The sequence below is a fragment of the Nocardioides cynanchi genome (genome assembly GCF_008761635.1).
Lineage (GTDB): Bacteria > Actinomycetota > Actinomycetes > Propionibacteriales > Nocardioidaceae > Nocardioides > Nocardioides cynanchi.
Window position 1 is genome coordinate 1,800,414 of record NZ_CP044344.1, and the last position, 56,893, is coordinate 1,857,306.

Sequence of the window (56,893 nt, forward strand, 5' to 3'; positions counted from 1 at the left end):
CGATGCCGGCCCGGCGGCGGGCGAGACTGCGAGCCGAGTGGTTGGGCACCCAGCCGAGCCGGGCAGCGACCTCGAGGACCGAGTCACGTGTGGTGGCGCTGAACCCGGTCCCGTCGTGCATCACCCGCGAGACGGTGGCCGTCGAGAAGCCGCTCATCCGAGCGACTTCGTAGATCGTGGCCTTGTCGTTCACGTTGCGCTTCGACTCCCGAGATTGAGTAACCGCTTACGTTCCGCAACCGGTTACGTTGCCAGCAAGTTGCGGACCTGTCAACGGTTCCGCTCGAGGTGGGTGGGTAGCCTGACCGAAAAGGGGGCCACCGATGGCAGTCCGACCGACCCGCGCAGTCGAGATCTCGCGCGCCCAGCCGAACTCGTTCGCCCAGCAGCTGTTCACCGGTCTGCCCCGGCGCTACGACCTGCTCGAGGCGGTGCTGTCCTTCGGTCAGAACCACCGGTGGCGCACCGCGATGGTCGACGCCGTCGTCCACTCCTCCCCCGCCCCGCAGCGGGTGCTCGACGTGGCCACCGGCACGGCGGGGGTCGCGCTGATGCTCACCGAGCGCAGCGGCGCCGACGTCACCGGCGTGGACCTGACCGAGCAGATGCTGCGCGGCGGCCTCGAGCGCGTGCGCGAGGCCGGGCGTGCGGACCGGATCCGGCTGGTCAACGGCCGGGCGGAGCAGCTGCCGTTCGCCGACTCGACGTTCGACGCGATGACGTTCACCTACCTCCTGCGCTACGTCGCCGACCCGGCGGCCACGGTGCGCGAGCTGGCCCGCGTGGTGCGGCCGGGCGGCACCGTCTCGTCGCTGGAGTTCTTCGTCCCCTCGCCCCCGGTGTGGCTGCCGCTGTGGCGCCTCTACACCCGCATCGTGCTGCCGCTCGGCGGCTTCGTCGGCGGCGGCTGGGCCTGGGCGAAGGTGGGGCGCTTCCTCGGGCCCTCCATCGAGGAGCACTACAAGAGCTACTCCGTGGCCGCGCACGTGGCCATGTGGGAGGCCGCGGGACTGGTCGACGTCCACGCCCGGCCGATGAGCCTGGGCGGTGGCCTGGTGATGTGGGGACGCAAGGCCGATGCCTGAGCCGGGGAACCTCAGCCCGGCTTTCTACGCACGGCGCGGCGGCGCCGTCTCGGACTGGTGGACACTGCTGCACCCGCCGTACACCCTGTGGCACCTCAGCTACGTCGTCCTTGGCGCCGCGATGGCACCGCACCTCGACCGCACCGCGCTGGTGTGGAGCGTGGTCGCGTTCTTCCTCGCGGTCGGCGTGGCCGCACACGCCTTCGACGAGCTCCAGGGGCGTCCGCTGGGCACCCGGATCCCGGACCTGACCCTGCGGGTGGTCGGAACCGTCGCGCTGGTCGCCGCGTGCGGTCTCGGCATCGCGGGAGTCTTCCGCCACGGCTCGGTCGACTGGCTGCTGCTCGCATCGGTGCCGATCGGCGTGGTGCTGCTCGTGGGTTACAACCTCGAGCTGTTCGACGGCCGGCTGCACAGCGATGCGGTCTTCGCCTGGGGGTGGGGCGGCTTCCCGGTCGTGGTCGGGTTCCTCGCGCAGCGACCCGACCCCGCGTGGTCCTCGGTCACCGCGGCCGGGCTGGCCACGCTCGCCGGCGTCGGTACGTCGTACGTCCAGCGCAGCCTGAGCACGCCGGCGCGGGCGCTGCGTCGACGCACCTCCCAGGTCACCGGTGCGATCCGCCGGCACGACGGCAGCGTCCTCGACCTCGACCTCGCCACTCTGCTCCGTCCACTGGAGAACGCCCTCCGGGCGTTGTCGTGGGTGGTGCCCGCTGTCGCTGCCGCCGCACTCGTCGCCCGACTGTGAGACCGGTGCCGCTGGCGCCGTGGCGGCGCAGCGGCCCACGGTCAGGTTCCCGGCAGGTTGCCGACCCCATCGTTGAAGACGACGGGGACCGAGACGCCTCGCGTCGCGCCCACCCAGAGGACGGCACACCATGAGCTCGCCAGAGGTCCGACCCGACCACGAGGCCGGGCATTCGGCCACTCCAGGTGCCCGCGTCGCCCTGGTCTCCGGCAGCTTCGGCGCCGGCCACGACATGGCGGCGGCGGCGATCACCCAGCAGCTCGACGGCTACGGCATCTCCAGCCGCACCTGGGACATCGTCGACCTGCTGCCGGGGCGGCTCGGCCGCGTGCTCCGCACCGGCTACCTGCGGCAGGTCAACGCGATGCCCGCGACCTGGCGCTGGACGCTCGACGCCGTGAGCCGGTCAGAGCGGATCGCCGAGCTGGTGAACCGGGCCCTGGCCACCAGCGAGGGCGCCTTCGAGGAGATCGCGGCCACCTCACCCGACATGTTCGTGTGCACCCACCCGTTCGCGGCCCAGGTGCTGGGCCGGATGCGCAGCCGCGGCGTGCTCGACATCCCGGTCACCACCTATCTCACCGACATGTCGGTGCACCGGCTCTGGGTCAGCCGCGGCATCGACCTGCACCTGGCGATCAACGACCTGCCCGCCGCCCAGGCGCGCGCCCTCGGCGCCGGCCGGACCCGCGTGGTGGAGCCGGCCGTGTGCAGCTCCTTCCACTCCGTGCAGCGGGACCCCCGCACCCGGCTCCGCTCGCGCCGTACCCTCGGCCTGCCCGAGTCCGGCAACCAGCGGCTCGCGCTGGTGACCGGCGGCTCGTGCGGCATCGGTGACCTGCTCCGCTCGGCCGTCGAGATCGCGGCCACGGGCGTCGCCACACCGGTCGTGCTCTGTGGCACCAACCGCCGGCTGCTCGAGCAGGTCCGCCGCAACCCGGACCTGATCGGTCTCGGCTGGGTCGCCGACATGCCGCACCTGCTCGCCGCCGTCGACGTCGTCGTCCAGAACGCTGGTGGCATGACGTCGCTGGAGGCCCGGGCGGCCGGCGTGCCGATGATCACCTACCGCTGCATCGCCGGGCACGGCGAGACCAACGCGGCGGCCCTCGACGCCACGGGCGTGGCCCCCTGGGTCCGCGAGCCCGCCCTCCTCGGCGAAGGCCTGGTCCAGGCCCTCGGCCGGGCCTCGCTCTCCGGCGACGCCCGGATCGGCCCGCGGGCGGCGAACGTCGTCGACCTGCTGTTCCCGGCACCCGCCCTGATCGCATGAGCCCCGGCGCCGGTGTGCGCACCGCGGCCCGGTCGGTGGCCGGCGCCGCCGGAGCGACGGCCGTCGCCCAGTCGCTCCCCGCCCTCACCTCGATCGCACCCCTGCGCCGCGCACTCCTGCCCCGCCTGTCGGGACGCAGCAGCCGCCACCACATCGCGCTCAGCTTCGACGACGGCCCGGACCGGCTCTCGACACCCCACTTCCTGGACCTGCTCGCCGACCGCGGAGTCCAGGCGACGTTCTTCCTGCTCGGCTCGTACGCCGTCCACGAGCGGGCCCTGGTCCGCGACCTGGTCGACGCGGGCCACGAGGTCGCCGTCCACGGGTGGACCCACACCTGCCTGGCGGTGGTCCCGCCCCGCCGGCTCGCCGACGAGCTGACCCGCACGCGGGCGTTGCTCGAGGAGCTCTCCGGAGCCCCGGTGCAGTGGTACCGCCCGCCGTACGGCGTGCAGACCGCCGCCGGCGTCTGGGGCGCCCGACGTGCCGGGCTCCGGACGGTGCTGTGGTCCGCCTGGGGCGTCGACTGGGCAGCCGGCGCGACTCCTAGCACCATCGTCGACCGGGTCACCCGCGCCGTACGCCCCGGCGGCACCGTGCTGCTGCACGACACCGACCGCACGTCCGCACCCGACTCGTGGCGCCGCACCCTGCTCGCCACGGCCACCCTCCTCGACCGCTGGCGCGAGGACGGCATCCCGGTCGGCACCCTGCGCGAGCACTGGTGAGCCCCGCACCTTCACACGCCGGTCGAGATGCCGGTCGACCGGAGGTCAGGCCGACAGCGCCTCGGTGAGGAGCGCGACCAGCGCCTCGAGCTGGAGGTCCGCCGACGACGAGACGTCCTCGTCCGAGCCGTCCAGCGCCCGGGCCGCGAGCCCGGCCTTCAGGTCGATCAGCTCGGCGATCTTGGTGTCCAGGGTCTGGGTGGCGATGATCCGCCACGCGGTCACCGGCTCGGCCTGGCCGATCCGGTGCACCCGGTCGATCGCCTGCGTCTGCTCGGCATCGGTCCACGACAGCTCGGCGAGCACCAGGTTGGAGGCGACCTGGAGGTTGATCCCGACGCCGGCCGCGGTCAGCGAGCAGACCACGACCGAGACCTCGGGGTCGTTGACGAACGAGTCGATCTGCTTGGTCCGCTGCGGCGTCGTCTGGTCACCGCGGATCGAGGCGTACCGGATCCCGCGCTTGGCGAAGGTCTCCTCGGCGATGTCCATGACGTCGACGTGCTTGGCGAAGAAGACCACCTTGCCCACGTTGCGGGCCAGCTGGGCGGCGTAGTCGGCGGCCATCGCGGCCTTGGCCTGGCCGATCCTGCGCATCATCCCGAACACGTTCTCGCCGGTCGCGGTGGTCGTGTCCTCGCGCTCCCAGGTAGCCACGCGCCGGACCAGCTCGTGGTCGATGCCGTCGACGACGGCCCCGGACCTGCGGGTCGCCAGGGCGCTCTCGTAGCGCGCCACGAGGCGAGCCGCCAGGTCGGCCTCGGCCTTGCGGATCGAGCGACCCTCCTCGTCGTCGAGCTCGACGGGGAGGTCGGCGATCCGACGTGCCGGGATGTCGGCGGCGACGTCGGCCTTGCGGCGGCGCACGATGCCGGCGTCGATCACGCACTGACGGGCGGCCGCGTAGAAGCCGAAGTCCGCCGGGGTCAGCCCGGTCTCCTCCAGCGACTCCATGAGCCTGCCCAGCGGCTTGGTGTCGTCGATCCAGCCCAGGAACTGCCAGATCGCCCGGAAGTCCTCGATGTCGTTGATCAGCGGGGTGCCGGTCAGGGCCATCAGCAGCGGCCGCCCGGCCCGGGCCCGGATGCGCTGGGAGAGCTCCAGCACGTGCTGCGAGCGCTGGGAGGACTTGTTCTTGATGAAGTGTGCCTCGTCGACCACCATCCCGCGGAAGCCGAAGTCGGCCAGCCAGCCCACGTGCCGGTCGAGGATCTCGTAGTTGACGACCACGATCTCGGCGAAGCCGTCCACCGAGTGGCCGTTGCCGTGGATCACGGTGACCGGCCGCTGCGGCGTCCACAACCCGGCCTCGCGGGCCCAGTTGGTCTTGACCACGTTGGGCACCACGACCAGCAACGGGTAGGACTTGGTGGCCTCGGCCGCGAGCAGCGCCTGAGCGGTCTTGCCCAGCCCGGGCTCGTCGGCGAGCAGGAAGCTGCGGTGGCCGGCCGCGGCGGCCGCGACCATCTCGGCCTGGTGGGGCATCAGCGTCATCCCGCCGGGCGCGTCCAGCGAGGCCGGCTCGGGCAGGGCCATGCACGACGGCGCACCACTCCCGGCGTACTCGAACGACCGGAAGAGAGGGCCGAGCAGCTCCCAGCCGGCGAGCCGGCGCGGTCGGGCGGTGCGCTCGCGCGCGGCCTCGTAGTCCGGCGGCAGGAACGGGTTGGCCAGCTGCCGCGAGATCACCGACTGGGGTACGACGCGACGCTCGGTGCCGGGCACCTCGAGCGGAGCCTCGGGCAGCTCGAGCTCCTCGGGCGGCGCCGCCATCCCGGCCTGCGCCAGCATCTCGCGGCGCAGGGACTGGGCGGAGTCCGAGACGTTGGCGTCCTCGGCCAGGAGGGCCAGCAGCGAGGTGTCCCGGGCCGCGGTCTGCGCGAGGATCGTGGCGACCCCGTCCAGGCGCTTGAGCTCACCGGCGCGCACCGACTCCGAGGTGCTCGTGTCGGCGTTCACCCGGGCCCGCTCCTCGCGGACCAGCAGCGCCACCACCTGGAACTTGGTCCGGACCGACACCGCCGCCCCCCGCTGGACCGCCGTCTCGACCTCGCGCACCGCGCGGGCGAGCACGGGCAGCAGGCCCTCGTTGTCGCGACGACGCGCGGCGGGGCGCTGGTTGCGCGAGTTCGGCCGACGCGTCCCGGACCGACGCGGAGCTTGACGAGCCAAGAACTACTCCTGTGCGCTTGATCGGGCCGGCGCCGGTGCCGGAGGGGATCTCCGGTGCGGAGCCACGTGGCCCGAGCGACCCCCGACCGATCTGGGCGTCGCACGTGTGGCCGAACGCCTGGGCGGCGTCACGGCGAGCCCGGGACCTGCGAGAGATCCGTCCGCCGCGACGCCCAGCGGATCGAGCGTGACGCGGCGGGAGACGTCAAGAGAAGACGACGTCCTCGGGCACACCCATGATACGCGACGTGCCTCCCGGATGTGGGATCCGCCCCCGATCCGGACGAGTCGACGCCTGCGGGCCGTGCCCATGGTCAGACCATTGCGGGATGCCCTCCGTCAGGCCAGACTGCGGGAGCGGCGTGGGGCCGCCCGAGTGAGGTGGCGAGTGGCGAAGACCCAGAGTGCGCGCGTGCCGGCTTCCCGGGTTCTTCTGGTTTCTGCCTTCGGCGCCTTCCTGGCGTTCCTCGACGCCACCATCGTCAACGTCGCGTTCCCGTCGATCCGCGACTCGTTCCAGGGGACCTCGATCGGCTCCCTGTCCTGGGTCCTGAACGCCTACAACATCGTCTTCGCGGCGTTCCTGATCGTCTGCGGCCGGCTCACCGACCTGCTCGGACGGCGCCGGGCCTTCATCGCGGGCGTCGTGGTCTTCACCGTGGCCTCGGCCCTGTGCGGCGCGGCGCCCACGGTGTCGCTGCTCGTGGCGGCGCGGGTGCTGCAGGCACTGGGTGCCGCCCTCCTGGTCCCGGCCTCGCTGGCCCTGGTCGTCGAGGCCTTCCCGGAGGAGCGCCGGGCGCACGCCATCGGGCTGTGGGGTGCCACGGCGGCCGTGGCCGCCGGCCTCGGCCCGCCGCTCGGCGGCGCCCTGGTGCAGCTCGGCGGCTGGCGCTGGGCCTTCCTGGTCAACCTCCCGTTCGGGGTGGCCGCCATCTGGGCCGCCCGCAGCAGCCTCGTGGAGAGCCGCGCACCGGGACGACGTCGGCTGCCCGACCTGCGGGGGGCGGCCCTGCTCGCGCTCTGCCTGGGGGTGCTCAACCTCGGCATCGTCAAGGGCGGCGACTGGGGCTGGGCCAGTCCCACCGTGGTCGGCTCGTTCGCCGCCACCGCGGTGCTGCTCGGCCTGTTCGTGCTGAGCTCGCGCGCCCACCGCTCCCCGCTCCTCGACCCCGCCCTGCTCCGGATCCCGTCGTTCAGCATCGCTTCCCTCGCCACCGTGCTGGCCGGTCTCGGCTTCTACGCCTACCTGCTGACCAACATCCTGTGGCTGCAGTACGTCTGGCACTACGGCGTGCTCCGAGCGGGCCTCGCCCTGGTGCCCGGCGCGCTGATGGCGGCCGTGGTCGCGGCCAGGCTCGGGCCCTTGGCCGACAAGCACGGCTACCGTGTCTTCGTCGTACCCGGCGCCGTGGTCTGGGCCGGTGCCTACGTCTGGTACCACCAGCAGGTCGGGCTGGTGCCTGCCTTCTGGACCGAGTGGTTCCCCGGCCAGATCATCAGCGGCATCGGCGTCGGCGCGACCCTGCCGCTGCTGGGCAGCGCCGCCCTGGCGGCGGTCCCCGGCGGGCGCTATGCCACGGCCTCGGCCGTGGTCTCCAGTGCCCGCCAGCTCGGTGGCGTGCTCGGCATCGCGATCCTGGTGGTGATCCTCGGCAACCCGACGCCGGCCACCGCCGTGACCGCCTTCCACCACGGCTGGGTGCTGTCGATCTGCGCGTTCCTCGCGGTCGCCGTGGTCTCGCTCCCCCTCGGGAAGCTCGGTCGCGTCGACGAGCCCGCCTCCAGCGACGACGAACGACCGGCCAGCGTGCACGCCCCGCTGCCCGTCGCCGGAGGACCCGTGCGGGCGCTCGCGTCCGCGTCGGACTCCACCGACCTGTCCGACGTACCTCTGCTGGCTGCACTCCCGCCGGACGCCCGTGGCCGCCTCGAGGAGGCGGCCCGGCTGGTGCCCGTCCCGGCCGGGACCTGGCTCATGGAGACCGGCGACCCGGCCGGCTCCGCCTATGTCGTACGACGTGGGCGGCTGGAGGTGGCGGTCGACGGCCGGCTGGTCCGGGAGCTGGGCCCGGGCGAGGTGCTCGGCGAGCTGGCCCTGCTGACCGGCGAGCCCCGGTCGGCGAGCGTGCGGGCGCGTCGGGACTCGACGGTGCTGGAGGTGCCGCGCGCGGCGTTCGACGACCTGCTGGCCACCGACCCCACCGCGTCGCGCACGGTGCTGACCCAGGTCGCCCAGCGGCTCCGGACCGCCGGCGGCCCCAAGCAGCGGGTGCGGCCGGCCCAACCCGTCGTGATCGCGGTCGTCGGGCTCCACGCCGGAGCCGGGGCGGCCGAGGTGGCCGAGGCAGTCCGGCAGCGGCTGGCGGTCCACCACCGCGTCAGCGCGCCGGGGGTCGTCGGTGCCGAGGGACTCGACCGGGCCGAACGTGACCACGACCGGGTCCTGCTGGTCGCCGCGTACGACCGGGACGACGACGCCACGGACGGTCCCGGCTGGCGCGACTTCTGCCTGCGCCAGGCCGACGCCGTCGTCCTCGTGGCACGCAGCAACGAGCCACCGCCCACCGCACCCCTGACGCCCGCGCCGCTGCGGCAGCCCGACGTCGTGCTCCACGGCCCCGCGCCGTCCCCCACCGACCTGGCGGCCTGGGCCGCGGCCACCGACGCCTGGCAGCTCACCGTCGCGGACGAGCACGACCTGGCCGCCGGCCTCCGGCCGCTGGCCGACCGGCTGGCGGGCCGCTCGCTCGGACTGGTGCTGGCCGGCGGTGGCGCCCGGGCCTTCGCCCACGTCGGCGTGCTCCGCGAGCTCGAGGACAGTGGCCTTCATATCGACCGGGTCGCCGGCAGCAGTGTCGGCGCGATCATCGCCGCCCTGCACGCCGGGGGTCGCGACGGTGATGCGCTGGAGGAGACCTGCTACGCGGAGTTCGTCAGGCGCAAGCCCTTCTCCGACTGGGGCCTCCCCACCGCGTCGCTGGCCCGGGGCAGGCGCATGCACGACGCGGTGGTCCGCAACTTCGGTGAGTCGGTGATCGAGGGACTGCCCCGCCAGCTGCACATCGCCAGCACCGACCTCGTGACCCGGACCCGCCAGGTGCACCGGCGGGGCGCGGTGGGTCGCGCGATGACGGCCTCGGCGCGGCTGCCGGTGCTGTTCGCCCCGATCCCCGACGACAGCGGCCGCCTCCTCATCGACGGCGGGGTCCTCGACAACCTGCCGGTCGACCTGCTGACCGAGCGGGACGAGGGCCCGGTCGTGGCGGTCAACATCGCGATGGGCGGTGGGGGTGGCGGCGGCCCCAGGTCCGGGCGCCCGCGGGTCCCGGCGCTGGGCGAGACGTTGCTGCGCACGATGATGATCGGCAGCGGCGGTGCGGTCGCCGCTGCCCGCGCCGAGGGCGCCTGGGTGCTCACGCCGCCGACGCTCGGTGTGGGGCTGCTCGAGTTCCACCAGCTCGACCGCATGGTGTCGGCCGGTCGGACCGCGGCCCGGCTGCTCCTCGAGCAGGCCGGTGCCGACCTGGGGTCACCGGACGTCGTCCCCCTCGAGCAGGCGACCGAGCCGGAGCCACCGCACCAGGCGAGCGAGCTGGCGCCGGCCTAGCGCTCCCGGCGTACGACGTCGATGGTCATGCCCTCCTGGGCGACGACGATGTCCACCGAGGGGTCGAGGGTCGGTGCCCAGGCCGCGATCTTGTCCAGCTCGACGTCGGTGCGTGCCGGTGAGTGGTGGAAGAGCACCACCGTGCCCGCGTCGCAGTCGCGCCCGAGCTTCACGGAGTCCTCCACCGTGGCGTGTCCGTAGTCGACGGCCACCGGGCGCTCGCCCTCGAGGAACTGCGCGTCGTGGACGAGCACGTCGACGCCGGACAGCATCGCGGCCAGCTCGTCCGACATCCCGGCCTCGGGCGCGTGGTCGGGCAGGTACGCCAGCGAGCCGCGCTCGTCCTCGACGCGCAGGCCGAAGGTGCGGCCGCCCTTGTGCTCGATGTCGACGGCGGTGACCGAGAAGCCCTGCACCTGGTGGCTGCCACCCGCCAGGGCGTGGAAGGCCCAGGTGCCGTGCAGGCCCTCCGGCGGGATCGGGAACGACGGCGGGGCGAAGGCCAGGGCGAGCAGGTCGCGGCCGGAGCGGCCGTCCTGCTCCGGGACGTAGAGGTCGACGCGGGACGCCTCACGGTCACCGGCGCCGAAGAAGGGCAGCCCCATCATGTGGTCCCAGTGCAGGTGGCTGAGCACGATCGAGCCCTCGAAGGCCTGCCCGCCGAGCAGGCCGGTCAGCGACCGGAGCCCGGTGCCGGCGTCCAGCACGAGCGTGGGGCGGTCTCCGCCCTCGGGCGTGATCGCCACGCACGACGTGTGCCCGCCGTACCTCACGAAGTCCGGCCCGGGGGCAGGCGTGGAACCGCGGACACCGAGCAGCTGGATCCTCACCGGGCGTTCACGCGGCGCAGCGTAGCAGCGGGGAACGCGCCCGTTGTGTCATCGACCCGTCACATCCACGCAGTCCGAAAATCCGGTGCGCGACCCGCTCGCCACCGTCACGATGCGGTGGTGACGATCGAGCTGTACGCCGGACCCCGCACGGACCTCGTGTGGTCCTTCCGCGAGGCGGAGGACTCCGAGAGCCTGCTCGCCAGCTACCTCGACGAGGGCCTGGTCTGGGTCGCCCGCAACCGCGCCGGCGAGGTGATCGGTCACCTCCAGGCGGTCCCGCGCGACGACGGGACGGCCTGGGAGGTCACCAACACCGCGGTCGTCGAGAGTGCGCGCGGTGAGGGCGTCGGGCGCCGCCTGCTCGACCGGGCTGTGGCGGCCGCGAAGGAGGCCGGGGCTGCACGGGTGGTGCTGGCGACCGGCGCACAGGACACCGGCAACGTGCGCTTCTACCGGCGCTGCGGTTTCCGGATCACCCACACCGTGCGCGACTACTTCGTCCCGGCCAACGGCTACCCCGACGAGATCGTGGTCGACGGCATCCCGCTGCGCGACCAGGTGTGGTTCGAGCGCGTGCTCTGAGCACCGAGCTCGCGAAGCGCGCGCGCGAGCGAGCCGCTCAGCGGGCGCCGGTTCCCCAGCCGCCGGTCCGGGCGGCGGCCGCCACCTCGTCGGCCACCTCGTCCAGACCGTGGTCGACGAGCCCGACCGTCACCCGGATGTGCCCCGGACCGCCGGGCAGCACGGTGAACGGCGAGCCCGGCGCGACGCCGATGCCGCGCGAGGCGAGGCGCACGAGGGCGGCGGACTCGTCGTACACCGGCACCCAGAGGTTCAGGCCGTCGTCGCCGCCGACCTCGACCCCGCGAGCCGACAGCGCGGCGACGAAGGCCCCGCGGCGGCGGGCGTACTCGTCACGGGCGTGCGCCACCTCTGCCACGCTCCGCTCGTCGGTGAGCAGGTCGAGCAGGACCCGTTGGAGCAGGCGGCTGCTCCAGCCCTGGCCGAGCTGGCGCAGGTGGCGGACGTCGCCCATCAGCGCCTCCGGGCCGCTCATCGCGGCCAGGCGGAGGTCCGGGCCGTGCGACTTGGAGAAGCTGCGCACGTGCACGGTCTGCTCGGGCAGCCAGGTGCCCAGACTGACCTCGGGGCTGGTCGAGATGGCGCTGGCGGAGTCGTCCTCGACCACCACCGTCTCCGAGCCTTCGAGCAGGCCGGCCAGCAGGCCGGCCCGGGCCGCGGACAGCGAGATGCCGGTGGGGTTCTGGCCACGCGGCTGCAGGAACACCGCCCGGACCGGACCGACCAGGGCCTCGGTGAACGCGGCGGGGGCCGGGCCCTCGGCATCCAGGGGTACGCCGACCACGTCCACGCCGGCCGCCTCGAGCAGGTCGAGCACCGGCGGGAACGACGGGTGCTCGACCACGACCCGGTCGCCGTACCGGAGCAGGGTGCGGATGACGAGCTCCATGGCGTCCAGCGCGCCGTCCACGACGGTGAGGGCCGGCGGTCGGTAGGGCCAGCTCGCGAGCAGCACCGCGGCCAGCTCCGGCAGCACCGGGTCGTCGAGGTAGCTGTGCGGGGTGCCGGCGGTGGTCACCGCGCCCAGCGCCCGGGTCAGCCCGGGCAGCAGCCGCTCGTCCGGGATCCCGGTGGACAGGTCGAGCCGGAAGCCGGCCTGCGGCTCCACCGCCTGCCGGTAGCGCCCCTCGCGCGGAGCCGAGACGTCGGCGACCACCGTGCCCCGCCGACCCTCGGTGCGCAGCGTCCCGGCCCGGGTGAGCAGACCCCAGGCGGCGCTGACCGTCGTCGGCGAGAGGGTCAGCTCGTGGGCGAGCGCCCGGATCGGCGGCAGCCGGTCGTCGGGGGCCAGCACGCCGTCCCGGATCGCCCGGCTGACCGCGCCGGCCAGGCCCTTGGCGGTGGGCTCGTCGAGCCGACGCTCGATCTCGGAGATCACGGCGCGAGATGTGGTCGGCACCTTTGTAACATAGCAAACAGCGCGTTGTCAGCACTGGAACTGGTACTACCGTGGTGCCATGACCACACGCATCCCCCACTGGATCGACGGCCGCGAGACCGAGGGCACCTCCGGGCGCACCTCGCCGGTGTTCAACCCGGCCACCGGCGTCGAGACCGCCCGCGTCGACCTGGCCTCGGCCGACGAGGTGGGCGACGCCGTCGCCAGCGCCAAGGCCGCGGCCGCCGAGTGGCGCCATGCGTCGCTGTCGAAGCGCTCGGGCGTGCTCTTCGCCTTCCGTCACCTGCTCCACGAGCACGCGGACGAGCTCGCCGCCATCATCACCGCCGAGCACGGCAAGGTGCACGGTGACGCGCTCGGCGAGATCGCGCGCGGGCTGGAGAACGTCGAGTTCGCGGCGGGCGTGCCCCAGCTGATGAAGGGCGGCTTCTCCGAGCAGGCCGGCACCGACGTCGACGTCTACAGCATCCGGCAGCCGCTCGGTGTGGTCGCCGGCATCACGCCGTTCAACTTCCCGGCCATGGTGCCGCTGTGGATGTGCGCCAACGCGATCGCCTGCGGCAACGCGTTCATCCTCAAGCCCAGCGAGAAGGACCCCTCCGCCGGTCTGTTCCTGGCCCGGCTCTGGCAGCAGGCCGGTCTGCCCGACGGGGTCTTCACCGTGCTCCAGGGCGACAAGGAGGCCGTCGAGGGGCTGCTGACCCACCCCGACGTCGCCGCGATCAGCTTCGTCGGCTCCACGCCCATCGCCCAGTCGATCTACGAGACCGGCACCGCCCACGGCAAGCGGGTGCAGGCTCTCGGTGGCGCCAAGAACCACGCGCTGGTCCTGCCCGACGCCGACCTCGACGTGGCCGCCGACGCCCTGGTCTCCGCGGCGTACGGCGCGGCCGGTGAGCGCTGCATGGCACTGTCGGTCGCAGTGGCGGTCGGCGACGTGGCCGAGCCCCTCGTCGACGCCCTCGCGGTCCGCCTGCCCAAGCTGGTGATCGGCGACGGCGCCCAGGCCGGCACCGACATGGGGCCGCTGATCACCCGCGAGCACCGCGACCGGGTCGCCTCCTACGTCGACGCCGGCGAGGCCGCCGGCGCCACCGTGGTCGTCGACGGCCGGGCCTCCGAGGTGCCCGACGAGGGCTTCTTCCTCGGCGCGACCCTGCTCGACCACGTCACCTCGGAGATGACCGTCTACCGCGACGAGATCTTCGGCCCGGTCCTCGGGGTGGTGCGGGTCGAGACCTACGACGAGGGGCTGGCACTGATCAACAGCAACCAGTTCGCCAACGGCACCGCCATCTTCACCCGCGACGGGGGCGCCGCACGCCGGTTCCAGTACGACGTGGAGGTCGGCATGGTCGGCATCAACGTGCCGATCCCGGTGCCGGTCGCCTACTACTCCTTCGGCGGCTGGAAGGACTCCCTCTTCGGCGACACCCACATGTACGGCCCCGAGGGCATCAACTTCTACACCCGCGGCAAGGTGGTCACGTCGCGGTGGCCCGACCCGGCCTCGTCCAGCGTCGACCTCGGCTTCCCGCGGACCCGCTGATGAGCGCGCCGACGATCGACCCGACCACCTCCAGCCTGCTCCCGTCGTACGACGACGAGACCACCCGCCGCCTCGACCGGGCCCACGTGTTCCACTCGTGGTCGGCCCAGGCGCTGATCGACCCGATGCCGATCGCCCGCGCCGAGGGCAGCTGCTTCTGGGACGCCGAGGGCAAGCGATACCTCGACTTCTCCTCCCAGCTGGTCAACGTCAACCTCGGCTACCAGCACCCGGCCGTGATCGAGGCGATCCGCGAGCAGGCCGGGCGCTTGGTCACGGTGGCTCCCAGCTTCGCCAACGACACCCGTTCGGAGGCCGCCCGGCTGATCGCCGAGGTGGCGCCCGCCGGCCTGGACCGGGTGTTCTTCACCAACGGCGGCGCCGACGCGAACGAGAACGCCGTCCGGATGGCCCGCCTGCACACCGGCCGCGGCAAGGTGCTGGCGACCTACCGCAGCTACCACGGCGCGACCACCGGAGCGATCGCGCTGACCGGCGACCCCCGGCGCTGGGCCTCGGAGCCGGCGATGCCGGGCGTCGTGCACTTCTGGGGCCCCTACCCCTACCGCTCCGCCTTCCACGCCGCCGACGAGGCCGAGGAGTGTGCCCGCGCGCTGGAGCACCTGCGCGACACGATCATGGTCGAGGGACCAGCCACGATCGCCGCGATCCTGCTGGAGACCGTGGTCGGCACCAACGGGATCCTGGTCCCGCCCGACGGCTACCTGGCCGGCGTCCGCGAGCTGTGCGACGAGCACGGCATCCTGCTGATCGCCGACGAGGTGATGGCCGGCTTCGCCCGCTGCGGCGAGTGGTTCGCCGTCGACCGCTGGGACGTCGTCCCCGACCTGATCACCTTCGCCAAGGGCGTGAACTCCGGCTACGTCCCGCTCGGCGGGGTGCTGATCTCCGACCCCGTCGCCGAGACCTTCGACGAGCGGCCCTACCCCGGCGGGCTGACCTACTCCGGCCACCCGCTGGCCTGCGCGTCCGCGGTCGCGTCGATCACCATGATGCGCGAGGAGAAGGTGATCGACTATGCCCGCAGCCTCGGGACCGACGTCATCGGCCCGCAGCTGCGGGCCCTGGCCGAGCGCCACCCGTCGGTCGGTGAGGTCCGCGGCCTCGGTGTCTTCTGGGCACTGGAGTTGGTACGCGACCGCGACACCCGCGAGCCCCTGGTGCCCTACAACGCGTCGGGCCCCGCGGCCGCACCGATGAACGAGCTGGCTGCCGCCTGCAAGCAGCGCGGGCTGTGGCCGTTCGTACACTTCAACCGGCTGCACGTCGTACCCCCGTGTACGACGTCCGCCGACGAGATCCGCGAGGGCATCGCGATCCTCGACGAGGCACTCGAGGTGGCCGACCGGCACTGCGGCTGAGCAGGGGCGGGACATGAGACCTGGGGACGACGACTGGCTCGCGGCCGAGCTCGACCGGCTCCTGTCGTTCGGGACGTCGGCGCGGCCGGGCGAGTGGCTGGACGACGACGGCCGCGGAGAGCCCGCTCGACCCCGTGAGACATGGCTGGCCGCCCGTTCCCTGCACGTGCGCAGCCTCGGCGTGCTCGCCGGCGTCCCGGGCTCCCGTCCCCTGGCGGAGGCGGCTCTGGCCGCACTGGCCGGGCCGTTCCACGACGCGGAGCACGACGGCTGGCATGCGCGCCTGGCTCCGGACGGGACCCCCGAGGTCATCGACAAGGGCTGCTACGAACACGCCTTCGTCCTGCTCGCGGCCGGAACGGCGGTCCGCGCCGGGCTGCCGGACGCGGCCGCCCTGCGCTCGGCCGCCGAAGCCGTGCTCGAGGAGCGGTTCTGGGACGACGCCGCCGGCATGTGCCTCGACTCCTGGAGCCCCGACTGGTCGACCCCGTCGTCCTACCGCGGGCTGAACGGCAACATGCACGCGGTCGAGGCGATGCTGGCCACCGGCGAGCGGTGGACCACGCGCGCCCACCGCGTGTGCGCCCGGGTGATCGAGACCGCCGGCGCCTTCGAGTGGCGGCTTCCCGAGCACTACGACGAGGACTGGCAGCCCCTGCCCGAGTCGGGTCGCGAACGCCCCGACGACCCCTTCAAGCCCTACGGCGCGACCGTGGGCCACGGCCTGGAGTGGTCACGCCTGCTGCTCGACCTGGAGGCCGCGGAGGGTGAGGCCCGGCTGCCGGCGGAGCTGCTGGCGACCTCCCGAGGGCTCTATGCGACGGCCGTCCGCGACGGCTGGGAGGCCGACGGGCAGCCGGGGTTCGTCTACACCACCGACTGGTCGGGCCGGCCGATCGTGCGGCAGCGGATGCACTGGGTGGTGGCCGAGGCCATCGCCGCCGCCGCCACCCTGCACCGGCGTACCAACGAGAGCTCGTACGACGCGGACTACCACCGCTGGTGGGACTACGCCGACCGCTACGTGCTCGACCACGCGCGCGGCTCCTGGCACCACGAGCTCGACACCACCAACCGGCCGTCGGGGTCGGTCTGGAGCGGGAAGCCCGACCTCTACCACGCGGTCCAGGCCACGCTGATCCCGCGCTTCCCGGTCAACGCCTCCGTCGCCGACGCGGTCCTGGCCGGCCGGAGCGGGGAGCCCGGCTAGGCCAGCCGGTTCTCCGTGCCCGGCCAGTCCGAGTCGGTGCCGGGGAGCCGCATCGCTTCCTCCTCGCTGCGGAAGAGCCCGGTGCCCACCTTGACCCGGCTCAGCACCGCGTCGACCACCCGGGCCGAGCTGCCCGTGCCGTAGAGGAGCTCGCCCTTGAGGTCGTCGCGGTGGGTGACCGCACTGTCGACCACCGCGGCGACGAAGTCGGCGGAGAGCGGCGGCGCGAGCACGTTCCCCCCGGCGAGCAACGACTCGCCGCGGTCGGTGCCGAAGCGCAGGGTGACGCAGGGGATCTGGAGGATGTTGGCCTCCTCCTGGATGCTGCCCGAGTCGGTGACCAGCACCGAGCAGCTGAGGAAGGCCGCGATCACGTCGGCGTACTCGGGCCAGACCTGGGTCACGATCAGCGACTCGGGGTACTCCCGCTCGAGGTCGGCCAGGCGGCCGGTCAGCTCGTAGTGCTCCAGGGCCCATTCGGTGCCGACCAGCGAGACCCACAGGACGTTGTGTCCCAGGGCGAGCAGCTTCTCCATCGCCTCGAAGTAGCACAGGAACCGCTGGCGGTCGTTGGTGTTCTCGCGCCGGTGGATGCAGACCCGGATGAACTGCTTCTGCGCCAGCAGCGGGAAGCGCTCGAAGATCGGGGAGTCCGCCGCCTTGCGCCGGGCCTCCTCCGTGGCGTCCACGACGGTGTTGCCGGTGACCACGATCGAGTCCGCCGGAAAGCCCTCGCCGAGCAGGAAGCGCCGGTCGAGCTCGACCGGTGCGGCGTGGAGGCCGGTGGCTGCGTCGGAGACGCGGGTGTTGAACTGCTCGGGGAACGGCTCCATGCTGCCGAGGGTGTAGTTCTTCTCCTCGCGGTGCCCGGCCAGGTAGGCCGACCAGTCGAAGGCGCCCCGGTTGAAGTCGTCGTAGTGGCCCATGAGGTACTCGCGGCTCAGGGTCATCGTGCGGATGCCGGCCTCGACGTGGACACAGGCGACGCGGTTCATGTACGCCGCCACCCCGACGCCCATGGACGTCGCGGTGTCGCCGTGGATGTAGGGGATCAGCGTGTGGCCGGTCTCCGCGGCGACGGTGAAGACGGCGTTCGCGGCGGTGATCAGGGCCGCGACCCGGGCTCCCAGGGTCAGCCCGTGCTCCATGACCAGGCGGACGTCGACCTGGATGCCGAACTCCTCGAGCATCCCGCCGGAGTACTCGTGCGCCGTGTGCTGACCGCTGTGGAACACCGCGGTCTGGAGGCCGCGGGCGACCAGCTCCTTGTAGAGCGGGTACTGCTTGATGATGTCGGGCTTGGTGCCCATGAAGACCAGGTGCACCGGCTCGTCGACGCTGAACCTGGCGAGGAGCTCGCGCACCTCGCGCTGGTCGACGTCGAACGACTCGGTGTCGCCCTCGGCTGGCCTGACATGCGATTTCACGGATGCTCACGATCCTGTTCGTCGGGGTGGTGGTCGACCCGGTGCTGGAGCTCGGCGACCAGGCCGGGCTGCTGGTCGAAGGTGTCGATCGGGGCGATCAGCACGGTGGAGCCGGAGACAACGACCATCACGCCGTCGAGACCCGCGGTGACCACGGTCATCGTCGTGTCGTTGACCGCCATCATGGAGGTGCTGCCGTGGTCGAGGACCCGCCCGGCGGTCACGACGTCGCTGTCCTGGGCCTCGACCAGCGCACGGTACAGCGACGGCCAGGTGCCCACGTCGTACCACGAGAAGTCGGACTCGACGACGCCGATCGGACAGCCGCCCTCGACCAGCGGGTACAGCTCGTGGCCGGGGCCGCCGGCCCCGGAGTAGTCCGCTGCCGCGCCGGAGACGAGGTAGGCGTCCAACCGGTCGGAGAGCACCGGAGCCGAGGCACGGTAGGCCTCGACGAGGGTCGCGGCGGAGAAGCAGTAGTGGGAGGAGTTCCAGAAGTAGCGGCCGCTGGCGACGAACTCGGCGGCCAGCTCCACCGACGGCTTCTCGTGGAACTCCCGAGCGACTCGGACCCCGGGAACGTCGAGCGCGGGCTCGTCGGCGAGCACGTAGCCGAGCGAGGTGTCCGCGCTGCTGGGCCGGCAGCCGAGGAAGGCAGTCCACGACGGATGCGCCTCGACGAACTCGAAGGCCCGCGTGCTCGCCTCCCGGAACGACGACAGCGGGGAGACCCAGCTGTCGGAGGCCGCGCTGAGCACGACCGCCAGCGGGTCGAGGGCGCGCAGACGCAGGGCGATCAGCAGGAAGGCGGCCGGCTTCCCCTCGGCCTGGGGCTCCACGATCAGCCGGTCCTCGGCCAGGTCGGGCAGGCTGCTGCGCACCTCGTCGGCGTACTGCGCGGTGGTCGAGACGTAGATGTGGTCGCGCGGCACGCAGGCGGCGAGCCGGTCGAACGTCTCGGCGATGATCCGCTGGGCGCCGCCCAGGTCCTGGAACTGCTTGGGGGACCGCTCGGTGCTCAGCGGCCACAGGCGGGTCCCCCGCCCGCCCGCGAGGATCACCGCGTAGCGGTGGCTGCACTCGTCGTTCATCCGGCGGCGCTCCTCGCGAGGACCTTGTCCAGCGAGTCCAGCACGAGCTCGACGGTGAGGTGGGGCGAGACCTCGACCAGGCTGTCGGCGAGGTCGACGACGACGCCGGCCTCCAGCAGCTGGTCCTGCCAGTCCTGGGGGGGTACGTCGTGCCCGGCCTCGGGCGGGCGCCGGAACCACAGGCATCCGAGGTGGGCGTTCACCGCGGAGGCGACGCCGACCGGCGAGTCCTCCACGGCCAGCGCCCGCGCGGCGGGCAGCCCCATCTCGCCAAGAGTGGTCAGGTAGACCGTGGGGTCGGGCTTGCCCACGGGCAGGTCGAAGGCGGAGACCCGCACCGGGAACGCGTCGGCCAGGCCGAGCGCCTCGATCGCGGCGTCGATGAAGGTGAGCGCGGACGAGCTGGCGACGCCCATCGGTACGCCGCGCTCGTGCAGCCCGCGGGCGGTGTCGACGGCCTCCTGGATCACGATCGGGCCGGCCACGAACTCCCTGGTCACGAAGTCGACGGTCTCCTGGACCATGGCCGCGAGATGGTCGTCCCCGACCGGCTCCGGCAGGTCCAGCGACTCGACGATCACCCGCACGGTGTCGGGGACGCGGCCGCCGAGGAAGCGCGACATCTGCGACGGCTGCAGGTCGTGGTCGCCGTAACCGTGCCGGAGCAGGCTCTGCGACAGCCCGATCGAGAAGCCACGCATCCAGAAGGGCTCGGAGTCGACCAGCGTGCCGTCGAGGTCGAAGACCACCCCTCCGGCCGCTACCTCAGCGCTGCCCATCACGGCCGACCGGTGCGGGGTCGACCAGGTGACGTCCGAGCAGGTCTGCCAGGGGCAGCTCCACCGCCTGGCTCCTCATCTGTTCCGGGCGTACAACGACCCGCCCAGGGTACACGTGGGCACCCGGCGGGAACGGGCTGTTCCCCGGGTGGCGTGGGCCGTCTCACGGCCCGCCGTCGGCGTCGAGCGGCACCTGGTGGAGACGCAGCGGCGCATCCCGCCGCGGACCGGTGTGCGTGACTCCGGTCCGACGGCGGATGCGCCGGCCGGCGTTCAGGCCTCGATCGCGGTGCGCTCCTGGGGAGCGGACCCCACCTCGATCTTGCGGGGCTTGGCCCGCTCGGCGACCGGGATGCTCAGGCGCAGCACGCCGTCGCCGTAGTGGGCCTCGATCCGGTCGAGGTCGAGGTTGTCGCCGAGCACCAGCTGGCGACTGAACACGCCGCGGGGGCGCTCGGAGGCGAGCATCTCCCAGTCACCGTTGCGGCCGACCCGCTCGGCTCGCACGGTGAGGACGTTGCGCTCGACGTCGAGGTCGATCGTCTCCCGGGACACCCCCGGCAGGTCGAACTCGATCTGGAAGACGTCACCCTGCCGCCAGGCGTCCATCGGCATCACGGCCGGGCGGTTGGTGGTGCCGAGCACCTGACTGGCGAGACGGTCGAACTCGCGGAACGGGTCGGTGGTGCGCAGCAGCATGGTTCTGCTCCTTTCGACGAGACTCCGAGGTGTAACTGTCGTTACAGGTTTTATATAGCCCGTGATTGAGGTACTGTCAAGCAGCTCCGCAAGCCCTCTGTCTGCGCCGCACCACCGGGAGGTCGAGATGCCGTCATCCGACGAGGGCGTGTTCGCGATCTCGGTCGCTGCCGACCGGGCCGACCTCCCGATCCAGAACCTCCGCGTCTACGAACGCCGCGGGCTGATCGAGCCGGCCCGGACGGCCGGCGGCACGCGGCTGTACAGCGAGGACGACATCGTCGTGCTGCGCCGGATCGGCCAGCTCCTCACCGAGGGCCTCAACCTGGCCGGCATCGGGCGGGTGCTCGCCCTGGAGACCGAGGTCTCCGACCTCAGGCGGCGACTCGCCCGCCGCACGAACGATGAAGGGGACCGCGGCTGAGCCGACCCGGGCGATCCGCTCGGTCGCTGGACCCGCGGTTATGACGTGCGTCACGTCGGCGACACTACGATGGGAACGACCACCACCCCGGAGCTGCCTGATGACGTCCGCGCCCACGACCGACAGGGCCACGCTGGTCCGCGCCATCGCCACCGCGCACCTCGCCGAGCGCGGCGCGCTGCTGCCGGTGCTGCACGAGGTGATGGAGGAGCTGGGCCACATCGAGTCCGACGACGTCGCCACGGTCGCGGACGTGCTCAACCTCTCGGTCGCCGAGGTGCACGGCGTGGTCAGCTTCTATCCCGACTTCCGCACCGACCCGCCGTCGGCCCATCGGGTGGTGCTCTGCCGCGGCGAGGCCTGCCAGTCGGTCGGTGCCGAGGAGCTGTACGCCGAGACGACCGCCCGGGCGGCCGACCTCGGCCCCGGGGTCGAGGTCGGTGAGGTCTTCTGCCTGGGCAACTGCGTGCTCGGGCCCTCCGGCACGCTCGACGGCCGCCTGCACGGCCGCCTGTCGGCCGGCCGGCTCGACGCCCTCACCGAAGGATGGCGCGCATGACCGCGACGACCCGGGTGTTCGTCCCCGGCGACGCGGCGGCGGTCTCGGTCGGGGCCGACGAGGTGGCCGCAGCCTTCGAGGCCGCCGGTGCGCACGTCGTCCGCAACGGGTCGCGGGGGATGCTGTGGCTCGAGCCCCTGGTCGAGGTCGAGACCGACGCCGGGCGCGTGGGGTTCGGCAACGTGACCCCCGACGACGTGGCAGGAGTTCTCGCCGGCGGGGCAGCCGACATCGGCGTCGTCGACGAGCACCCCTGGCTGACCTCGCAGCGCCGGGTGAGCTTCGCCCGCGTCGGCGTGATCGACCCGGCCTCGATCGCCGACTACGAGGCGCACGGCGGCTGGGCCGGGCTGCGCCGGGCCCTGTCCCTGTCCCCGGCCGAGGTCGTCCAGGAGGTCACCGACTCGGGCCTCCGCGGCCGCGGAGGGGCGGGCTTCCCGGCCGGGATCAAGTGGAAGACGGTGCTCGAGACGGCGGCCGACCAGAAGTACGTCGCCTGCAACGTCGACGAGGGTGACTCCGGGACCTTCGCGGACCGGATGCTGCTCGAGGGCGACCCGTTCACCCTGATCGAGGGGCTGGTGATCGCGGCCCACGCCACCGGGGCGGGCGACGGCTACGTCTACGTGCGCTCGGAGTACCCCCACGCCATCGCCGCCCTACGGCGGGCCGTCGACACGGCGTACACCCACGGCTACCTCGGCCGCGACATCCTGGGCTCCGGGCTCGACTTCGACCTTCACGTCCGGGTCGGAGCCGGTGCCTACATCTGTGGCGAGGAGTCCTCGATGCTCGAGAGCATCGAGGGGCGCCGTGGTGAGGTGCGGGCGAAGCCACCGATCCCCGCGATCCGCGGCCTGTGGGGCTCGCCGACCCTGATCCACAACGTGCTGACCATCTGTGCGGTGCCGATGATCCTGACCAACGGTGGCGCGGCGTACGCCGAGCTCGGCACCGGCCGCTCCCGCGGCACCCAGATCTTCCAGCTCGCCGGCAACGTCAGGCAGGGCGGCATCGTCGAGCTGCCGTTCGGCGTGAGCCTGCGCGAGCTCGTCGAGGGATACGCCGGAGGCACGCGGTCCGGTCGCCCGGCGCGCACCGCCCAGCTCGGCGGGCCGCTCGGCGCCTACGTGCCCGCCTCCGGCTTCGACGTACCCATGGCCTACGAGGCGCTGGCCGAGTCCGGGGCCATGCTCGGGCACGGCGGCGTGGTGGTCTTCGACGACACCGTCGACATGGCCCGGATGGCGCGCTTCGCCATGGAGTTCTGCTCGATCGAGTCGTGCGGCAAGTGCACCCCGTGCCGGATCGGCTCCACCCGCGGTGTGGAGACCATCGACCGGATCATCGCCGCAAGGGAGGCGCAGAGTGACGTCACGGCCGACCTGGTGCTGCTCGACGACCTGTGCGACACCATGACCAAGGGCTCGCTGTGCGCGATGGGCGGGCTGACCCCGATGCCCGTGCAGAGCGCGGTCAGGCACTTCCCCGAGGACTTCGAACGACAGGACGTATCCGTATGAGCTTGCTGGAGCAGCCGAGCATCTGGGACCCCGAGGTCGACTTCGGCACCCCGGCCGTCGTCGCCGACACCTCCGTCACGCTCACCATCGACGGCCGAGAGGTCGCCGTCCCCGCCGGCACGTCGGTGCTGCGCGCGGCGACCGAGGCCGGGGTGGCCATCCCGAAGCTGTGCGCGACCGACTCGCTCAAGGCCTTCGGCTCGTGCCGGATGTGTGTGGTCGAGGTCGACGGGGCCAAGGGCGTACCCGCCTCCTGCACCACCCCGTGCGCCGACGGCATGGTCGTCAGCACCCAGACCGACACCGTCCGCGAGCTCCGTCGCAACGTCATGGAGCTCTACCTCTCCGACCACCCGGAGGACTGCGACGGCTGTGCCCGCGGCAACTGCGAGATCCAGTCGCTGGCCGCCACGGTCGGCTCCGCCGAGGTGCGCTACGGCCGGCCGGAGACCCGCGACCAGGTCGCCCACCCCCAGCCGGTCGACCTCTCCAACCCCTACTTCGCCTTCGACGACTCCTCGTGCATCGTCTGCTCCCGCTGCGTGCGCGCCTGCGCCGACATCCAGGGCACCTTCGCACTCACCGTCGAGGGCCGCGGCTTCGACTCGAAGATCAGCGCGGGGGGCACGGACTTCCTCTCCTCGGAGTGCGTCTCCTGCGGCGCCTGCGTGCAGGCCTGCCCGACGTCGGCGCTGCAGGAGCACTCGATCGTCCAGCTCGGCATGCCGACCCGCTCGGTCGAGACGACCTGCGCCTACTGCGGCGTCGGCTGCTCGTTCCGGGCCGAGGTCCAGGGTGAGGGCGACGACGCGCAGGTCGTGCGGATGGTCCCGTCCAAGGCCGGACGCGCCAACGAGGGACACAGCTGCGTCAAGGGCAGGTTCGCCTACGGCTACGCCTCGCACCGCGACCGCCAGCTCTCGCCGATGGTGCGCGACACGATCGACGACGAGTGGCGCACCGTCTCGTGGGACGAGGCGATCGCCCGGGTGGCCACCGGCTTCCAGGCGCTCCAGGCCGAGCACGGCGTCGGCGCGATCGGCGGCATCTCGTCCAGCCGCTGCACCAACGAGGAGGTGTACGTCGTCCAGAAGATGGTGCGCGCGGCCTTCGGCAACAACAACATCGACACCTGCGCCCGGGTCTGCCACTCCCCTACCGGCTACGGGCTCAAGCAGACCTTCGGCACCTCCGCCGGCACCCAGGACTTCCGCTCGGTGGAGAAGGCCGACGTGATCCTGCTGATCGGCGCCAACCCCACCGACGCCCACCCGGTCTTCGCCTCCCGGATGAAGCGACGGCTGCGCGAGGGCGCCCGGCTGATCGTGGCCGACCCACGGCGGATCGCCCTGGTCCGCAGCCCGCACGTCGAGGCGTCGTACCACCTGCCGGTGCTGCCGGGCTCCAACGTGGCCTTCGTCAACGCGATGGCCCACGTGATCGTCTCCGAGGGTCTCCACGACGAGGAGTTCGTGCGCGAGCGCTGCGAGGACGCCGACGACTACCTCGCCTTCATCGCCGACCCGGCCAACTCCCCCGAGGCGATGGCCGGCGCCACCGGTGTCGACCCCGACCAGCTTCGGGCGGCCGCCCGGGTCTTCGCCACCGCCGGCAACGCCGCGATCTACTACGGGCTCGGCGTCACCGAGCACTCGCAGGGCTCGACGATGGTGATGGGGATGGCCAACCTGGCCATGGTCACCGGCAACATCGGTCGCGAGGGCGTCGGCGTGAACCCGCTGCGCGGCCAGAACAACGTCCAGGGCTCCTGCGACATGGGCTCCTTCCCGCACGAGTTCCCCGGCTACCGCCACGTCTCCGAGGACGCCGTCCGCGGCATCTACGAGGAGCTGTGGGGCCGCACGCTCGACCCCGAGCCGGGCCTGCGGATCCCGAACATGTTCGACTCCGCCCTCGCCGGCACGTTCCGCGGGCTCTACGTCCAGGGTGAGGACATCGCCCAGTCCGACCCCAACACCCAGCACGTCGAGGCGGCGCTGCGGGCGATGGACCTCGTCGTCGTGCAGGACCTCTTCCTCAACGAGACCGCCCGGTTCGCCCACGTCTTCCTGCCCGGTACGTCGTTCCTCGAGAAGGACGGCACCTTCACCAACGCCGAGCGGCGGATCAACCGGGTCCGGCCGGTCTTCGCCTCCAAGGTCGGCATGGACGAGTGGGAGATCACCTGCGCGATCGGCCGGGCGATGGGCTTCGACATGTCGTACGCCGCGGCGTCGGAGATCATGGACGAGATCGCCGCCACCACCCCGACCTTCGCCGGCGTCTCGTTCGCACGCCTCGACGAGGTCGGCTCGATGCAGTGGCCGGTCTTCGACTCCTCCTCCACCGGTACGCCGACGATGCACGTCGGCGAGTTCGTGCGCGGCAAGGGCCGGCTGATCGAGACCGTCTTCGTGCCGACGACCGAGCGGTCCACGCGGAAGTTCCCGCTGATCCTGACCACCGGCCGGATCCTCAGCCAGTACAACGTGGGCGCCCAGACTCGTCGTACGGCCAACAACACCTGGCACCCCGAGGACATCCTCGAGATCCACCCGGCCGACGCCGAGGTGCGCGGGATCTCCACCGGCGACCTGGTCGACCTGTCGAGCCGGGTCGGCTCGACGACGCTGCGCGCCCAGGTCTCGGAGCGGATGCCGGCCGGCGTGGTCTACACCACCTTCCACCACCCGGTGACCGGCGCCAACGTGGTGACGACCGAGAACTCCGACTGGGCCACCAACTGCCCGGAGTACAAGGTCACCGCGGTCCAGGTGGGGGTCGCCAACGCCCGGGGTGACGCGGCGGTGGCGGAGGCCCGCGAGCCCGCCGAGACCCACGCATGAGCTCGTTGGTCACGCCCGAGGCGCGGATGGGCAACGACATCGCGCGCCAGTTCGGCCACCTGCCTGCCGACGAGGCGGCCGACACGATCGCCCGGCACATCGAGACGTTCTGGGACCCCGCCATGCGGCGTACCCTCGAAGGCCTGGCCGCGGCCCACGACGACACCCTCGACCCGCTCGTCGCCGACGCCGCCGGCCGGCTGGCGGCCCACGCCACCCGGTCCGAGCCGGACGCCCAGCCGTAGCTGCCCCGGCTCCAGGTGCGACCGTGGAGCCGGGTCAGCCGCCGTCGCGGAGGGTCGCCGCCAGCACCTCGACCAGCAGGTCGACGTGCTCGTCGCCGATCACCAGCGGTGGCCGGATCTTGAGCGACGCCCTCGACCGGGCGGTGCGACCGATCAGCACTCCCCGCTCCCGCATCCCCTCCACCACCCGTGCGGCGCGAGGCGCGTCCGGCCGTCCGGTCGCCGGGTCGACGAGGTCGAGGGCGATCGCGAGCCCCCAGCCGCTCACCTCGCCGACCTGGGGGTCGCCGGCAGCGACCTCGCGCAACCGGGTGAGCAGCCGCGCGCCGGTTCGCGCGACGTGGCTCACCACCTGCTCGTCGGCCAGGGTCCGGAGCACCGCGATCGCGGCCGCGCAGGCAGCGGTGCCGCCGCCGAAGGTGCTGAAGTAGTCGGTGCTCGCCACGAACGGGTCGATCAGCTCCGCGGGGCCACAGACGGCGGCCACGGGATAGCCGTTGCCCATCGGCTTGCCCAGGGTGACCAGGTCCGCGGGCACGTCGCCGGCCACGAAGCTCCACAGGTGGTCGCCGGTCCGGCCGTGCCCGGCCTGCACCTCGTCCGCGACGTACAGCCCGCCGGCCGCGTGCACGAGGGCGGCGGCCTGGGCCGTCCAGGCGTGCGCGGGCCCGCGCACCCCGTCGCTGGTGAACACCCCGTCGACCAGCATCGCGGCCACGCCGTGGCCTCCGGCCTCGAGGCTCCCGAGCGCTGCGGCCACCTCGGACGATGGCGCCGGCGGCGGTTCCACCAGGCGGATGTGGGGTGGCGGCGGGGCCGCACCCCAGCTCTCGGGCGAGAACGCGAACGTCGCCTCCGTGACCCCGTGGTAGGCCCAGGACGTGACGATCCCGCCGGAAGCACCGGTGGCGTGGCGCGCGATCCGCCAGGCCAGGTCGTTGGCCTCGCTGCCGGAGTTCACCAGCAGGACGCGGTCGAAGCGGTCGGGCAGGGTCTCCAGCAGGCGTTCGGCGAGCTCGATGGGCGCCTCCTGGAGATAGCGGCTGTTGGTGTTGAGCGTGGCGAGCTGGGTGCTGACCGCCTCGACGACCGCCGGGTGGGAGTGTCCGAGCACCGGCACGTTGTTGTAGGCGTCCAGGTAGCGCCGTCCGTCCGCACCCTCCAGGAAGAGCCCGTGCCCGCTCACGAGGTGGACCGGATCGGTGTAGCTGAGCTCGAGGCCGCCCAACAGGTGGGAGCGGGCTCGGAGCAGGTCCGCGGTGGAACGGCGCGGCGCCAGCGAGCCGCCCTCGGCCCGGCCCGCCGGCACGGACGCCGCGGCCGTGAGCCGACGGGTCAGGGTGTCCAGGCCGACATCGAGCATGCCCTCCAGCTGGCGGTGGGCCTCCTCGTCGATCTCCGGAGCGGAGCCCTGCTGCTGGGTCCGCCAGGCGGTGATCAGGATCGCGGCCGCGTAGCGACCCGCGATCAGGTCGGCGAGCAGCGCGACCTCCTCCGGCTCGAGCGGCGTGGTGGCGGCGTACCCGGCGACGACCTCGTGCGCGAGGTCCAGGCCGTCGGTGCGTCCGCTGAGCACGTCGGCGGTCGCCACGGCCAGGTCGCAGACGAGTGCGGTGGTGGTCAGGTCCCCGAAGTCTGTGATGCCGGTGACCACCAGGTCGTCGTCGACCAGCACGTTGGTGGGGGCGAGGTCGTTGTGCACCACCTGGGCGCGCATCATGCGCAGCTTCGGGGCGACCCGTGCGTCGAAGCGGTCCAGCACCGTCCGCACCGCTGCACGCCGGCTTTCCTCGACCGCCGAGAGCCACGGTCGCAGCTGCGGGAGCCGGCGGAGGTCCCAGGCGATCGGGTACGACGCGGCTTCGTGCACGAAGCCGCGCAGGGCCAGTCCGAGGCGGGCCGACGTCCGGCCCCAGGCGCGCAGGTGCTCCGGGCCCAGCTCCCCGGGCTCCGGATGCCGGCCCTCCAGCCAGGTCGTCACCCAGGCCAGGGAACGACGCCCGTCGACGCCGGTCAGCGTCACCCACGGGTCGCCCTGCCGGGTGGGCAGGACCCGCGAGACCGGCAGGTCCGGCGCCACGGCGCGAATGTGCTCCATCGCCGACTGCTGCAGGTCCACCACCCCGGCGCCGTCCGCGGAGTTGTGCACCTTCAGCAGGTAGCGACCCTCGGCGGTGTCGACGCGGAAGTTCCGGTCCCGCTCGCCGTGGAGAGGGGTGAGGCTCCCCTCGATGCCCCACCGGGCGGCCAGCCCCTCGTGCAGCTGCACGGGGTCGAGCTCCGGAGCGGGCACGGTCAGGGGATCGTTCGTCGACGCTGTCACGACAGCAGTCTGCCGGGCCGCGGCACCCGAGCGGCTGCGGCCCGCCGCGGCCGCGCGGGCCCCCTGACCGCGGCAGCAACGCTCAGAGCGAGATCGTGCCGCGGCAGACGTCGCCGGTGGCCCGTCGTACGGCGCGGAAGGTGAGGTGGTCGGCCCCGGCCCGGTTGGCCAGCCGACGCTGCACCGTGAACGAGCCGCTGGCGCCGGCCGTGGTGCCCGCGCCCTTCGCGGCGGTGCGGCCGTCGTGCCGGATCGTCCAGTCCCACACCTGACCCACGTGGTTGCTGTCGACCTCGGCCTCGACCTCGATCCGGGCGTTGGAGTGCTTCGCCTTCAGGTGCCAGACCGCGGCGCCGCCACACCCGCCGTGGGCGCTGACTCCGCCACCTCCCGAGTGGCTGGCCAGGGCGGGGGCCGTGGCCGCGAGCGGCAGGGCCAGGCCCGTGAGGGCGACGGCGGCGAGTGCTGTGCGAGTCTTCATGACGGTCTCCTCGAGATGGTGGTCGATGTGTCCCACCACCATCTCGACGCCGAGGTCGGAGTCGCCATTGGTCGTCGGTGCTACGACGTCTGGTCCGGTCGGACTCCGACCGTCTCGATCCGCGGCTCGACCGGGGTCACGAGGTGGGCAGCAGTGCCAGCCGCTCGTGGGTCTCGCCGCCGATGGTCGTCGTGTCCGAGGCCACCCACAGTCCCGCGGAGGTGAGCAGGAGATCCTTGCCGCCCACGCCCAGTGCCTTGACCGGGTCCCACGGGAGCGCCAGGCCGGTGACCGGGTCGATCGCCCCGATTCCGCGTCGGGACGCGCAGCCGGGGCCGCAGGTGTCCTTGCCGAGCGGGTTGTCGAGCCAGCGGTTGTGACCCTGCACGTAGACCGCGGCATCGGTGACCACCACGGACTGGAGCGTGTCTCCCCCGGTGTAGTTGATCCAGGTCGGACTTGCTGGGTGGGCGGTGCCGGTCTCGAACCGGGCCACCGCGTCGCAGACCGTGCTTCCCAGGTCGGCCGGGCGCGACACGAACCCGCTGCCGTCCACAGCGAACCATCTGCCGTTGGGCGAGAAGTCCACGTCCCGCAGGTTGTCGATCCAGCGACGGCTCGAGCATCGACGTGCCAGCGGGTGGTAGTACCACGGGTCCAGGGTGCCCCGGTGAGGGCGCAGGTCGACCATGAAGGCCCGGGCCCGAGCGCGACCGTTGACGGTGAGGAAGTTGCCCACGGCGACGAGGCGGTTGCGGCGAGGGCTGATCGCGAACCGGTACACCCGGGGCGCGGCCCCGCCACGCCCGTCCAGGTCGCCCGCGACGTGCAACCGCAGGTAGCGGGTCGTCCTGCCGGTGTGGAAGTCCAGCGCCTTCAGCCGCCCGGAGAACTCCCCGCCGACGATCAGCCGGTGGTGGGCGAACTGCGCTTCGCGGACCGCGCCGGTCAGATGTGCGTCGAAGCGTCGATCGACCACCCCGGTGGTGGGGTTGATCTTGACCAGCCCGCGACGGCTCACGCCGTTGAAGACCGAGAAGGTCCCCCCGACGTACAGCGAGCCGCGGTGGTAGGCGATCGCCCAGACGTTGCCGTTCGTGGTCACCGACAGCGGGTTGATCGCCCCGGTGGTGGCGGAGAAGGAGAACAGACTCTTGCGGCGGAAGGTGGCGGAGCGGTCAGCGGTCTGCACCGTGGTGAAGTTGCCGCCGACGAACATGGTGTCACCGACCTGGGCCAGCTGGTAGACCGCCCGGTAGGAGCCCGTCCCACCCAGGACACGAGGGGTCCAGTCCGCAGGGTCGGACGACACCACGGTGCTCTGGTGCACCGGCGAACCGAGAGCGGGAAGCCCCACCCCCACCATGACTGCCGTCGCCAAGCAGACGGCGCGCAGCCGACGCACACTCACATTACGCATCCAGAAACCCCCGTTGCCCCCGGCAGGATACCCGTCGCCGCGCCCCCTCGGCCGATCCGATACGAACTCGGCACCAACGGCCGGCGAGTCACCGGAGCGAGTGTCGCTCTCCTCGAGATCGAGTCAGACATATCTCAGGCCCGGAATCACGCTGGATTCCGGGCCTGAACTTGGGTAGCGGGGGCAGGATTTGAACCTGCGACCTCTGGGAGTATTCAGGACCTCGCCGGTCACTGCCCGTCAGGCCAGGAACAAGCCGATTCACGCTCAACGGTGCGGGATCAGCCGCTCTGACACTGCCGACTGTAACCCACTGGAACTCCCCCGGGCTGTCCCAATCTGGACAGTAGATGGACACCGGATCAAGACTGCCAAACCAACCACGATCTGGCGCACAACCGTCCCAGACAGCCAACTCCAACGCCCTCTCATACCTGGTGGAACGATCGTGGTCAGGACACGTGCGTGGCCGCGCAGGGACCGAGGTCTGTGGTGGTCACGTCAGATGCCCCACTCGTGCAGACGTGGGTCGCGGCTGGCGGCGGGGCGGCCAGCCGGGTAGAGATCGGCGGTGGCGGCCTCGTTGAACGGGGTCAGGGCCGCCATGAGCGCGTCCCGGTCGGTACCGGACATGCGGGCCACGATCTCTGCGAGCTCCTGCTCGCGACGTTCCATCAGCTGCTCGACGAAGGTCCACCCCTTTCGGGTGAGGGTGAGCACGCGCTGTCGGCGGTCGGCGGTCAGCTCGCCGCGGTCGACGAACCCGGCCGAGACCAGCCGGTCGCAGGTGCGGCTGGCGTTGGACGCGTTGACGCTGAGTCCCTCGGCGACAGCCGACAGGTTGAGGGGCTCGCCGGTCCACAGCAGGACCAGGACCCGCATCTGCGTGACCGAGACGGAGGCGTCGACGCTCTCCAGGGAGCGGACCATGGCCGCGGCCACCGCCCGGCTGGCCAGCATCAGCGGCGTGATGTCGATGCGGGAGTCGGGCGCGGCGGCGCGGGTGGAAACGGGCACGGGCCGACTGTAGGTCCCTGCAGGGGACGCGACTCCAGTCCATCTACCCGTCGCGAGAGGACTTAGGTCCCTGACCGCAACCACTGCGAGCCAGCAAAGGTGGTACCAGCGCAAGTATCCACGGATCTGAGGACCCTACCGGCGACGCATTCGCCGGACGAAGGAGCGGACGATGTCCACGACAGCAGGGCTAACCACCAGGACGAGCGGCCGTGCCGGTCTGATGCTCGGCCTCGCGACTCTCGGGTTCGCCCTCTGCTTCTGGGCGTGGGCCCTGCTCTCGCCGCTGGCGGTCTCGTTTACCGCAGCGCTGCACCTGACGCCGTTCCAGCAGGCGCTGTTGGTCGCGGTCCCCGTGGTCGTGGGCTCCTTGGGTCGCATCCCGGTGGGTGCCCTAACCGACCGGTTCGGCGGCCGCATCATGTTCCCGATCGTGTCCTTGGCCACGGTCGTACCGGTGCTCTACCTCGGTCTGGCGGGACACTCCAGTCTTGCTGCGCTCCTGTTCGGCGGCTTCTTCCTCGGCATCGCCGGCACCGCGTTCGCGGTGGGCGTGCCGTTCGTGAGTGCGTGGTTCCCGCCCGAGCGACGTGGCTTCGCAGTCGGCGTGTTTGGTGCCGGTATGGGTGGCACCGCCATCAGCGCGCTGACGACCGTGAAGCTGGTCAACGCCCACTCGATGCAGACGCCATTCGTGATCACCGCCCTCGTGCTCACGGCGTACGGCGTGCTGGCTGCGCTGGTCCTGCGAGACGCGCCCGGTCGTACCGTGCCGACCGAGTCGCTCGGCCGGCGGATGGGCGCTGCGCTCGCGCTTCCGATCACCTGGCAGGCGGCTGCGCTCTACGCCATCGCGTTCGGCGGGTACGTCGCGTTCAGCGTCTACCTCCCGACCTACCTGAAGAACGCCTACGGGCTCACCCCTGCGGACGCCTCGAACCGGATGGCCGGCTTCGTCCTCGTCGCTGTCCTCATGCGCCCGGTCGGCGGTTGGATCTCCGACCGCGTGCGCCCTGCGAACGTCCTGGTTGTCGCCTTCGCCGTGGTCGCGGTCGACGCGCTCGTCCAGTCCTCGACGCCCAGCCTGGCACCGCTCGGCACGATCGTGTTCCTCACGATGGCCGCCGCGCTGGGCACGGCGACAGGCGCGGTCTTCGCCCTGGTGGCCCAGCGCGCCCCGGCCGAGAAGGTCGGCGCGGTCACGGGCATTGTCGGCGCTGCGGGCGGGCTCGGTGGGTTCGTGCCGCCGCTGGTGATGGGCTCGATCTTCGGGCACTCCGGCGACTACCGCACGGGACTGTTGGCGCTGTCAGCGATGGCGGTGCTGGTGCTGGCGCTGTCCGCGTCGCTACGCCGTCCAGTCACTCCCCAGGCTCCGCAGACTCCGCTCGCGGCCTGAGCGTGGGTCTACTGTCGAAGCACGCCCGTCCGCTGGTCCGCCCTCTGCCCGGGAGCCCTCTCGATGACCAACCGCCAGAAGCCGTCCAGCGCCCTGCCCGCACTGGACGACCCGCTCACCGAGGCGCTGGTCCGCAGCCGACGGTTCTTCACCAAGGGCAGGGTCTCCAACGACCTGCGAACGCTCACCAAGGCGGGAGGCCGCCAGGCCGACGACTTCTACCGCGACCGCTGGAGTCACGACAAGGTGGTGCGCTCGACGCATGGCGTCAACTGCACGGGGTCGTGCTCCTGGAAGGTCTACGTCAAGGACGGGATCATCACCTGGGAGACCCAGCAGACCGACTACCCCTCGGTCGGCCCTGACTCCCCGGAGTACGAGCCCCGTGGCTGTCCCCGCGGGGCGGCGTTCTCCTGGTACACCTACTCGCCAACCCGGGTGCGCTACCCCTATGTCCGCGGCGTCCTGCTCCAGATGTTCCGCGAGGCCAAGGCTCAGCACGACGGCGACCCGGTGCGGGCCTGGGAGCACATCGTCGAGAACCCCCTGCGCGCCAAGGTTTACAAGTCGGCCCGCGGCAAAGGCGGCCTGGTCCGCGCCACCTGGGACGAGGCGGCCGAGATGGTGGCCGCCGCGCACGTCCACACCATCAAGAAGTACGGACCCGACCGCGTCGCCGGCTTCTCCCCGATCCCCGCCATGTCGATGGTCTCCCACGCCTCGGGTGCCAGGTTCGTCAACCTCATCGGCGGCTCCATGCTGAGCTTCTACGACTGGTACGCCGACCTCCCCGTCGCCTCGCCCCAGGTGTTCGGCGACCAGACCGACGTCCCCGAGTCGGGCGACTGGTGGAACGCCGGGTACCTGATCATGTGGGGCTCCAACCTCCCGGTCACCCGCACTCCCGACGCGCACTGGATGACCGAGGCCCGCTACCGAGGCCAGAAGGTCGTCGCTGTCGCCCCCGACTACGCCGACAACGTGAAGTTCGCCGACGAGTGGCTGCCGGCCAAGCCGGGCACCGACGCGGCGCTGGCGATGGCGATGGGCCACGTCGTCCTGAAGGAGTTCTTCGTGGACCGGCAGACGCCGTACTTCACCGATTACGTAAAGACCTACACCGACCTGCCCCACCTGGTCCGCCTGGACGAGACCGGTGACGGCGAGTACACCGCCGGCAAGTTCCTCACCGCCGCCGACCTCACCGATCACGCCGCCGAGGAGAACGCCGCCTTCAAGACCGTCCTGATCGACGCCCGTACCGGTGACCCGGCCGTCCCGAACGGCTCCCTCGGCCACCGGTACGGCGACCCCGGGGTGGGCCTCTGGAACCTCGAGCTCGGCGACGTCGACCCGGTGCTCTCGCTGCTCGACATCTCCGAGAAGTCGGTCGTCGTGCGGATGCCGCGCTTCGACACCCCCGACGGCGCCGCCGCCGACCTCCCGCGCGGAGTGCCGACCAAGCGGATCGGCGAACACCTGGTCACCACGGTCTTCGACCTGCTCCTTGCGCAATACGGCGTCGCGCGCTCCGGGGCCAACGGGCCGCTGCCCGGACAGTGGGCCACGGGTTACGACGACGCCGAGTCGCCGTACACGCCGGCCTGGCAGGAGGCGATCACCGGCGTGCCGGCGTCGACCGTGGCCCGGATCGGCCGGGAGTTCGCCGCCAACGCCGACGAGTCCCACGGCCGCTCGATGATCGTGATGGGTGCCGGCACCAACCACTGGTTCCACTCCGACACGATCTACCGCGCCTTCCTCACCCTCACCAACCTGACCGGTTGCCAGGGCGTCAACGGCGGCGGCTGGGCGCACTACGTCGGGCAGGAGAAGGTCCGCCCGATCACCGGCTACACCCAGATCGCGAACGCGCTGGACTGGAACCGGCCGCCGCGCAACATGATCCAGACCGCCTTCTGGTATCTGCACACCAACCAGTTCCGTTACGACCAGTTCGGTGCGGACACCCTCGCGGCCACCACCGGCCAAGGACAGCTGGCAGGGAAGTCCACCGCAGACGTCATCGCCCAGAGCGCCCGGATGGGCTGGATGCCGTCGTACCCGACCTTCGACCGCAACCCGCTCGACCTCAGCGACGACGCGGCCGCGGCCGGGAAGCCCGTGGCCGAGTACGTCGTCGAGCAGCTGAAGTCCGGCGGTCTCGACTTCGCCGGCGAGGACCCGGACGCGCCCGGCAACTACCCCCGCATCCTGTCGATCTGGCGGGCCAACCTGCTGGGCTCGTCCGGCAAGGGCAACGAGTACTTCCTCAAGCATCTCCTCGGCACCGACTCCTCGGTCCGCGCCACCGAGACGCCCGTGGGCCAGCGCCCCGTCGACGTGAGATGGCGCGAGGAGGCACCCGAGGGGAAGCTCGACCTGCTGCTGACGATCGACTTCCGGCAGACCAGCACCACCACCTTCTCCGACGTCGTGCTCCCGGCCGCGACCTGGTATGAGAAGCATGACCTCAACACCACCGACATGCACCCGTTCGTGCACTCGTTCAACCCCGCGATCGCGCCACCCTGGCAGACCCGCACCGACTGGGACGCCTGGCAGACCATCGCGGAGAAGTTCAGCGAGCTCGCCGCGACCCACCTCGGTGTCCGCACAGACGTCGTGGCCGTCCCGCTCACCCACGACACCCCGGACGCGATGGCCAACCCGCACGGCGTGGTCCGCGACTGGAAGAAGGGCGAGTGCGAGCCGGTGCCCGGCGTCACCATGCCGAAGCTGGTCGAGGTCGTCCGCGACTACGGCGCGGTCTCCGAGAAGATGAACGCGCTCGGCCCGCTGGTCGACACGCTCGGCGCCACCACCAAGGGCGTCACCTTCGAGCTGAGCAAGCAGGTCGACTACCTGCGCCAGAAGAACGGTCCTGTGCGCGGCGGGGTCGCCGACGGACGGCCGTCGCTCAAGCGCGACGTCAACGTCTGCGAGGCGATCCTCGCCCTGTCCGGTACGACGAACGGGCACCTGGCCACGCAAGGCTTCAAGACCCTCGAGAAGCGCACCGGGGTCAAGCTCGCCGACCTCGCCGAAGAGCACGAGGGCAAGCAGATCACCTTCGCCGACACCCAGGGCCCACCGGTGCCCGTGATCACCTCACCGGAGTGGTCCGGCTCGGAGACCGGCGGTCGACGCTACTCGCCGTTCACGATCAACGTCGAGCGCAAGAAGCCCTGGCACACCCTGACCGGGCGGATGCACTTCTACCTCGACCACGACTGGATCACCGAGCTCGGTGAGGGACTGCCGGTCTACCGGCCACCGCTGAACATGGCGGCGCTGTTCGCCGAGCCGGCCCTGGGGAACGTCTCGGACGGCTCTGCGGTCGACGGTGTCGACCAGGTCGAGGGGCTGACGGTGCGCTACCTGACCCCCCACAACAAGTGGTCGATCCACTCGGAGTACCAGGACAACCTGTTCATGCTCTCGCTCTCGCGCGGCGGCCAGAACATCTGGATGAGCGACCGCGACGCCGCGAAGGTCGGCATCAAGGACAACGACTGGATCGAGGCGGTCAACCGCAACGGCGTCGTCGTGGCCCGCGCGATCGTCTCGCACCGGATGCCCGAGGGGACCGTGTACATGTACCACGCCCAGGACCGGCTGATCGACGTACCGCTCGCCGAGACCTCCGGCAAGCGCGGCGGCATCCACAACTCCCTGACCCGGATCCTGGTCAAACCCAGCCACCTGATCGGCGGCTACGCCCAGTTGAGCTTCGCGTTCAACTACCTCGGCCCCACCGGCAACCAACGCGACGAGGTCACCGTCATCCGCAAGCGCTCGCAGGAGGTGACCTACTGATGAAGGTCATGGCGCAGATGGCGATGGTGATGAACCTTGACAAGTGCATCGGCTGCCACACCTGCTCGGTGACCTGCAAGCAGGCGTGGACCAACCGGTCCGGCACCGAGTACATCTGGTTCAACAACGTCGAGACCCGGCCCGGTCTCGGCTACCCCCGGACCTACGAAGACCAGGAGAAGTGGCAGGGCGGCTGGGAGCTCAACAGCCGCGGACGCCTCAAGCTCAAGGCAGGTGGACGGTTCAAGAAGCTGCTGACGATCTTCTCCAACCCGAAGCTCCCCTCGATCGGCGAGTACTACGAGCCCTGGACCTACGACTACGCCACCCTGACCGAGGCGCCGGCCCAGGAACACACCCCGGTGGCGCGACCGAAGTCGCTGATCTCGGGCAAGAACATGAAGATCGAGTGGTCCGCCAACTGGGACGACGACCTCGGCGGATCGACCGCCAACACACACCGCGACCCGATGCTGAAGAAGATCGCCGACAAGGTGAAGTTCGAGTTCGAGCAGACCTTCATGTTCTACCTGCCCCGCATCTGCGAGCACTGCCTCAACCCCTCGTGCGCAGCGTCGTGCCCCAGTGGCGCGATCTACAAGCGCGCGGAGGACGGCATCGTCCTGGTCGACCAGGAGAAGTGCCGCGGCTGGCGCATGTGCGTCTCCGGCTGCCCCTACAAGAAGATCTACTTCAACCACCGCACCGGCAAGGCCGAGAAGTGCACCTTCTGCTTCCCGCGGATCGAGGTCGGCCTGCCGACCGTCTGCTCCGAGACCTGCGTCGGGCGGCTGCGCTACATCGGCCTGATGCTCTACGACGCCGACAAGGTGCTCGAGGCCGCCTCGACCACCGACGACCAGGGACTCTACGAGGCGCAACGCGACGTCTTCCTCGACCCGTTCGACCCCGAGGTCATCCGCGAGGCCGAGAAGGCAGGCATCGCCCGGGACTGGGTCGACGCGGCCCAGCGCTCCCCGATCTACGCCCTCATCAACACCTTCAAGGTCGCCCTGCCGCTGCACCCGGAGTACCGCACCATGCCGATGGTCTGGTACATCCCGCCCCTGTCCCCCGTCGTCGACGTGGTCGCCGAGACCGGCGAGGACGCCGAGGACAAGAGCAACCTCTTCGCCGCCATCGACGCCCTACGGATCCCGGTCGAATACCTCGCCGAGCTCTTCACCGCCGGCGACGTCGTACCGGTGGACGCCGTGCTGAAGAAGCTCGCCGCGATGCGCTCCTACATGCGCGACATCAACATGGGCCGCGACCCGGACCCGTCGATCCCGGCCGCGGTGGGGATGACCGAGGAAGAGATGTACGACATGTACCGCCTCCTCGCCATCGCCAAGTACGACGAGCGCTACGTCATCCCTCCCGCCCACGCCGAGCAGGCGCACTCCCTCGAGGAGCTCGCCACCGAGTGCTCGGTCTCCGAGTACGGCGGCGGCCAGCAAGGACTCTTCGGCGAGGGATCGGGAGCGCCGACCCCGATCGCGGTCGAGAACTTCCAAATGCTCCAGGACCGGCAGACCGCCGACTCGTTGGCCGGCCCGGAGCACAAGGGCACCCGGGTCAACCTGCTCAACTGGGACGGCAAGGGCTCCCCGCCCGGCCTGTTCCCGCCGAAGGGCCCGGACCAATGAGCACCCGCAGCCCGAAGCCCACGCTGCCGCCCGACCAGCTCACCGTGGTCTGGCAGTCGGTCTCCCTGCTGCTCGACTACCCCGACGAGAGTGTCGTGGCTCGCGCCGAGCTCATCCGAGCCGCCTCTCACACCGTGCCGGCGGCGATCGGCGACTCCCTCCGATCGTTCCTGGCCCACCTGGAGTCCACACCACTCCCTGAGCTCCAGGCCGACTACGTCGAGACCTTCGACAACCGCCGCCGCTGCAACCTGTTCCTGACCTACTTCGCGCACGGCGACACCCGCAAGCGGGGGATGGCCCTGTTGCGGTTCAAGCAGACCTATCTCGCATCAGGGTTCGAGCTCGACGACGCCGAGCTCCCCGACCACCTCTGCGTCGTCCTCGAGTACGCCGCCACCGTGGACCAGATCCGCGGCCGCGACCTGATGCTCGACCACCGAGCAGGCCTGGAGCTGCTGCGCCTCTCGCTCCAGGACCTGGGTTCGCCGTGGGCGAGCCTGGTCGACGCCGTCACTGCCACCCTCCCTCCGCTGCGCGGTGACGAGCGCGACGCCGTACGCCGGCTCGCGGCCGAGGGCCCACCCGAGGAGGAAGTCGGTCTCGCGCCGTTCGCCGCCCCGCAGTTCAGCCCCGGCGCCGCCGACGGCCCGCCGGAGACGACCCTGCTGCCGATGCCGTCCTTCCCAGGAGCACGCCGATGAACGAGTTCCTCTTCGTCGTCGTCCCGTACCTGTGCCTGGCGACGTTCGTGGTCGGACACTGGTGGCGGTACCGCTACGACAAGTTCGGCTGGACCACCCGCTCCTCCCAGCTCTACGAGAACCGGCTCCTGCGGATCGGTAGCCCGCTGTTCCATTTCGGCATGCTCGGCGTCGTCGGCGGCCACCTCATCGGCCTGCTGGTACCGCAGTCCTGGACCGACGCTCTCGGCATCAGCAACCACGCCTACCACGTGGTCGCCGTCGCCGGCGGCCTCGTCTCTGGGCTGATGACCGTGGTCGGCATGGCTATCCTGATCTACCGCCGCCGCACCGTCGGCCCCGTCTTCTCCGCCACCACGCCGATGGACAAGGTGATGTACGCCTTCCTCGCCACCGTGATCGTCTTAGGCATGTGGAACACCATCGCCGGCTCCATCCTGCACGTCGGAGGCGAGTACAACTACCGCGAAGGTGTCTCGGTCTGGTACCGGTCGTTCCTCGCCTTCCACCCCGACCCCCAGCTGATGGCCGACGCGCCCCTCGGCTTCCAGCTCCACGCCCTCGTCGCGTTCGGGCTGTTCGCGCTGTGGCCCTTCACCCGACTCGTCCACGTCTTCAGCGCACCCGTCGGCTACCTGACCCGCCCCTACATCGTCTACCGCAGCCGCGACGACGCCCAGCTCGGCAGCCACCGCCCCCGCCGCGGCTGGGACCGGGTCGGCTGACATGTGCGACCACTGTGGCTGCCGAGGAGTCGGAGCGATCCGCGAGCTGATGGACGAACACACCGCGCTCGTCGACGAGTCGTACGTTGTCCGGCACTCGCTGCAGTCGGGCGACCGCGCCGAGGCGATGACCCTCCTGACCGGACTCGTCACGCGCCTGGAGCGCCACGTACGGCGTGAGGAGGACGGGATCTTCCGGGCACTACGAGACTCGGGCGAGTTCCTCGACGAGGTCGACGCCTTGAAGGGCGAACACGAGCATCTCGAGAAGGCGATCGCGAGCCTCGACCCCCAGATACTCGACTTCCCGGCTGCAGTGAGCTGCCTGCTCGATGATCTGGCCGTCCACATCGACCGTGAGGACTACGGGATCTTCCCGGTCTCGGTCGTCACCCTCGGAGCCGCCGGGTGGACCATCGTCGACCAGGCCCACGCGACGACACCGAGCTTCCTGCTCGACCCGACGCCACCGCGACGCTCGTGACGCCGTACACCCGCCCTTCCGGTAATTCCAGCGACGAGGAGCACCGCATGCAGCACGAGTCACTGACAACGCTTGTTAGCCAACACCTGGAGACGGCGTCGAAGGCCTCCAGCGGACGGAGCGCCCACACCGTCTACGGAGGACACGAGCACGCCCTCCGCCAGACCGTCATCGCGTTGCGCGCCGGCTCGCAGCTCGACGAACACCAGAACCCCGGAGAAGCAACACTCCAGGTCCTCCACGGTCACGTGACTCTGAAAGCCGGCGCCGACACGTGGAGCGGTTCGCCCGGAGACCTCGTCACCATCCCCGACGCTCGTCACTCGCTCGAGGCAGTCGAGGACTCCGCCGTGCTGCTGACCGTGGCTGTGCGGGGCTGACGACGCGAGAACGTCTGCCGCTGGGTGTCGACGTCGCCCGACTCGAATCCCCACCGGATACGTCTGTAGTCCGCGATCGCGTCGCGAAATGGCACAGTTTGCTGTCACGTTGCACCGGCGATGGTCGTAGTGGGCGACCTCTATCGGATCCTCGTCGTTGACTGCTCTCCAGCGACTCGCGCGGTGGGTGGATGCTCGTCCCGGGTTAGGGCGGTCCCTGCTCGTCGCGCACCCGGAGGGCGGCCTGGGTCCGGTCGCGGACCTGCAGCTTGTCGAGGATGCGGGAGACGTAGTTCTGGACCGTCTTGACGCTCAGTCCCAGAGCGCGGGCGATCTGCTGGTTGCTGCGCCCCTGGCCGATGAGCTCGAGCACGTCAACCTCGCGGTCGGTGAGCCCTTCGAACGGCGAGGTGCGGCCGGCCGGCACGCGCTGACCCGCGGCGACGGCGAGCAGCCGGGACGCGACGCCAGGCCCGAACACGGCCCCTCCCGAGGCCACCGTGGTCACCGCGGCGGCGATCTCCTCGCCGCTCGATCCCTTGAGCACGTAGCCGCGCGCGCCCGCCCGCATCGCGGCCAGCACCGTGTCGTCGTCGTCGACCATCGTCACCACCAGCACCGCCGGCGGGTCCGGGAGCGCGCAGGTCAGGGCGGTCGCCTCGACCCCGGACATGGTCGGCAGGTTGAGGTCCATCAGCACCACATCGGCCCGCCCTCCGGCCGCCAGGTCCACGGCCTCCGGACCGTCCGCTACGCTTCCCACTACCTCGATGTCCGGAAGGGCCGCCAGCGACGCGGCCAGCCCCTCGCGGAACACCGGGTGGTCGTCGACCACCAGCACCCGCACCCTCATGACGCCACCACGTGCGCAGCCGTCCGCACCGGCAGCACCGCCTCCACGCGGGTGCCCCCGAACGAGGTCACGCGGAGGTGGCCACGCATCTCCTCGGCCCGCTCCCGCATCGTGTGCAAGCCGTTCCCGGCCGACCTCCGCGCGCCGAAGCCGACACCGTCGTCCTCCACGAGGAGTCTCAGAACGCCCGGCCCGGGCTCGAGCGTGACCCGGCACCACCCTGCCTGCGCATGCCGGACGACGTTCGTGACAGCCTCGGTGACGATCCGGAACGCCGCCACCTCGGCGGCCGCGGGGAGCGGTGGCAGCAGGGCGATCGACACGTCGACTCTCAGCCCGGCACCAGCGGTGAGCCGGTGCACCGACTGCTCGACCGCGCCGGCCAGCCCGAGCTCGTCGAGCGCGGGTGGACGCAGGCCCTCCACCACGCGCCGTACGTCGAGCACGGTCGCGCGCAGGTCATCACCCAAGGCCCGGACCAGGTCGGAGGCGTGGCCACCGGGCTCGAGCTCCCGGGCGATCACGTCGAGGCGGAGCAGGTGGCCCGCCAGGGCAGGCCCCAGACCGTCGTGAAGGTCGCGTCGCAGACGCCGCCGCTCCTCCTCGCGCGCCAGGACGACCCGCTCGAGGGCGAGCTGGAGCTCCTGGGTGAGGCGGTGGTCGTGCAGGACGCCGCCCAGATGGCCGGCCAGGTCCTCGAGCAGCCTCCGGTCGGAGGCACGCAGGCGCGCGGCTGGTTGCCGGAAGGCCAGGGTGCCGACGCGTTCGGCGTAGGCCAGCAGGGGAATCTCGTCGTCGCTGCCCGGCTCGTCCCCATCGCCGTCCGCGGACTGGGCCAGCACCTGGCCGTGCGCATTCTCGATCCGGACACGGCGCAGGCCCAGCGCAGCCAGCTCGGTGGTCGCGTCGCCGAGGAGGCGATCGATGTCGGCGGTCGCCTCGAGCCGCTGTCCGAGGCGTGCCAGCACCTCGTAGGGGTCCTGCCACTGCCCGAACAGGACCCGGTCGACCCCACGCTGGAGCAGGTCCCGCAAGGGCGCGAACGACACCGCGACGACACCGACAGCCACCGCGGGCAGCCAGGCCGCGGAGCCGACGTCGAGCACGCGGCCGACGCCGACGATCACCACGGCATAGATCCCGGCCACCAGGGCCGACAGCAGGACCCACACGGCGGTGCGGTTCACGGCCGTCCGGAGGTCGTACAGCCCTCGCGCCAGTACGGCGTACCCGATCGCCACCGGCAACGGCAGGACCGCGATCGTGAACACGTTCGGAGGTGCGCCCGGGACGAACGACAGCGGTCCCGCCAGCACCGGTAGCCCGGCCACCAGCGTCACGAAGCGGACCTGCTGACGCTCGAGATCGGTTCCCTGTCGCCAGCGGCTGCGCAGCTGGGCCACGGCGCCTCCGGCGACGACCAGGGCGAAGGGCAGGCTGAGCAGGAACCCCACGGGATCGACGAACCCGAGTACGTGGGGCAGCGTGATCGGGTTGTCCCAACCGTCGATGCGGAGGTTGGCGTCCGGTGCGGCCAGCGTGCTCACCACCGAGGCGACGACGACTACGACCAGCGACCACGTAAGCCACCGCCAGCGTGGACCCGCGATCCGGCCGGTGGGGAAGAAGATGGGAAGGCCGAGGATCACCGCGAACCAGCCCACGTCGCGCACCACGGCGCCCCCGAGTGCGAACAGCGAGATCGCCGGGACCGCACCCGGATGGTTCACGCCGTACGACGTGAGGTCGACGCCCGCGTTCCCGACCGCCCAGGTGACTCCTCCGCCCAGCAGCAACCAGCCGATCCGGTGACGAGGGCGCGCCGCGATCACCACGGCGCCGGTGATGCAGAACGCCAACACGACTGCGACGCCGAGCAACGACTCGGTGAGAGACCCACCGCTCGCATGGCTGACGGCCAGCGAGGCGTACAGGCCCGCAGCGGAGACCACCACCATGAGCGCGACGCCGCACGACATCTGCCACGACAGGCGATCCGAGTCCCTCATGAGGTCAAGGGTGTGGCCGCGAGGGCGTGGCGACAAGGGGTGGTTTCCCACCAGGGCTGGGAGATCCTCCCGGCCTCGGGTCGTGCCGATCCTCTGGCCGTTGGGAAACGTGTCCGCGACCTTGGTGGCGCGGCGTCGACCCGGCGCCTCACAACCTCGGAGAAGGAGCTACCCATGAAGCGGACCTCACTCGTCACGGCCGGAACCACCCTGGTGGCCGGCGGCAGCCTCGTCCTGGCCGTCGCCGCCGCCGGAGCCGCATCACCTGCCCCTCGCACGACCAGCCACCGGCTCACGTTCACCGCCCACGCACTGTCCAGCGTCCAGTCGGCGAACCACCTGATCGAGAGCGACAAGGCCGTGAAGTCCGGGCACACCATCGGATACACCGCCAACACGTGCACCTTCGACTTCGCCGCCGGCAAGGCGCACTGCTGGGTCACCATGGCGCTACCCAAGGGTCAGCTGCGGTCCAAGGTCACCGTCGACGCCCAGTCCGGGCAGAGCGCCGGCCACATCACCGGCGGCACCGGCGCCTACCTGGGCGCGACCGGGACGGTCTCCGGCCAGCAGGGCGCCGACCGGAACACCGTCAAGATCACCCTGAAGTGGACCGACTGAGATCGTCGGCACCCTGCCGTTCGCGCCCGGGCTCGTCAACCCGGGCGCGACCGTCCGGTCGGCGAGGAGACTTCGGCCCTTCTCGCCCACGTCCACACCGCACACCAGTGACCACACGGTCAGGCTGCTGGGGAGCGCTCCCGCGATCGGCCACGCGCTGCACGGCGTCCCAGCCGCCAACGACACGTGCGGCCTTCCCGTACGGATGCCGCGGGTGCGAACCGGAGTCAGCGTGCCGAACGGGTCCGTCCCAGCACGCGGCTCAGGAGGTGGCGGCTGTGTCCGGTGCGCCGCTCGAGTCACTGGCTGAGGTGAAGAACGAGACCCTGCCGTCGGCCTCCAGGATCGCGAGCTCGATGTCGGTGAGTCTGCGGATGCCCTGCTGGCGGGCCATGGCGAGCAGGTCGGAGTCGGTGAAGCGTTGTTGGCGGGCGGGGACGGGCAGCAGCTTGCCTGCGCGGGCGATGACGATGGGTTTGCCCCTGATCAGGGAGCGGGTGCGGGGAAAGCGCCACTGGAGCCAGGACAGCCCGACGGTGCACAGGGCGAACACCGAGATGGTCAGGACACCGGAGGTGATGGAGTAGTCCTGCTGCGTGACCGACTGTTGGATGAGGTCGCCCATGGTCACGTAGAGCAGGAGCTCGAAGGTGCTGAGCTCGCCCAGCGTGGAGCGGCCGACGCCTCGGGTGACCGCCCACAGGAAGACGAACATGAGGGCGGCGCGGATCACGATCTCCACGAGGCAGCCTCCAGGTGTTGGCGGCTCATGGCAGGAGCCGCGTGCGGATGTGAACCGTGGCCACCGGCGTGGTGAAGCTGGAGTTCTTCACGATCGAGACGGCGGCCGAGCTGCCCTTCTGGCTGGAGGGCTGTATGTAGGTGTCGAAGTCGAGCATGAAGGTGTCGCCGGGCGGCGCCGTGAACGTCAGGTAGAGGTTCTGGCCGTCTCGGGTCTCTTGGGAGGGATTGGGGTGGAAGCCCTGTGTCTCGAAGATGTTGAAGTAGTCCCCGGTGACGGCCAGAGTCAGCTGTCTTCCGAAACCGCCGGGGTGAGTGATCACGACCTGCCACTCCGTGTCCAGCCCGGCCCGCGCGATGGCCGGGTAGTGCACGGTGAGGCCGTAGCCGTTGTCCTGGGTCGACGCCGTGCTCGTGTGCACGCCCAGCCCGCTCACGACGCCGGCAGCGACGACCAAGGCCATCGCCGACAACATCAGCCGGCGGATCCACATCGCGATGGGCTGACTGCCCTCGTCCAGCTGTAGCCCGTCCGCGGACCGAACGGTGGAGTAGGGGTCAGGCGTCGACGGCACGGTTACCCTCCCGGCCGGATGTCTTCTGCGGCGTCATACCACCGGGCAGACCCTCGACGGTCGAGCCAAGGGCCGAGGCAGCTCGTTGCTTCCACCTTCCGCTCAGCGCCCGCGACGGGTCAGCTCCGTCGAGGATGGCCTCTGTAGTGGGCATCGCCGGCTCCTCTCACCATCACACGTCGACGTACCCCTCAGCAGTTGCTGCATGCCGCTGCCGACGTCGTATGTCGAGGGCTCGTCGGCCGCCGAGCCGGTACGAGATCGCCGACGTCGCCCCCCACCCGCCCCTGGCTCACGTCGAGCAGGGCGATGCCCGTGGCGACCGCTGCGCTCGCCAGAGCAGCACGGCGATGGGGGGGCCACAGGACCGCTGCGAGCAGCATGCTGGCGGCATGGGCGAGCTCGATGACAACGTCGAGATCTCGCGTACGCCGCCCCGCTGCCAGATCGAGGCCCGCCTGGAGCACCAGCCGCACGCCGAGGACCCGGGTGATCCCGCGCACTCGGGCGTCGTCCCGATCCGGCCCTCCCACGGCGCCGAGGACCCGTCGCGGCACGACCAGGCAGGCGGAGCCGACCACGAGCCGCGCCGAGGTGGCCGCCCTCACCGGTGCCGCCGCCGGGTGAGAGCAGCCGCCCCGGCGAGCAGCCCGAGACCGGCGCCTGCCAGGAGCCCGTGATGCTGCGAGGCCCAGACCTGCGGTGAGTGCCCGTGCGACCTGTCGTCGAACCTTCCGTGGGCGCCGAAGTCGTGTCCGTCGTCGCCGTCAGCGGGGTCCCACAGGTTCGCCGGCTGGTCGGCCGGCTTCGGCTGGTCGGTCTGTTGCGCCTTGAACCCGGTACGGGCCAGGTACCGGTCGAGCAGACCCGGCGCGACGGCGTTCACGAGCAGGGTCGCCGTCGTCGTCTCGCCGACCCAGTACTCCCGGCGGCGTGGGTGGTCGGCGGCGTACACCACTGCGCGAGCGGCGACCTCCGGCTGGTAGATCGGCGGGACCGGCTGCGCCTGCCGGGGCAGCTTGGAGAGGACCCAGGAGAACTGCGGGGTGTTGACCGCGGGCATCTGGACCATCGTCACCCGCACCTGGCTGCCCTCGTGCAGCAGCTCGGTGCGCAGGGACTCGTGGAAGCCCTGGGTGGCGTGCTTCGCTCCGCAGTAGGCGCTCTGCAGGGGGATCCCCCGGTACGCCAGGGTCGAGCCGACCTGGACGATCGTGCCCCGGTCGCGCGGCAGCATCCGGCGGAGCGCCGACCGGGTGCCGTTGACGAATCCCAGGTAGGTCACCTGGGTGACGCGTTCGAACTCCTCCGGCTCGATGTCGACGAACCGGGCGAACACCGAGGTGAAGGCGACGTTGACCCACACGTCGATCGCACCGAGGTCCTCCTCGATCCGGTCGGCGACCTTGTCGACCGCGGCGGCGTCGGCGGTGTCGACGACGTACGTCGCGGCCACGGCGCCGAGACCCTCGACGTCCCGTCGGGCGCCGTCCAGGCCGCGGGTGCCCCGCGCCAGGAGGGCCACGGTGTCACCCCGTGCGGCGAACTGCTGGGCCGTCGCCCGGCCGATGCCGCCGGAGGCACCGGTGATGACGACGACGCGGGGTCGGTCAGAAGGCTTGCTCATGGAATCTCCCAGGGGTGTCGGTGGTCAGGGTGTCTGGCGTCTCGATCGCGGCGGCCGGACGAGCGTCTGCGGGCCGGACCCGGCAGTGGTAGTTCGACGGGGATCTCCGCGGTGAGCCGCGCGAGCAGCGGGCAGAGCGCGCCGGCGTCTCCTGGTCCCTCATGGGCGTCCGAGCCAGCGTCGCCGCACGTCCCGCTTCAGCTCGCGCTCGGAGCGCATCGTGCCCGCCGCGGGGAACTGGTGCTCGTTGCCCTCCACGACGTCGTGGAACTGCGCCCGGGGCGACGCGCTGGACTGCACGTCGTAGAAGAACCCCCCGTAGACGGCCAGCAGGCCTCCGACGACCAGCACGGCGAGGCCGACCCCGGACCAGTCCCAGGACCCGAGGATGACGCCCCACGCGAGCACGACCAGACCCAGCAGCAGGACCAGCAGGGCGATCCAGGTCCAGCGCGGCCGCACTGTATGGGTCCGCGGCGTCGGCTGGCGTCTGTGCTCGGCCATCATGTCCTTCTCCTCGAGATGCTCATCGGTTGCTCATGCGCCGTACCCGGGATGTCTGAGATGTATGCGCTCTCGCATGTATTGTTCGCTCCATGACGGAGACCCGGCGCCTTCGCGAGGCGGAGGCCCTGGCCGGGACGAGTCGCGCCCTGGTCGCCATCGTGGTGCGCTCGATGGCCGCAGGGTCGGCGGAGGTGACCGTCGCGCAGCACCGCGTCCTGGTGCTGCTGGAGGAGCGTGGCGCGCTGTCGGTGAACGCGCTCGCGGAGGGCCTCGGCGTCGACCAGTCGAATGCCAGCCGGCACTGCTCGCGCCTGGCTCGGCTGGGACTGGTCAGCCGCAACCGCGCCCCGCACGACGGTCGCGCCGTCGAGGTCCGGCTGACGCCGGAGGGTCGGCGTCAGGTCGCTGCCGTCGACCAGGCGCGCAGCCGCGAGATCCAACGCGTGCTCGACCGCCTCCCCGATCCGTCCGTGGCGGAGGTCGTGAAGGCGTTCGAGCTCTTCCACGAGGCCGCGGGCGCTGCGGGACTAGCCGCCGCCCCCTGACCCGCTCGCATGGATCACTGGTCAGGGAGGCCACCGAGCAGCGGCCGGAGGCGCCGCAGCTCCTCGAGGTGTACGGCGGTCAGGCTGCGGAGGAGGTCGTTGCCCTCGCCGGTCAGCCGGAGCCGGACCCGCCGGTGGTCGAGATCGTCGCGCATCCGGACGACGTACCCGAGCTCTGACAGGCGGTCGGCGAGCTCACCCGCGGTGTGCGGCTTCACCAGGAGCGCCTCCGCCACCTCGCCGATCGTCGGGCCACCCACGCTCGCGCTCCCCCGGACCGCCAGCAGGAACTGGTGCTGGATGTGGGAGACGCCGTGCGCTGCGGCCGCCTCGGCGCTCCACTTCTCGAAGTGGCGCAGCGTGGTGCGGAACGCGAGGAGTTGGCGGTACTGCGCATCGGTCGGCATCCTGACAGCCTAATGACTCGTGTTCCGATATGTTTGGAGACCGTGTGAGCCCCGCGCACGTCCGCGACGTACGACATCTCGGTGACTTCACGGCCACGCCCAGGATGCTCCTGATCACCGCCCTCGCGCTGCCCGTCGGCGCCGCGTCCGCAGGGCTGGCGTGGGCCCTGCTGCGCCTCATCGGTCTGATCACCAACGCCGTCTTCTACGGACGGCCGGGCACGGCCCTGGTCGCACCCGGGGCGGTGCACCACAGCCCCTGGTTGATCCTGCTGGCCCCCGTGACCGGGGGCCTGGCGGTGGGCATCCTCGCGCGCTACGGGTCGGAGAAGATCCGGGGCCACGGCATGCCGGAGGCGATCGAGGCCATCCTGATGGGCGGCAGCCGGGTCCAGCCACGCGTCGCCGTCCTGAAACCGGTCAGCTCGGCGATCGCCATCGGCACCGGCGGCCCCTTCGGGGCCGAGGGACCGATCATCATGACCGGCGGTGCGGTCGGGTCCCTGTTCGCGCAGCTGCTGCACCTGACCGCCGACGAGCGCAAGACCCTGCTGGTGGCCGGGGCGACCGGGGGCATGGCGGCGACCTTCAACGCACCGCTGGCCTCGATCCTGCTCGCCGCGGAGCTCCTGCTCTTCGAGCTGCGACCGCGCAGCCTGGTGCCGGTCACCGCTGCCGTCAGTGTCGCCACCGTCCTGCGCTACGGCCTCCTGGGCAGTGGCGCGGTCTTCCTCAGCGATGCTCCCCTGCACCTCACCGATGCGGTCTACCCCCTGTGCGTGATCTCGGGACTTGTCTCGGCCGGTCTCGCGGTGGTCGCCACCCTGGCCGTGTACGCCTCCGAGGACGCGTTCGCACGACTGCCGGTCCACTGGATGTGGTGGCCGGCGATCGGTGGCGTCGTGATCGGCCTGGGCGGGCTGGTCGTGCCGCAAGCGCTCGGTGTGGGCTACGACGTCATCGACGCCGAGCTCACCGGCTCCATCACCCTGGGCACCGTGGTCGGCATCCTGGTCGTGAAGACCTTGATCTGGTCGCTGTCGCTCGGGTCCGGCACGTCCGGCGGGGTGCTCGCACCGATGTTCATGATCGGTGGAGCCCTCGGCGCCCTCGAGGCCCACGTCTTCCCCTCCGTGGGTCCCGGCTTCTGGGCCCTGATCGCTCTCGCGGGAGTCCTCGGCGGCGTGATGCGCTCACCGCTCACCGGCGTGGTCTTCGCCCTCGAGCTCACCCACCAGTACGCCGCGCTGCTCCCCCTGGTCATCGGCGCCACCACCGCGTACGCCGTTTCGGTGCTGCTGTTGCGCCGCTCGGTCCTCACCGAGAAGATCGCCCGTCGTGGCTACCACCTCAGTCGCGAGTACGACGTCGACCCGCTCGAGATCCTCTTCGTGGGTGAGGTCATGAGCAGCGATGTCGTGGAGTTCACCGCCGACGTCGACGTGGCCACGGCGTACGCCCTCCTCGATGAGGAGACCGACGACTACGCCGCCTGGAGGCAACAGCTCTACCCTGTGGTCGGGGACGCCGGGCTTCTCGGGGTCGTCACCCGGGGCGACCTGTTCGCCGCGCGCGATGCGGGCGCGCACGACCGGCCGCTGGGCGAGCTCATGGTCGCCGACCCGGTGATCACCCATGCCGACCAGACGTTGCGTCATGTCGCGGAGACGATGGCCGTCCACGAGGTCACCACGATGCCGGTCGTCGACCGCGACGACCCGCGCCTCGTCGTGGGAGTGGTCTCGCTCCCCCAGCTGCTCACAGGACGCGCCCGCGACCAGCAGGAGGCCCGGGAGCGGGAACGGGTGCTGCGGGTGCGGCTCGTGCGCAGCTGAGGCCCTCCGCCCCCGGGGCCGGCGCGTGCTCAGCCCACGCGGTACCGATCCGCGTCGGCGCTGCGGAACGTCAGCCCGTTGCCGGGTGCGTCGGGTCGCGGGGTGATCGTCCCCCCGGCGGGGTCGAGCGTGCCGTCGAAGAACATCGACTCGATCCGGATGTGGTCGTGGAACCACTCCAGGTGCCGCAGGTTGGGTGTGGCCGCGGCGGCGTGGACGTGGAGGTGGGGGCTGCAGTGTCCCGAGATCTGGAGGTCGAAGGAGGCCGCGACAGCGGCGACCCGGAGCCATTCGGTGATCCCGCCGCACCGGGACACGTCAGCCTGTAGGCAGTCGACGGCCCCGGTCTCGCACATGCGCCGGAAGTAGAAGAGGTCGTAGCCGTACTCTCCTGCGGTCACGTCGGGCGACACTGCGTTGCGGATCTCGCGGAGTCCGGCCAGGTCGTCGGATGAGACGGGTTCCTCGTACCAGCGCACGTCGCAGTCGGAGGCGGCCGTCATCACCCGGATGGCCTGCTTGCGGTTGTAGGCGCCGTTCGCGTCGACGTAGAGCTCCGTGGAGTCTCCGATGACCGACCGGGCCTGCCGGATGCGCGAGAGGTCGCGGCTGCGGTTGGTCCCCCAGTCCTCCCCGATCTTGATCTTGACCCGCGGGATGCGTTGCTCGATTGCCCAGCGGGTCAGCTGGCCTCTCAGCTGGTGCTCGTCGTAGCTCGTGAAGCCTCCGCTGCCGTAGACCGGGACCTCGTCCCGGACCGCCCCGAGCAGATGATGCAGGGGGAGCCGGAGTAGGCGGGCCTTGAGGTCCCAGAGCGCCACGTCCACGGCCGAGATGGCGTAGCCGGCGATGCCGGGTCGGCCCCCGTTGCGCACGGCCTTGACCATGGCGTCGAAGCGGCCGCCGACGTCCATGGCGTCGTGACCCACCACGAGACGGGCCAGCTTGTCGCTGACCAAGGTGGCGCAGGCGCGCGGGCCGTAGGTCCAGCCGAGCCCGTAGGTGTCCCCCGACCTCGCGGTCACCAGCACCATGGTGGTGGAGTCCCAGCTCAGGGTGCCGTCGGCCTCGGGTGCGTCGGTGGGGACGGTGTACACCCGCACGTCGATCGAGTCGATGGTCGTGTCGGACATCGGGTTCCCCTTCCTGGCCTGCTCAGTGGTCCTGGTGCGGCAGGAGCTCCTGGGCCTTGGTCTTGATGCCCTCCTTGACGATCCCCCAGCGGTTCTCGTCGCCCTTCACCATCGCCAGCGCCGCGTCCTTCATCTGCTCGAACGTCGCGTGCGGCGGGATGGGCGGCACGTCGGGGTCGGTGTGGAAGTCGATGACCGTGGGGCGGTCCGCCGCCAGCGCGCGATCCCAGGCGGGGCCTACCTCGTCGGCCGAGGTCACGGTGACCGACTCCAGCCCGAGGCTGGCGGCGAAGCCTGCGAAGTCGACGTCCGGCAGCGTCTGCGACGCGACGAACTTGGGCGAGCCCTCCATCGCCCGCAGCTCCCAGGTGACCTGGTTGAGGTCGTTGTTGTGCAGGACGGCGATGACCAGCCGCGGGTCCTCCCACAGGTGCCAGTAGTGCTTGACTGTGATCAGCTCCGCCAAACCGTTCATCTGCATGGCGCCGTCACCGGCGAAGACGATCACGGGTCGCTCGGGGCAGCCGAACTTGGCGCCGATGCCGTAGGGGACGCCGGGGCCCATCGTGGCCAGGTTGCCGGAGAGGGAGCCCCGCATGTCGCCGCGGAACTTCAGCTGCCGCGCGTACCAGTTGGCGGAGGAGCCGGAGTCGGCCGTGACGATGGCGTTGTCGGGCAGCCGCGGGGACAGCTCGTGGAACAAACGCATCGGGTTGACCGGGTCGGCCGACACCATGGCCTCGGCGTCCATGACCTCCCACCAGCGCCTGATATTGGACTCGATGGTGTCCCGCCACGACCGATCGTCCTTGCGTGTCAGGTGTGGGATCAATGCACGCAGCGTCGCCGCGGCGTCGCCGACGAGGTTGACCTCGTACGGGTACCTCATCCCGATGTACTTGGCATCGATGTCGATCTGGACAGCACGCGCCTGGTCGAGCTCCGGGAGGAACTGGGTGTACGGGAAGCTGGACCCGACGGTGAGCAGGGTGTCGCAGTCCCGCATCATCTCGTAGCTGGGCCGGGTGCCCAGCAGGCCGATCGAGCCGGTGACGTAGGGCAGCTCGTCGGAGAGGACGTCCTTGCCCAGGAGGGCCTTGGCGACGCCGGCTCCCAGCAGCTCGGCGACCTCGGCGAGCTCGGCACGAGCCCCTCTCGCCCCCGAGCCGGCGAGGATCGCGACCTTCCGACCGGCGTTGAGCACCTCCGCCGCCCGAAGGACAGCGGCGTCGTCGGTCACCGGGGTCGGCCACTCGATGCCCAGGCTCGAAGGCACCATCTTGAAGGCGTGAGTGGGCGCGGAGTACTCCAGCTCCTGCACGTCGGACGGGATGATGATCGCCGTGGGCGCGCGCTCCGCCAAGGCGATCCGGATAGCGCGATCGAGCACGTTCGGGAGCTGTTCGGGCACCGTGACCATCTGGACGTACTCGCTGGCGACGTCCTTGAACAGGGAGAGCAGGTCGACCTCCTGCTGGTATGACCCACCCATCGCCGACCTGCTGGTCTGTCCGACGATGGCGACCACGGGGACGTGGTCGAGCTTCGCGTCGTACAGGCCGTTGAGCAGATGGATGGCTCCGGGACCCGAGGTCGCCATGCACACCCCGAGCCGACCGGTGAACTTCGCGTAGCCGACCGCCTCGAAGGCGCTCATCTCCTCGTGCCGAGCCTGGATGAACATCGGGGCGTCGTCGGCCCGTGCCCAGGCCGCCAGGATGCCGTTGATGCCGTCACCGGGGAAGGCGAACACCCGGTCCACGTCCCAGCTGCGCAGGCGTTCGAGCAGGTGGTCGGCGACGTTCTTCGATCCCATGAGTTCTCCTTCGTGTGAGGTGTGAGCGGGGTGGTCTCCGGCGGAGGCCGGAGCGAACGGTGCGGGAGACGGGCGCTACGCCCCACGACCTGCGGCGAGCCGCTCGGCAGCGCGCGCGGCGACCGCCATGATCGTGAGAGCGGGGTTGGCGCTGCCCTGCGTGGGCAGCACGCTGCCGTCGGTGATGTACAGGTTCGGGACCGCGAAGGTGCGGCAGTCGCCGTCGACGACGCCGTGCTGCGCGTCGCGTGCCATCCGGGCCCCGCCGACCAGGTGCGCGTAGCGGTCGATGGTGATCACGTCGTCGGCGCCGGCCGCGTGCAGGATGTCCTCCATGACGGCCTGGGCGGCCTTCACCAGCGCGGCGTCATTGTCGCACTGGCTGTAGGAGAAGTGCGCGACCGGCAGGCCGTGCCGATCCTTCTCCTCGGCCAGCGTCACCCTGTTGTCCGCCTGGGGAAGGAACTCGCACAATGCTCCCAGGCATGACCAGTGGACGTAGTCGCTCATGTACTCCCGCAGCGCGGCGCCCCAGTGTCCCTGCGCGGCCACGTGCTCGGCCCAGGTGATCGGCAGCGGCGAGACCGTCTGGAGGGAGAACCCGCGCTTGTACGGCCTGCTCGGGTCGGTCTCGTAGAACGCCTCGCTGCTGACCTCGGGGGGCGGCGACTTGTACATCCGCACCTCGGCGTCGAAGCGACCCGCGGTCTGCGGTGCGCCCTGGACCATCAGGTAGCGGCCCACCTGGTCGAAGTCGTTGCACAGCCCGTCCGGGAATCTGTCCGAGGTGGAGTTCAGCAGCAGCCGCGGCGTCTCGATCGAGTAGCCGGCGATCGCCACCATGCGAGCCCGCTGGAACCGGGGTACGCCGTCGCGGACGTAGTGGACGCCCGTGGCCAGGCCGGTGAGCTGGTCGATCTCCACGTGGGTGACCATCGAGTCGGCGCGCACCTCGGCCCCGTGCGCGAGCGCGTCGGGAACGTGGGTGATCAGCGGCGACGCCTTGGCGTTCACCTTGCAGCCCTGCAGGCAGAAGCCGCGGTAGATGCAGTGCGGCCGGTTGCCGAACCGGCCGTTCACGATGGCGACGGGTCCCACCTTCGCGGTGATCCCCAGCTCCCGGGCACCACGCAGGAAGATTTCGCCGTTCCCGCCGACGGGGTGCGGCCGGTACGGATACGAGTGGGGGTCTCCCCAGGGCCACTTCTCCCCCGCGACCGGGAGCTCCTCCTCGATGTCCTCGTAGTACGGCTTCAGCTCCGGGTAACCGAACGGCCAGTCGGCACCCACGCCGTCCCTGGTGAAGGTCTCGAAGTCGCTCGGGTGGAAGCGAGGGGTGTAGCCGGCGTAGTGGACCATCGACCCGCCCACGCCGCGACCGGAGTTGTTGGAGCCGAGCGGCACCGGGTCCTTGCCGTCGATCACGCGCGGCTCGGTCCAGTACAGGTGGTGGGACCCGGCCTCGTCGCTGACCCAGTCCGTGTCGGGGTCCCAGAAGGGCCCCGCATCCAGCGCGACGACGTTCCAACCGGCCCGGGCGAGCCGCTGGATCATGGTCGAGCCCCCGGCTCCGCATCCGACCACCACCAGGTCGACCTCGTCGTCGTCGTCGAAGCGCCGCATGTCCGTGCGGAGCCGGTGGTTCGTGCGGGTGCCGTCGTTGGGCAGCAGCCACGCCGACTCGTTGCGAGCACGCACGTTGCTCATGGCCGCCTCCGGATCGGATCGTCGCCGGGCTTCGCGTCGCGCACCTCGAACGGTTCGCGCGAGTCGAGGCCCGGGTTTTTGTAGCCGCGCGGATAGGCCGGTCCGGGGAAGCCGATCTCGTTCCAGGCCAAGGGATGGGAGTAGAACGCGGTACACGCGTACCGCGTCCACAGGCTCCACACGTGGCTGGCACAGAGGCCGTGCCAGGGTTGGCTGCCGAGCACGTGGACGGCTTCGATCAGGGCCGACTGCTGGTCGTCGGCACAGGTCGCGAACCCGGTGTCGAACTGCGCCCTGGCGTCGGCGTCGAGCGCGGCCAGGCTGTCGCGCCAGGCCTGGGCGTCCTCGGGCATGTCGTGGTACCGCCAGCCGTCGGTCCGCTGCTCGGCCAGTCGGGCATCGATCAGGTTCACGACCGGGACGTCCCGATCGCCACCTTGGTCGAGCAGCTGGTCGCACAGCGCCGTGGCCACGGCCTGCTCGCCGGGATCGAAGAACCGGATGTCGGGCGCCATCCCGGTCCGGGACAGCACCACACCGGTGGTCACCGGGTCCCAGTGCTTGCTCTGGCCGAGGACGTCGAAGCCCGGGAAGCGGCCGCCGGATCCATGCGACGAGTTGGCGCTCACTTCTCGCGCCGCAAGACGGCGGCGAGCAGCCCCATACCGCCGACCATGGTGACGAGGAGGGGTGCCAGCAGGGGTGGGCCCATCTCCAGGTTGTAGCGGGCGTTGTGCCAGCCACCCGGTTTCTGGGCGATGCCGCGCGCGTGCAGGTACGTGCCCTGCACGCCGTTGGCAACGATGGCGGCCGAGGCGAGCGGGAGCGCAGTCTTGGCCATCCGGTGGCTGAAGAAGCCGGCGACGCCCGCAGCGGCGCCGACCGGCCCCAGGGCGACCGGGATCCACATCATCTTGTTCCCGAAGCTGGCTGAGTCGTGCTCGAAGAAGATCTCGGCCGCGGTCACCAGCGCACCGACCGCGGTCAGGGCGGACAGGCCGCGCTCGAAGCGCCCGGTCTCCACGTTTCGGACCATCCGGTCGATTCCCCGTACGACCCTGTCGGGGTCCGAGCTGGCTGCCATCTGCGGGAGTCCTTCCGTACCTGCGGTGACGACAAGGCGCTCGGGTCGAGCCCCACGTCCATTCGTTGCGTAGGCGCAAGTATTGCAGAATCTGTGCGGTCAAGCAACTAATGGGAGATACTCGCGACATGGCGACAACGGATGGTCGGGCGAGTGCCGGTGCGGTCACTGCGGAGCAGGTGGACGCGATCATGCTGGGGGTACAGGCCCTCGTGGGAGTGGCGGCCACGTCGGTCGCCGAGGTCGAGGACCGCGTGACCCTGCCGCAGCTCCGGGTCCTCATGCTGATCGCCAGCCTCGGCACCATGAACCTGAACGCGTTGGCCCAGGCGATGGACATCCACCCCTCGAACGCGAGCAGGTACTGCGACCGCCTGATGGTGGGCGGCCTGCTCCGTCGCACCGAGTCCTCCATCGACCGTCGCAACCTGGTCCTCGAGCTCACCGACGAAGGGCGTGATCTGGTGGCCGAGCTCATCGAGCACCGCCGCCAGGCGGTCCGGAAGGTCCTCGAGCAGGTGCCCGAGAGCCGTCGCCGTGGCCTCGTCAGCGCCATGCGGACCTTCGGTCAGGTGGCGGGCGAGGTCGCGGCCGGCGAGGCGTGGAGACTCGGCTGGCACGGCTGAGCAGGAGCCGGACCGCCCGAACAGATCGGTGACTTGCGAGTCACTCGCCGGCATCCCAGGGCCGGGCCAGACGCACCGAGGCCTCGAACATCAGGGCGTGCACGAACGCCTGGGGCAGGTTGCCGCGCAGCTGACGCTGGGTGACGTCGTACTCCTCGGAGAAGAGCGCTGGTGGCCCGCAAGCGGCCCGGTTGCGCTCGAAGTAGCGGACCGCCGCGAGCGTGTCCCCCTGCTGGTGGCTCGCC

At 71.3% G+C, this 56,893-nt stretch carries 51 protein-coding genes (2 of these 51 only partly in view); 25 read left to right on the top strand and 26 right to left on the bottom strand.

From position 1 onward, the window contains the following. A protein-coding gene (locus tag E3N83_RS08860) for a LacI family DNA-binding transcriptional regulator (RefSeq protein ID WP_151082922.1) crosses the window boundary here: on the bottom strand, positions 1–193 show its beginning. The gene continues 851 nt to the left of window position 1, outside the view; only the first 193 of its 1,044 coding nucleotides appear in the window; its start codon is at positions 191–193; its stop codon lies beyond the left edge, outside the window. Positions 194–323: 130 nt separating this feature from the next. On the opposite strand from E3N83_RS08860, the gene E3N83_RS08865 reads away from it, so the two are divergent. The 4 genes from E3N83_RS08865 to E3N83_RS08880 all read left to right on the top strand — a co-directional run bounded on the left by E3N83_RS08865 (position 324) and on the right by E3N83_RS08880 (position 3,834). Next, complete coding sequence (locus E3N83_RS08865; RefSeq protein WP_151082923.1) at positions 324–1,085, top strand: class I SAM-dependent methyltransferase; 762 nt, start codon at positions 324–326, stop codon at positions 1,083–1,085. Beyond that, positions 1,078–1,833, top strand: a complete 756-nt coding sequence (locus E3N83_RS08870; protein ID WP_151082924.1) for a hypothetical protein — start codon at positions 1,078–1,080, stop codon at positions 1,831–1,833. The genes E3N83_RS08865 and E3N83_RS08870 overlap by 8 nt, the downstream gene beginning before the upstream one ends. 130 nt (positions 1,834–1,963) lie before the next feature. Then, a complete protein-coding gene (locus E3N83_RS08875) occupies positions 1,964–3,106 on the top strand; it encodes an MGDG synthase family glycosyltransferase (protein WP_151082925.1) in 1,143 nt (380 codons plus the stop codon). Further along, positions 3,103–3,834, top strand: a complete 732-nt coding sequence (locus tag E3N83_RS08880; RefSeq protein ID WP_151082926.1) for a polysaccharide deacetylase family protein — start codon at positions 3,103–3,105, stop codon at positions 3,832–3,834. Before E3N83_RS08875 ends, E3N83_RS08880 begins: the two co-directional genes overlap by 4 nt. Positions 3,835–3,879: 45 nt before the next feature. Here the strand turns inward: E3N83_RS08880 and E3N83_RS08885 are convergent, their stop codons facing one another. Then, entirely contained in the window at positions 3,880–6,006 is a 2,127-nt protein-coding gene (locus E3N83_RS08885) for a DEAD/DEAH box helicase (protein ID WP_151082927.1), read from the bottom strand. 412 nt (positions 6,007–6,418) lie between these two features. Here E3N83_RS08885 and E3N83_RS08890 point away from each other — a divergent pair, with 412 nt between their 5' ends. Beyond that, positions 6,419–9,613, top strand: a complete 3,195-nt coding sequence (locus E3N83_RS08890) for an MDR family MFS transporter/patatin-like phospholipase family protein (protein WP_191908024.1) — start codon at positions 6,419–6,421, stop codon at positions 9,611–9,613. On the opposite strand, the gene E3N83_RS08895 is transcribed toward E3N83_RS08890, so the two are convergent. Beyond that, the gene (locus E3N83_RS08895) at positions 9,610–10,443 is read right to left on the bottom strand and encodes an MBL fold metallo-hydrolase (RefSeq protein ID WP_151082929.1); all 834 of its coding nucleotides are present in this window, start codon (positions 10,441–10,443) and stop codon (positions 9,610–9,612) included. The two genes, E3N83_RS08890 and E3N83_RS08895, sit on opposite strands and share 4 nt — an antisense overlap. Before the next feature lie 120 nt (positions 10,444–10,563). Between E3N83_RS08895 and E3N83_RS19525 the strand changes: the two genes are divergently transcribed. After that, entirely contained in the window at positions 10,564–11,028 is a 465-nt protein-coding gene (locus E3N83_RS19525; protein WP_191908025.1) for a GNAT family N-acetyltransferase, read from the top strand. Positions 11,029–11,065: 37 nt separating this feature from the next. Here the strand turns inward: E3N83_RS19525 and E3N83_RS08905 are convergent, their stop codons facing one another. Then, positions 11,066–12,427 carry an aminotransferase-like domain-containing protein gene (locus E3N83_RS08905; protein ID WP_202879361.1) on the bottom strand — a complete coding sequence of 454 codons (1,362 nt, stop codon included), beginning with the start codon at positions 12,425–12,427 and terminating at the stop codon, positions 11,066–11,068. A 58-nt stretch (positions 12,428–12,485) separates the two neighbouring features. Here E3N83_RS08905 and E3N83_RS08910 point away from each other — a divergent pair, with 58 nt between their 5' ends. From E3N83_RS08910 to E3N83_RS08920, 3 genes are read left to right on the top strand one after another with little or no spacing between them, the layout of a single operon-like run. Beyond that, positions 12,486–13,976, top strand: coding sequence for a CoA-acylating methylmalonate-semialdehyde dehydrogenase (locus E3N83_RS08910; protein WP_151082931.1), 1,491 nt, complete (start codon positions 12,486–12,488; stop codon positions 13,974–13,976). Beyond that, on the top strand, positions 13,976–15,358 hold the full coding sequence (locus E3N83_RS08915) for an aspartate aminotransferase family protein (RefSeq protein WP_151082932.1): 1,383 nt from the start codon (positions 13,976–13,978) through the stop codon (positions 15,356–15,358). The genes E3N83_RS08910 and E3N83_RS08915 overlap by 1 nt, the downstream gene beginning before the upstream one ends. A gap of 13 nt (positions 15,359–15,371) precedes the next feature. Beyond that, on the top strand, positions 15,372–16,568 hold the full coding sequence (locus E3N83_RS08920; protein WP_151082933.1) for an AGE family epimerase/isomerase: 1,197 nt from the start codon (positions 15,372–15,374) through the stop codon (positions 16,566–16,568). On the opposite strand, the gene E3N83_RS08925 is transcribed toward E3N83_RS08920, so the two are convergent. From E3N83_RS08925 to E3N83_RS08940, 4 genes are all read right to left on the bottom strand, one after another. Next, on the bottom strand, positions 16,565–17,995 hold the full coding sequence (locus E3N83_RS08925; protein WP_151082934.1) for a UDP-N-acetyl glucosamine 2-epimerase: 1,431 nt from the start codon (positions 17,993–17,995) through the stop codon (positions 16,565–16,567). The two genes, E3N83_RS08920 and E3N83_RS08925, sit on opposite strands and share 4 nt — an antisense overlap. Beyond that, a complete protein-coding gene (locus E3N83_RS08930) occupies positions 17,992–19,086 on the bottom strand; it encodes a sugar phosphate nucleotidyltransferase (protein WP_191908026.1) in 1,095 nt (364 codons plus the stop codon). Before E3N83_RS08930 ends, E3N83_RS08925 begins: the two co-directional genes overlap by 4 nt. Beyond that, entirely contained in the window at positions 19,083–19,865 is a 783-nt protein-coding gene (locus tag E3N83_RS08935) for an HAD family hydrolase (RefSeq protein WP_151082936.1), read from the bottom strand. The genes E3N83_RS08930 and E3N83_RS08935 overlap by 4 nt, the downstream gene beginning before the upstream one ends. A 273-nt stretch (positions 19,866–20,138) precedes the next feature. Then, positions 20,139–20,564: an Hsp20/alpha crystallin family protein gene (locus tag E3N83_RS08940; protein WP_151082937.1), complete on the bottom strand. Its 426-nt coding sequence runs from the start codon at positions 20,562–20,564 to the stop codon at positions 20,139–20,141. 127 nt (positions 20,565–20,691) lie between these two features. Between E3N83_RS08940 and E3N83_RS08945 the strand changes: the two genes are divergently transcribed. The 5 genes from E3N83_RS08945 to E3N83_RS08965 all read left to right on the top strand — a co-directional run bounded on the left by E3N83_RS08945 (position 20,692) and on the right by E3N83_RS08965 (position 26,161). Then, positions 20,692–20,988 carry a MerR family transcriptional regulator gene (locus E3N83_RS08945; RefSeq protein WP_151082938.1) on the top strand — a complete coding sequence of 99 codons (297 nt, stop codon included), beginning with the start codon at positions 20,692–20,694 and terminating at the stop codon, positions 20,986–20,988. Between the two features lie 100 nt (positions 20,989–21,088). Next, the gene (locus E3N83_RS08950; protein WP_151082939.1) at positions 21,089–21,547 is read left to right on the top strand and encodes an NAD(P)H-dependent oxidoreductase subunit E; all 459 of its coding nucleotides are present in this window, start codon (positions 21,089–21,091) and stop codon (positions 21,545–21,547) included. Further along, positions 21,544–23,070, top strand: a complete 1,527-nt coding sequence (locus tag E3N83_RS08955; protein ID WP_151082940.1) for an NADH-ubiquinone oxidoreductase-F iron-sulfur binding region domain-containing protein — start codon at positions 21,544–21,546, stop codon at positions 23,068–23,070. The genes E3N83_RS08950 and E3N83_RS08955 overlap by 4 nt, the downstream gene beginning before the upstream one ends. Then, entirely contained in the window at positions 23,067–25,916 is a 2,850-nt protein-coding gene (fdhF, locus tag E3N83_RS08960) for a formate dehydrogenase subunit alpha (protein ID WP_151082941.1), read from the top strand. Before E3N83_RS08955 ends, fdhF begins: the two co-directional genes overlap by 4 nt. Further along, on the top strand, positions 25,913–26,161 hold the full coding sequence (locus E3N83_RS08965; protein ID WP_191908027.1) for a formate dehydrogenase subunit delta: 249 nt from the start codon (positions 25,913–25,915) through the stop codon (positions 26,159–26,161). The genes fdhF and E3N83_RS08965 overlap by 4 nt, the downstream gene beginning before the upstream one ends. A gap of 34 nt (positions 26,162–26,195) precedes the next feature. On the opposite strand, the gene E3N83_RS08970 is transcribed toward E3N83_RS08965, so the two are convergent. From E3N83_RS08970 to E3N83_RS08985, 4 genes are all read right to left on the bottom strand, one after another. After that, a complete protein-coding gene (locus E3N83_RS08970) occupies positions 26,196–28,484 on the bottom strand; it encodes an aminotransferase class III-fold pyridoxal phosphate-dependent enzyme (protein WP_151082942.1) in 2,289 nt (762 codons plus the stop codon). Between the two features lie 82 nt (positions 28,485–28,566). Continuing rightward, on the bottom strand, positions 28,567–28,965 hold the full coding sequence (locus E3N83_RS08975; RefSeq protein WP_151082943.1) for a hypothetical protein: 399 nt from the start codon (positions 28,963–28,965) through the stop codon (positions 28,567–28,569). 136 nt (positions 28,966–29,101) lie between these two features. Next, complete coding sequence (locus E3N83_RS08980) at positions 29,102–30,295, bottom strand: delta-60 repeat domain-containing protein (protein ID WP_151082944.1); 1,194 nt, start codon at positions 30,293–30,295, stop codon at positions 29,102–29,104. Positions 30,296–30,886: 591 nt separating this feature from the next. Further along, positions 30,887–31,402 (bottom strand): MarR family winged helix-turn-helix transcriptional regulator, encoded by a 516-nt coding sequence (locus tag E3N83_RS08985; RefSeq protein ID WP_151082945.1) that lies wholly within the window; start codon positions 31,400–31,402, stop codon positions 30,887–30,889. A 172-nt stretch (positions 31,403–31,574) separates the two neighbouring features. Between E3N83_RS08985 and E3N83_RS08990 the strand changes: the two genes are divergently transcribed. The 7 genes from E3N83_RS08990 to E3N83_RS09020 all read left to right on the top strand — a co-directional run bounded on the left by E3N83_RS08990 (position 31,575) and on the right by E3N83_RS09020 (position 40,562). Next, on the top strand, positions 31,575–32,801 hold the full coding sequence (locus tag E3N83_RS08990; RefSeq protein WP_202879362.1) for a nitrate/nitrite transporter: 1,227 nt from the start codon (positions 31,575–31,577) through the stop codon (positions 32,799–32,801). A gap of 63 nt (positions 32,802–32,864) precedes the next feature. After that, positions 32,865–36,620 (top strand): nitrate reductase subunit alpha, encoded by a 3,756-nt coding sequence (locus tag E3N83_RS08995; protein ID WP_151082946.1) that lies wholly within the window; start codon positions 32,865–32,867, stop codon positions 36,618–36,620. Further along, positions 36,620–38,269 (top strand): nitrate reductase subunit beta, encoded by a 1,650-nt coding sequence (gene narH / locus E3N83_RS09000; RefSeq protein WP_151082947.1) that lies wholly within the window; start codon positions 36,620–36,622, stop codon positions 38,267–38,269. Before E3N83_RS08995 ends, narH begins: the two co-directional genes overlap by 1 nt. Continuing rightward, complete coding sequence (gene narJ, locus E3N83_RS09005; RefSeq protein ID WP_151082948.1) at positions 38,266–38,973, top strand: nitrate reductase molybdenum cofactor assembly chaperone; 708 nt, start codon at positions 38,266–38,268, stop codon at positions 38,971–38,973. Before narH ends, narJ begins: the two co-directional genes overlap by 4 nt. Next, entirely contained in the window at positions 38,970–39,698 is a 729-nt protein-coding gene (gene narI / locus E3N83_RS09010; protein WP_151082949.1) for a respiratory nitrate reductase subunit gamma, read from the top strand. Before narJ ends, narI begins: the two co-directional genes overlap by 4 nt. A gap of 49 nt (positions 39,699–39,747) precedes the next feature. Beyond that, complete coding sequence (locus E3N83_RS09015; protein ID WP_191908028.1) at positions 39,748–40,182, top strand: hemerythrin domain-containing protein; 435 nt, start codon at positions 39,748–39,750, stop codon at positions 40,180–40,182. Positions 40,183–40,229: 47 nt separating this feature from the next. Next, positions 40,230–40,562, top strand: coding sequence for a cupin domain-containing protein (locus E3N83_RS09020; protein ID WP_151082951.1), 333 nt, complete (start codon positions 40,230–40,232; stop codon positions 40,560–40,562). A gap of 205 nt (positions 40,563–40,767) precedes the next feature. Here E3N83_RS09020 and E3N83_RS09025 read toward each other — a convergent pair whose 3' ends face one another. Together E3N83_RS09025 and E3N83_RS09030 are read right to left on the bottom strand one after the other, a co-directional pair. After that, complete coding sequence (locus E3N83_RS09025) at positions 40,768–41,415, bottom strand: response regulator (RefSeq protein WP_151082952.1); 648 nt, start codon at positions 41,413–41,415, stop codon at positions 40,768–40,770. Beyond that, positions 41,412–43,424 carry a sensor histidine kinase gene (locus tag E3N83_RS09030; protein ID WP_151082953.1) on the bottom strand — a complete coding sequence of 671 codons (2,013 nt, stop codon included), beginning with the start codon at positions 43,422–43,424 and terminating at the stop codon, positions 41,412–41,414. Before E3N83_RS09030 ends, E3N83_RS09025 begins: the two co-directional genes overlap by 4 nt. 174 nt (positions 43,425–43,598) lie before the next feature. Here E3N83_RS09030 and E3N83_RS09035 point away from each other — a divergent pair, with 174 nt between their 5' ends. Beyond that, positions 43,599–44,045 (top strand): hypothetical protein, encoded by a 447-nt coding sequence (locus tag E3N83_RS09035; RefSeq protein WP_151082954.1) that lies wholly within the window; start codon positions 43,599–43,601, stop codon positions 44,043–44,045. 262 nt (positions 44,046–44,307) lie between these two features. Here E3N83_RS09035 and E3N83_RS09040 read toward each other — a convergent pair whose 3' ends face one another. The 5 genes from E3N83_RS09040 to E3N83_RS09060 all read right to left on the bottom strand — a co-directional run bounded on the left by E3N83_RS09040 (position 44,308) and on the right by E3N83_RS09060 (position 47,495). Beyond that, complete coding sequence (locus E3N83_RS09040) at positions 44,308–44,787, bottom strand: DUF421 domain-containing protein (protein ID WP_151082955.1); 480 nt, start codon at positions 44,785–44,787, stop codon at positions 44,308–44,310. 25 nt (positions 44,788–44,812) lie between these two features. Further along, positions 44,813–45,361, bottom strand: a complete 549-nt coding sequence (locus E3N83_RS09045; protein ID WP_151082956.1) for a hypothetical protein — start codon at positions 45,359–45,361, stop codon at positions 44,813–44,815. A gap of 191 nt (positions 45,362–45,552) precedes the next feature. Then, positions 45,553–45,969, bottom strand: coding sequence for a hypothetical protein (locus E3N83_RS09050; protein ID WP_151082957.1), 417 nt, complete (start codon positions 45,967–45,969; stop codon positions 45,553–45,555). Then, on the bottom strand, positions 45,966–46,988 hold the full coding sequence (locus E3N83_RS09055) for an SDR family oxidoreductase (protein ID WP_151082958.1): 1,023 nt from the start codon (positions 46,986–46,988) through the stop codon (positions 45,966–45,968). The genes E3N83_RS09050 and E3N83_RS09055 overlap by 4 nt, the downstream gene beginning before the upstream one ends. A 159-nt stretch (positions 46,989–47,147) precedes the next feature. Further along, the gene (locus tag E3N83_RS09060) at positions 47,148–47,495 is read right to left on the bottom strand and encodes a hypothetical protein (protein WP_151082959.1); all 348 of its coding nucleotides are present in this window, start codon (positions 47,493–47,495) and stop codon (positions 47,148–47,150) included. Positions 47,496–47,584: 89 nt separating this feature from the next. Between E3N83_RS09060 and E3N83_RS09065 the strand changes: the two genes are divergently transcribed. Beyond that, the gene (locus E3N83_RS09065; protein ID WP_151082960.1) at positions 47,585–48,040 is read left to right on the top strand and encodes a MarR family winged helix-turn-helix transcriptional regulator; all 456 of its coding nucleotides are present in this window, start codon (positions 47,585–47,587) and stop codon (positions 48,038–48,040) included. 14 nt (positions 48,041–48,054) lie between these two features. On the opposite strand, the gene E3N83_RS09070 is transcribed toward E3N83_RS09065, so the two are convergent. After that, entirely contained in the window at positions 48,055–48,447 is a 393-nt protein-coding gene (locus tag E3N83_RS09070; protein WP_151082961.1) for a MarR family winged helix-turn-helix transcriptional regulator, read from the bottom strand. A 44-nt stretch (positions 48,448–48,491) separates the two neighbouring features. Here E3N83_RS09070 and E3N83_RS09075 point away from each other — a divergent pair, with 44 nt between their 5' ends. Further along, positions 48,492–50,282: a chloride channel protein gene (locus E3N83_RS09075; protein WP_202879363.1), complete on the top strand. Its 1,791-nt coding sequence runs from the start codon at positions 48,492–48,494 to the stop codon at positions 50,280–50,282. A 29-nt stretch (positions 50,283–50,311) separates the two neighbouring features. On the opposite strand, the gene E3N83_RS09080 is transcribed toward E3N83_RS09075, so the two are convergent. From E3N83_RS09080 to E3N83_RS09100, 5 genes are all read right to left on the bottom strand, one after another. Continuing rightward, a complete protein-coding gene (locus tag E3N83_RS09080; protein ID WP_151082962.1) occupies positions 50,312–51,415 on the bottom strand; it encodes an enolase C-terminal domain-like protein in 1,104 nt (367 codons plus the stop codon). Positions 51,416–51,437: 22 nt separating this feature from the next. Next, complete coding sequence (locus tag E3N83_RS09085; RefSeq protein WP_151082963.1) at positions 51,438–53,231, bottom strand: thiamine pyrophosphate-requiring protein; 1,794 nt, start codon at positions 53,229–53,231, stop codon at positions 51,438–51,440. Positions 53,232–53,306: 75 nt separating this feature from the next. Then, the gene (locus E3N83_RS09090; RefSeq protein WP_151082964.1) at positions 53,307–54,938 is read right to left on the bottom strand and encodes a GMC family oxidoreductase; all 1,632 of its coding nucleotides are present in this window, start codon (positions 54,936–54,938) and stop codon (positions 53,307–53,309) included. Beyond that, positions 54,935–55,567, bottom strand: coding sequence for a gluconate 2-dehydrogenase subunit 3 family protein (locus tag E3N83_RS09095; protein WP_202879364.1), 633 nt, complete (start codon positions 55,565–55,567; stop codon positions 54,935–54,937). The genes E3N83_RS09090 and E3N83_RS09095 overlap by 4 nt, the downstream gene beginning before the upstream one ends. Next, a complete protein-coding gene (locus tag E3N83_RS09100) occupies positions 55,564–55,974 on the bottom strand; it encodes a hypothetical protein (RefSeq protein ID WP_202879365.1) in 411 nt (136 codons plus the stop codon). Before E3N83_RS09100 ends, E3N83_RS09095 begins: the two co-directional genes overlap by 4 nt. Before the next feature lie 176 nt (positions 55,975–56,150). Between E3N83_RS09100 and E3N83_RS09105 the strand changes: the two genes are divergently transcribed. Continuing rightward, positions 56,151–56,648, top strand: coding sequence for a MarR family transcriptional regulator (locus E3N83_RS09105; protein WP_191908029.1), 498 nt, complete (start codon positions 56,151–56,153; stop codon positions 56,646–56,648). A gap of 40 nt (positions 56,649–56,688) precedes the next feature. Here the strand turns inward: E3N83_RS09105 and E3N83_RS09110 are convergent, their stop codons facing one another. Beyond that, on the bottom strand, positions 56,689–56,893 hold the 3' portion of the coding sequence (locus E3N83_RS09110) for a glycoside hydrolase family 15 protein (protein ID WP_151082967.1). 1,592 nt of this gene lie beyond the right edge of the window; 205 of the gene's 1,797 nt are visible here — the last part of the coding sequence; its start codon lies beyond the right edge, outside the window; its stop codon occupies positions 56,689–56,691.

Excerpts from the sequence above, each read along its gene's own strand:
- E3N83_RS08865 (WP_151082923.1), top strand. The coding sequence starts at position 324 with ATGGCAGTCCGACCGACCCGCGCAGTCGAGATCTCGCGCGCCCAGCCG.
- E3N83_RS08870 (WP_151082924.1), top strand. The coding sequence starts at position 1,078 with ATGCCTGAGCCGGGGAACCTCAGCCCGGCTTTCTACGCACGGCGCGGC.
- E3N83_RS08875 (WP_151082925.1), top strand. The coding sequence starts at position 1,964 with ATGAGCTCGCCAGAGGTCCGACCCGACCACGAGGCCGGGCATTCGGCC.
- E3N83_RS08880 (WP_151082926.1), top strand. The coding sequence starts at position 3,103 with ATGAGCCCCGGCGCCGGTGTGCGCACCGCGGCCCGGTCGGTGGCCGGC.
- E3N83_RS08910 (WP_151082931.1), top strand. The coding sequence starts at position 12,486 with ATGACCACACGCATCCCCCACTGGATCGACGGCCGCGAGACCGAGGGC.
- E3N83_RS08915 (WP_151082932.1), top strand. The coding sequence starts at position 13,976 with ATGAGCGCGCCGACGATCGACCCGACCACCTCCAGCCTGCTCCCGTCG.
- E3N83_RS08920 (WP_151082933.1), top strand. The coding sequence starts at position 15,372 with ATGAGACCTGGGGACGACGACTGGCTCGCGGCCGAGCTCGACCGGCTC.
- E3N83_RS08930 (WP_191908026.1), bottom strand. The coding sequence starts at position 19,086 with ATGAACGACGAGTGCAGCCACCGCTACGCGGTGATCCTCGCGGGCGGG.
- E3N83_RS08935 (WP_151082936.1), bottom strand. The coding sequence starts at position 19,865 with ATGGGCAGCGCTGAGGTAGCGGCCGGAGGGGTGGTCTTCGACCTCGAC.
- E3N83_RS08940 (WP_151082937.1), bottom strand. The coding sequence starts at position 20,564 with ATGCTGCTGCGCACCACCGACCCGTTCCGCGAGTTCGACCGTCTCGCC.
- E3N83_RS08945 (WP_151082938.1), top strand. The coding sequence starts at position 20,692 with ATGCCGTCATCCGACGAGGGCGTGTTCGCGATCTCGGTCGCTGCCGAC.
- E3N83_RS08950 (WP_151082939.1), top strand. The coding sequence starts at position 21,089 with ATGACGTCCGCGCCCACGACCGACAGGGCCACGCTGGTCCGCGCCATC.
- E3N83_RS08955 (WP_151082940.1), top strand. The coding sequence starts at position 21,544 with ATGACCGCGACGACCCGGGTGTTCGTCCCCGGCGACGCGGCGGCGGTC.
- fdhF (WP_151082941.1), top strand. The coding sequence starts at position 23,067 with ATGAGCTTGCTGGAGCAGCCGAGCATCTGGGACCCCGAGGTCGACTTC.
- E3N83_RS08965 (WP_191908027.1), top strand. The coding sequence starts at position 25,913 with ATGAGCTCGTTGGTCACGCCCGAGGCGCGGATGGGCAACGACATCGCG.
- E3N83_RS08975 (WP_151082943.1), bottom strand. The coding sequence starts at position 28,965 with ATGAAGACTCGCACAGCACTCGCCGCCGTCGCCCTCACGGGCCTGGCC.
- E3N83_RS08990 (WP_202879362.1), top strand. The coding sequence starts at position 31,575 with ATGTCCACGACAGCAGGGCTAACCACCAGGACGAGCGGCCGTGCCGGT.
- E3N83_RS08995 (WP_151082946.1), top strand. The coding sequence starts at position 32,865 with ATGACCAACCGCCAGAAGCCGTCCAGCGCCCTGCCCGCACTGGACGAC.
- narH (WP_151082947.1), top strand. The coding sequence starts at position 36,620 with ATGAAGGTCATGGCGCAGATGGCGATGGTGATGAACCTTGACAAGTGC.
- narJ (WP_151082948.1), top strand. The coding sequence starts at position 38,266 with ATGAGCACCCGCAGCCCGAAGCCCACGCTGCCGCCCGACCAGCTCACC.
- narI (WP_151082949.1), top strand. The coding sequence starts at position 38,970 with ATGAACGAGTTCCTCTTCGTCGTCGTCCCGTACCTGTGCCTGGCGACG.
- E3N83_RS09015 (WP_191908028.1), top strand. The coding sequence starts at position 39,748 with ATGGACGAACACACCGCGCTCGTCGACGAGTCGTACGTTGTCCGGCAC.
- E3N83_RS09020 (WP_151082951.1), top strand. The coding sequence starts at position 40,230 with ATGCAGCACGAGTCACTGACAACGCTTGTTAGCCAACACCTGGAGACG.
- E3N83_RS09025 (WP_151082952.1), bottom strand. The coding sequence starts at position 41,415 with ATGAGGGTGCGGGTGCTGGTGGTCGACGACCACCCGGTGTTCCGCGAG.
- E3N83_RS09030 (WP_151082953.1), bottom strand. The coding sequence starts at position 43,424 with ATGAGGGACTCGGATCGCCTGTCGTGGCAGATGTCGTGCGGCGTCGCG.
- E3N83_RS09035 (WP_151082954.1), top strand. The coding sequence starts at position 43,599 with ATGAAGCGGACCTCACTCGTCACGGCCGGAACCACCCTGGTGGCCGGC.
- E3N83_RS09055 (WP_151082958.1), bottom strand. The coding sequence starts at position 46,988 with ATGAGCAAGCCTTCTGACCGACCCCGCGTCGTCGTCATCACCGGTGCC.
- E3N83_RS09060 (WP_151082959.1), bottom strand. The coding sequence starts at position 47,495 with ATGATGGCCGAGCACAGACGCCAGCCGACGCCGCGGACCCATACAGTG.
- E3N83_RS09065 (WP_151082960.1), top strand. The coding sequence starts at position 47,585 with ATGACGGAGACCCGGCGCCTTCGCGAGGCGGAGGCCCTGGCCGGGACG.
- E3N83_RS09070 (WP_151082961.1), bottom strand. The coding sequence starts at position 48,447 with ATGCCGACCGATGCGCAGTACCGCCAACTCCTCGCGTTCCGCACCACG.
- E3N83_RS09080 (WP_151082962.1), bottom strand. The coding sequence starts at position 51,415 with ATGTCCGACACGACCATCGACTCGATCGACGTGCGGGTGTACACCGTC.
- E3N83_RS09085 (WP_151082963.1), bottom strand. The coding sequence starts at position 53,231 with ATGGGATCGAAGAACGTCGCCGACCACCTGCTCGAACGCCTGCGCAGC.
- E3N83_RS09090 (WP_151082964.1), bottom strand. The coding sequence starts at position 54,938 with ATGAGCAACGTGCGTGCTCGCAACGAGTCGGCGTGGCTGCTGCCCAAC.
- E3N83_RS09100 (WP_202879365.1), bottom strand. The coding sequence starts at position 55,974 with ATGGTCCGAAACGTGGAGACCGGGCGCTTCGAGCGCGGCCTGTCCGCC.
- E3N83_RS09105 (WP_191908029.1), top strand. The coding sequence starts at position 56,151 with ATGGCGACAACGGATGGTCGGGCGAGTGCCGGTGCGGTCACTGCGGAG.